Source organism: Chryseobacterium sp. AG844 (assembly GCF_003182335.1).
GTDB classification, from domain to species: domain Bacteria; phylum Bacteroidota; class Bacteroidia; order Flavobacteriales; family Weeksellaceae; genus Chryseobacterium; species Chryseobacterium cupriresistens.
On sequence record NZ_QGTV01000024.1, the window covers coordinates 1 to 57671 of the forward strand.

General features: G+C 37.0%; 48 protein-coding genes and 1 pseudogene (1 of these 49 running past the window's edge). 33 read left to right on the forward strand and 16 right to left on the reverse strand.

Translation table 11 applies throughout. The annotated features are described in order from the left end of the window. Positions 1-172 precede the first annotated feature (172 nt). Positions 173-1459 (forward strand): annotated as a pseudogene (locus DEU40_RS18750) (protein-disulfide reductase DsbD family protein); the annotation flags it as partial. Between the two features lie 66 nt (positions 1460-1525). Here DEU40_RS18750 and DEU40_RS18755 read toward each other — a convergent pair. Both DEU40_RS18755 and DEU40_RS18760 read right to left on the reverse strand, forming a co-directional pair. After that, positions 1526-2323, reverse strand: a complete 798-nt coding sequence (locus DEU40_RS18755) for a DUF2797 domain-containing protein (protein WP_110011268.1) — start codon at positions 2321-2323, stop codon at positions 1526-1528. A 35-nt stretch (positions 2324-2358) separates the two neighbouring features. Further along, positions 2359-3414: a DUF389 domain-containing protein gene (locus DEU40_RS18760; protein WP_110011269.1), complete on the reverse strand. Its 1056-nt coding sequence runs from the start codon at positions 3412-3414 to the stop codon at positions 2359-2361. Positions 3415-3490: 76 nt separating this feature from the next. Between DEU40_RS18760 and DEU40_RS18765 the strand changes: the two genes are divergently transcribed. From DEU40_RS18765 to msrA, 9 genes are all read left to right on the forward strand, one after another. Beyond that, positions 3491-4519 carry a GDP-mannose 4,6-dehydratase gene (locus DEU40_RS18765; protein ID WP_110011270.1) on the forward strand — a complete coding sequence of 343 codons (1029 nt, stop codon included), beginning with the start codon at positions 3491-3493 and terminating at the stop codon, positions 4517-4519. A 136-nt stretch (positions 4520-4655) separates the two neighbouring features. Beyond that, on the forward strand, positions 4656-4877 hold the full coding sequence (locus DEU40_RS18770) for a DUF2795 domain-containing protein (protein ID WP_002662059.1): 222 nt from the start codon (positions 4656-4658) through the stop codon (positions 4875-4877). 122 nt (positions 4878-4999) lie between these two features. Continuing rightward, positions 5000-8074 carry a preprotein translocase subunit SecA gene (gene secA, locus DEU40_RS18775; protein WP_110011271.1) on the forward strand — a complete coding sequence of 1025 codons (3075 nt, stop codon included), beginning with the start codon at positions 5000-5002 and terminating at the stop codon, positions 8072-8074. Positions 8075-8225: 151 nt separating this feature from the next. Beyond that, positions 8226-10382 (forward strand): TonB-dependent siderophore receptor, encoded by a 2157-nt coding sequence (locus tag DEU40_RS18780; RefSeq protein ID WP_110011272.1) that lies wholly within the window; start codon positions 8226-8228, stop codon positions 10380-10382. A gap of 40 nt (positions 10383-10422) precedes the next feature. Beyond that, the gene (locus DEU40_RS18785; RefSeq protein ID WP_110011273.1) at positions 10423-11625 is read left to right on the forward strand and encodes a PepSY-associated TM helix domain-containing protein; all 1203 of its coding nucleotides are present in this window, start codon (positions 10423-10425) and stop codon (positions 11623-11625) included. Further along, positions 11625-13739, forward strand: coding sequence for a TonB-dependent receptor (locus DEU40_RS18790; RefSeq protein ID WP_110011317.1), 2115 nt, complete (start codon positions 11625-11627; stop codon positions 13737-13739). The genes DEU40_RS18785 and DEU40_RS18790 overlap by 1 nt, the downstream gene beginning before the upstream one ends. Positions 13740-13789: 50 nt before the next feature. Then, positions 13790-15010 carry a PepSY-associated TM helix domain-containing protein gene (locus tag DEU40_RS18795; RefSeq protein ID WP_110011274.1) on the forward strand — a complete coding sequence of 407 codons (1221 nt, stop codon included), beginning with the start codon at positions 13790-13792 and terminating at the stop codon, positions 15008-15010. Positions 15011-15081: 71 nt separating this feature from the next. Then, the gene (locus tag DEU40_RS18800; protein WP_110011275.1) at positions 15082-16050 is read left to right on the forward strand and encodes an ROK family protein; all 969 of its coding nucleotides are present in this window, start codon (positions 15082-15084) and stop codon (positions 16048-16050) included. 606 nt (positions 16051-16656) lie between these two features. Then, positions 16657-17211 (forward strand): peptide-methionine (S)-S-oxide reductase MsrA, encoded by a 555-nt coding sequence (gene msrA / locus DEU40_RS18805; RefSeq protein WP_110011276.1) that lies wholly within the window; start codon positions 16657-16659, stop codon positions 17209-17211. Between the two features lie 138 nt (positions 17212-17349). Here msrA and DEU40_RS18810 read toward each other — a convergent pair whose 3' ends face one another. Next, on the reverse strand, positions 17350-18186 hold the full coding sequence (locus DEU40_RS18810) for a hypothetical protein (RefSeq protein ID WP_110011277.1): 837 nt from the start codon (positions 18184-18186) through the stop codon (positions 17350-17352). Positions 18187-18549: 363 nt separating this feature from the next. Between DEU40_RS18810 and DEU40_RS22515 the strand changes: the two genes are divergently transcribed. The 3 genes from DEU40_RS22515 to DEU40_RS18825 are packed head-to-tail and all read left to right on the forward strand — an operon-like array spanning position 18550 to position 21154. Continuing rightward, positions 18550-18726 (forward strand): hypothetical protein, encoded by a 177-nt coding sequence (locus DEU40_RS22515; RefSeq protein ID WP_181398005.1) that lies wholly within the window; start codon positions 18550-18552, stop codon positions 18724-18726. Between the two features lie 46 nt (positions 18727-18772). Further along, complete coding sequence (locus DEU40_RS18820) at positions 18773-20476, forward strand: tetratricopeptide repeat-containing sensor histidine kinase (protein WP_181398006.1); 1704 nt, start codon at positions 18773-18775, stop codon at positions 20474-20476. A 12-nt stretch (positions 20477-20488) separates the two neighbouring features. Then, positions 20489-21154, forward strand: a complete 666-nt coding sequence (locus DEU40_RS18825) for a response regulator (protein WP_110011280.1) — start codon at positions 20489-20491, stop codon at positions 21152-21154. A gap of 132 nt (positions 21155-21286) precedes the next feature. Here DEU40_RS18825 and DEU40_RS18830 read toward each other — a convergent pair whose 3' ends face one another. The 3 genes from DEU40_RS18830 to DEU40_RS18840 form a co-directional block, all read right to left on the reverse strand. Beyond that, on the reverse strand, positions 21287-21736 hold the full coding sequence (locus DEU40_RS18830; RefSeq protein WP_110011281.1) for a GNAT family N-acetyltransferase: 450 nt from the start codon (positions 21734-21736) through the stop codon (positions 21287-21289). Next, on the reverse strand, positions 21729-22352 hold the full coding sequence (gene yihA, locus DEU40_RS18835; RefSeq protein WP_110011318.1) for a ribosome biogenesis GTP-binding protein YihA/YsxC: 624 nt from the start codon (positions 22350-22352) through the stop codon (positions 21729-21731). The genes DEU40_RS18830 and yihA overlap by 8 nt, the downstream gene beginning before the upstream one ends. A gap of 61 nt (positions 22353-22413) precedes the next feature. Further along, positions 22414-23175, reverse strand: a complete 762-nt coding sequence (locus tag DEU40_RS18840; RefSeq protein WP_047426276.1) for an alpha/beta fold hydrolase — start codon at positions 23173-23175, stop codon at positions 22414-22416. A gap of 272 nt (positions 23176-23447) precedes the next feature. Between DEU40_RS18840 and mraZ the strand changes: the two genes are divergently transcribed. The 18 genes from mraZ (at position 23448) to DEU40_RS18930 (ending at position 44008) form a co-directional block, all read left to right on the forward strand. Then, the gene (gene mraZ, locus DEU40_RS18845) at positions 23448-23906 is read left to right on the forward strand and encodes a division/cell wall cluster transcriptional repressor MraZ (protein ID WP_110011282.1); all 459 of its coding nucleotides are present in this window, start codon (positions 23448-23450) and stop codon (positions 23904-23906) included. A gap of 50 nt (positions 23907-23956) precedes the next feature. Continuing rightward, on the forward strand, positions 23957-24850 hold the full coding sequence (gene rsmH, locus DEU40_RS18850; RefSeq protein WP_110011283.1) for a 16S rRNA (cytosine(1402)-N(4))-methyltransferase RsmH: 894 nt from the start codon (positions 23957-23959) through the stop codon (positions 24848-24850). Between the two features lie 91 nt (positions 24851-24941). Continuing rightward, positions 24942-25307, forward strand: a complete 366-nt coding sequence (locus DEU40_RS18855) for an FtsL-like putative cell division protein (RefSeq protein WP_002981890.1) — start codon at positions 24942-24944, stop codon at positions 25305-25307. Beyond that, complete coding sequence (locus tag DEU40_RS18860) at positions 25291-27282, forward strand: penicillin-binding transpeptidase domain-containing protein (RefSeq protein ID WP_110011284.1); 1992 nt, start codon at positions 25291-25293, stop codon at positions 27280-27282. The genes DEU40_RS18855 and DEU40_RS18860 overlap by 17 nt, the downstream gene beginning before the upstream one ends. A gap of 57 nt (positions 27283-27339) precedes the next feature. Beyond that, positions 27340-28800: a UDP-N-acetylmuramoyl-L-alanyl-D-glutamate--2,6-diaminopimelate ligase gene (locus DEU40_RS18865; RefSeq protein WP_110011285.1), complete on the forward strand. Its 1461-nt coding sequence runs from the start codon at positions 27340-27342 to the stop codon at positions 28798-28800. Between the two features lie 41 nt (positions 28801-28841). Next, positions 28842-29219: a four helix bundle protein gene (locus DEU40_RS18870; RefSeq protein ID WP_110011286.1), complete on the forward strand. Its 378-nt coding sequence runs from the start codon at positions 28842-28844 to the stop codon at positions 29217-29219. Positions 29220-29263: 44 nt separating this feature from the next. Beyond that, positions 29264-30505, forward strand: a complete 1242-nt coding sequence (mraY, locus tag DEU40_RS18875) for a phospho-N-acetylmuramoyl-pentapeptide-transferase (protein WP_110011287.1) — start codon at positions 29264-29266, stop codon at positions 30503-30505. Positions 30506-30567: 62 nt separating this feature from the next. After that, a complete protein-coding gene (gene murD / locus DEU40_RS18880) occupies positions 30568-31905 on the forward strand; it encodes a UDP-N-acetylmuramoyl-L-alanine--D-glutamate ligase (protein ID WP_110011288.1) in 1338 nt (445 codons plus the stop codon). A gap of 22 nt (positions 31906-31927) precedes the next feature. Continuing rightward, positions 31928-33166 (forward strand): FtsW/RodA/SpoVE family cell cycle protein, encoded by a 1239-nt coding sequence (locus DEU40_RS18885; protein WP_110011289.1) that lies wholly within the window; start codon positions 31928-31930, stop codon positions 33164-33166. A 1-nt stretch (position 33167) separates the two neighbouring features. Next, positions 33168-34262, forward strand: coding sequence for an undecaprenyldiphospho-muramoylpentapeptide beta-N-acetylglucosaminyltransferase (gene murG / locus DEU40_RS18890; RefSeq protein WP_110011290.1), 1095 nt, complete (start codon positions 33168-33170; stop codon positions 34260-34262). Between the two features lie 208 nt (positions 34263-34470). Next, entirely contained in the window at positions 34471-35829 is a 1359-nt protein-coding gene (gene murC, locus DEU40_RS18895; protein WP_110011291.1) for a UDP-N-acetylmuramate--L-alanine ligase, read from the forward strand. A 219-nt stretch (positions 35830-36048) separates the two neighbouring features. Further along, positions 36049-36426 carry a GxxExxY protein gene (locus tag DEU40_RS18900; protein ID WP_110011292.1) on the forward strand — a complete coding sequence of 126 codons (378 nt, stop codon included), beginning with the start codon at positions 36049-36051 and terminating at the stop codon, positions 36424-36426. Between the two features lie 90 nt (positions 36427-36516). Beyond that, positions 36517-37485 (forward strand): cell division protein FtsQ/DivIB, encoded by a 969-nt coding sequence (locus DEU40_RS18905; RefSeq protein WP_110011293.1) that lies wholly within the window; start codon positions 36517-36519, stop codon positions 37483-37485. A 75-nt stretch (positions 37486-37560) separates the two neighbouring features. Next, positions 37561-38946: a cell division protein FtsA gene (gene ftsA / locus DEU40_RS18910; protein ID WP_110011294.1), complete on the forward strand. Its 1386-nt coding sequence runs from the start codon at positions 37561-37563 to the stop codon at positions 38944-38946. Positions 38947-39071: 125 nt separating this feature from the next. Then, a complete protein-coding gene (ftsZ, locus tag DEU40_RS18915) occupies positions 39072-40985 on the forward strand; it encodes a cell division protein FtsZ (protein WP_110011295.1) in 1914 nt (637 codons plus the stop codon). Between the two features lie 90 nt (positions 40986-41075). Next, on the forward strand, positions 41076-41522 hold the full coding sequence (locus DEU40_RS18920; protein ID WP_062672649.1) for a GatB/YqeY domain-containing protein: 447 nt from the start codon (positions 41076-41078) through the stop codon (positions 41520-41522). A 455-nt stretch (positions 41523-41977) separates the two neighbouring features. Continuing rightward, positions 41978-42388, forward strand: coding sequence for a BrxA/BrxB family bacilliredoxin (locus DEU40_RS18925; protein ID WP_047099553.1), 411 nt, complete (start codon positions 41978-41980; stop codon positions 42386-42388). 105 nt (positions 42389-42493) lie between these two features. Next, on the forward strand, positions 42494-44008 hold the full coding sequence (locus tag DEU40_RS18930) for a GH3 auxin-responsive promoter family protein (RefSeq protein ID WP_110011296.1): 1515 nt from the start codon (positions 42494-42496) through the stop codon (positions 44006-44008). Positions 44009-44252: 244 nt separating this feature from the next. Here the strand turns inward: DEU40_RS18930 and DEU40_RS18935 are convergent, their stop codons facing one another. The 10 genes from DEU40_RS18935 to DEU40_RS18980 form a co-directional block, all read right to left on the reverse strand. Then, complete coding sequence (locus DEU40_RS18935) at positions 44253-44663, reverse strand: hypothetical protein (protein ID WP_110011297.1); 411 nt, start codon at positions 44661-44663, stop codon at positions 44253-44255. A gap of 28 nt (positions 44664-44691) precedes the next feature. After that, a complete protein-coding gene (locus tag DEU40_RS18940) occupies positions 44692-45054 on the reverse strand; it encodes a hypothetical protein (RefSeq protein ID WP_110011298.1) in 363 nt (120 codons plus the stop codon). 4 nt (positions 45055-45058) lie between these two features. Then, positions 45059-46030: an endonuclease/exonuclease/phosphatase family protein gene (locus DEU40_RS18945; RefSeq protein WP_110011299.1), complete on the reverse strand. Its 972-nt coding sequence runs from the start codon at positions 46028-46030 to the stop codon at positions 45059-45061. 72 nt (positions 46031-46102) lie between these two features. Then, positions 46103-47095 (reverse strand): endonuclease/exonuclease/phosphatase family protein, encoded by a 993-nt coding sequence (locus tag DEU40_RS18950; RefSeq protein WP_228406567.1) that lies wholly within the window; start codon positions 47093-47095, stop codon positions 46103-46105. A gap of 9 nt (positions 47096-47104) precedes the next feature. Further along, entirely contained in the window at positions 47105-47833 is a 729-nt protein-coding gene (locus DEU40_RS18955; RefSeq protein ID WP_110011300.1) for a rhomboid family intramembrane serine protease, read from the reverse strand. Between the two features lie 5 nt (positions 47834-47838). Further along, complete coding sequence (gene mutL / locus DEU40_RS18960) at positions 47839-49635, reverse strand: DNA mismatch repair endonuclease MutL (protein WP_110011301.1); 1797 nt, start codon at positions 49633-49635, stop codon at positions 47839-47841. Positions 49636-49950: 315 nt separating this feature from the next. Then, positions 49951-50778: a YoaK family protein gene (locus DEU40_RS18965; RefSeq protein ID WP_110011302.1), complete on the reverse strand. Its 828-nt coding sequence runs from the start codon at positions 50776-50778 to the stop codon at positions 49951-49953. A gap of 29 nt (positions 50779-50807) precedes the next feature. Then, entirely contained in the window at positions 50808-51302 is a 495-nt protein-coding gene (locus DEU40_RS18970) for a hypothetical protein (RefSeq protein ID WP_110011303.1), read from the reverse strand. Between the two features lie 214 nt (positions 51303-51516). Further along, on the reverse strand, positions 51517-52929 hold the full coding sequence (locus DEU40_RS18975; protein ID WP_110011304.1) for a sensor histidine kinase: 1413 nt from the start codon (positions 52927-52929) through the stop codon (positions 51517-51519). A 3-nt stretch (positions 52930-52932) separates the two neighbouring features. After that, on the reverse strand, positions 52933-53640 hold the full coding sequence (locus DEU40_RS18980; RefSeq protein WP_047377977.1) for a response regulator transcription factor: 708 nt from the start codon (positions 53638-53640) through the stop codon (positions 52933-52935). Positions 53641-53817: 177 nt separating this feature from the next. On the opposite strand from DEU40_RS18980, the gene DEU40_RS18985 reads away from it, so the two are divergent. Both DEU40_RS18985 and DEU40_RS18990 read left to right on the forward strand, forming a co-directional pair. Then, positions 53818-54387 (forward strand): helix-turn-helix domain-containing protein, encoded by a 570-nt coding sequence (locus DEU40_RS18985; protein ID WP_110011305.1) that lies wholly within the window; start codon positions 53818-53820, stop codon positions 54385-54387. A 595-nt stretch (positions 54388-54982) separates the two neighbouring features. Beyond that, positions 54983-57671 carry the 5' portion of a TonB-dependent receptor gene (locus DEU40_RS18990; RefSeq protein WP_110011306.1) on the forward strand. 137 nt of this gene lie beyond the right edge of the window, so only the first 2689 of its 2826 coding nucleotides appear in the window; it begins with the start codon at positions 54983-54985; its stop codon lies beyond the right edge, outside the window.

Below are 57671 nucleotides of genomic sequence, written 5' to 3' on the forward strand. Positions count from 1 at the left end.
ATTGTATCGAGTTTGCAATTGGGATTTTGTATATAATCCCCGTTCATATTCAGAGACAACTTGTCGTTTGAATGCCTCACTGTATTCTTGGACAGGGGACGATGTTTTTTTTAGATTCATAAGGATGACTAATTTTATGGTTTTTTAGTCAACCTTTTTCAGGACGAGACAAAGTAAAAATAAAGCCAAAGGAAAAAGGGATGCTCTTATTTATGGTTTTTTTATCCTTCTGATCTTTGTTTTATTAAGTATCCCTTTCCATATTATTGATGGAATTGCCGGAAATGTCTTCAATGAAATTTCCACAAGTGTATGGCTGAACATTGCGTTCTTCATCATATTCATCTTCTTTGCCGGAAGTTTCTTCGGGTATTATGATATCACGCTGCCAAGTTCTATTGCCAACAAATCTTCCAAAGCGGAAGAGGCAGGAGGAATTATTGGTATTTTCTTCATGGCATTAACGTTGGTGATCGTTTCTTTCTCCTGTACAGGACCTATTTTAGGAAGTTTACTGGGAAGTGCAGTAACTGGTTCATCCAATGTTCCGATGCTGCTGACATTTGCTTTGGCTGGATTCGGGCTGGCATGGGCAATTATTTTTGGACTGCTGGCATTATTCCCGCAGGCATTACAGAGCCTTCCGAAATCCGGAGGATGGATGAATACGGTAAAAGTAGTTTTAGGATTCGTAGAACTGGCATTGGCATTGAAATTCTTGTCTAAAGCTGATCTTGTATCCAAAACATTCTTCTTAAAAAGAGAGCTTTTCATTGCCATCTGGATTATTATTGCATTAGGATTGGCATTATACTTATTAGGATTCATCAGATTCCCGCATGATGATAAAAAGCCTAAAATCTCCATAACAAGGAAGATATTGGGAGTATTGGGAATTGGTTTTGTGATTTACCTGGTTCAGGGGTTAATTCCATCTGACCGTCCTAAAATTCAGTTATTAAGCGGAATCTTACCTCCTCTGAATGTGAGCTATTTCCATGATGAAAAAGACGGGATTTTAGGAACGCATCCGGAGCACGACTTCTTCAAAGCTGTGGAACTGGCCAAAAAAGAGGATAAACCCATCCTGATCGACTTTACAGGATACGGTTGTGAAAACTGTAGAAAAATGGAGGAATTTGTATGGAGCGAACCGGATATCTTACCGATTCTTCAGAACGATGTAGTACTGGCTTCTCTCTATGTAGACGACAAAGAAGAGCTTCCTGAGGATCAGAAAACCAAAATTGACCTGGGTGACGGACAGATCAAAAAGGTAAAAACAATTGGAGACAGATGGAGTTTATTCCAGCAGGTGAACTTTAACAACAACTCTCAGCCTCACTATGTTTTAATTACTCCGGACGGCAAAGTAATCAACACGCCTGTTTCAGGATATATGCCTAAAGAGGATTTCAAAAAATTCCTTGAATGCGGGGTAAATTATTATGCCCACTGATAAAATTCATTTTTAAATAGCCTTAGCTTAAGATATCTGCATCTAAGTTAAGGCTATCATTTAATATTAGTTCTTTATTTCGAGTTCGATCACATATCCCTCATGTCCTCTTACATTGATAAAGTTCCCTCCTTCAAATCCCAGATACTGTCCTTTAATTCCGGTAAGCCTTCCTGTAAATTCAGGTTTTTTATCCAAAGTAAATGAAGAAACTTTTTCCGGTTTTTCAAAAGGATAATCAAACATCCACAGCTCTTCACCATCGCTGTAAAATTTCTGGAAATCGTCAGGAAAATATTCTTTTATCTTTTGTCGGAAATCGGCAAGGTCTACTTCTCCTTCAAAATCATCCTGCAGCATCTTTCTCCAATTGGTTTTATCTGCCAGATGTTCTTTTAAAGCTACTTCTATCATTCCTGCTTCATAACGGTTTTCCGTTCTTGCGATAGGCAATGCAAAAGTTGCACCCTGATCAATCCATCTTGTAGGAATCTGTGTATTTCTGGTTACGCCTACTTTTACATCTCCTGTATAGGCCAGATAAACAGTGTGTGGCTGCAGCTGAATCTGTTTTTCGATATCAAGATCGCGTTCCGCAATATCTAAATGTGCTGTAGAAAGTTCCGGGCGGATAATGGTATCGCTTGCATAAGGGCTTTCAAAAAAACAATTTTTGCAGAATCCCATTCTGTAAATTGGTTTATTTTCACCACAATTTACACACTGGAATCCTGTATGTTTTATGCTTAACTCCTTTCCAAACAGCTCATTCATGTGGATCAGATCCCCGGAAAGATTGAGATAGTATTGGATTGGCTTAGCATCGTAGCTTGTCATCTTTAAAATTTGCCCTTGAAACTGCATAATGATGTTTTTAAGTATAAGTAAATATAGAAATTTTATTTGATCTTTTTTTGCAATTTAATCTCATCCAGCTCCTTTTTTAGAGCATTTATCTGGCTTTGAAGTTTTTGCAATTCCGGATTATTTATATTTTTTGACTGAGGTGAATACTGCCATATCAGATGAATATCCTTCACTAATTCATTATGTTCATCCAGTCTTTTTTTACTGATGGTAACACTGTCGTTCAAAAGGGTGATCCTTAAAAAATTCTGTGTTTTTTCTTTAAATGACTCATGATTAATAATAGCCAGCTCAGGATGGCTTTCCTTAATAATTCTGATATATTTTTCCGACCTCTCTTTCAATGTTTCATTCTCCCATTTCTTTTTGGTAAGCAATATACTCGGAATCAAAATAATAACGGAAAGTAAGCTTATCCATACAGAAACTTTACGATTATTGCTGTTTTTTTCTCTGTAATACTTCTGATATCCTAACACGAGGCTTAATACCCAGGTTCCCACCGCTATAAAAAAACAATTGATAAGATAAAAATAAAAGCCTCCCCAAAAATATTCCCAGTTTCCATTAGCAATACCAAATCCTGCTGTGCACAAAGGAGGTATACATGCTGTAGAAACTGCCACCCCCGCGATAACTTTGATTGCTTCTTTCCTTACGATCCCCAGAAACCATGCAAGTCCTCCAAGCAGGGCTAAAAAACAGTCAAAAATCGTTGCCGTTTTAAAGCTTTCAAGCTGTGAAGTTTCTGAATGAAAAGGAGAAACCAGAAAATATAATGTGGAAGAACAAATGGCCACTACAATCATCAAAAGCCAGTTATAAACACCAAGCTTTATAAGCCTCCTGTTTCCTATAGAAAACCCAAATGCAATTCCAACAACAGGTCCCATCAATGGAGAAATAAGCATTGCACCAATTACCGCAGCCGGGCTATTAACATTTAACCCAATACAAGCAATACCCATGGAAATTACCAGAAGCCAGAGATTATGACCGCGGAAATAAATACCTTCCTCTATCTCGCCAAATGTAAATTCTTCATCTTCTTCCTTGGGAAGTACAAATAACTTTTGAAGATTTATCATTGATTTATATTTTCAGACAAAAGTATAAAAACGTCATTCAAGTTTTATTAATAAATTTGTCTATTAAAATCAACAAATGAATTATCTTGTAACCGGAGGAAGCGGCTTTATTGGTTCCCATCTAATAGAGAAATTATTAAAAAATGGACATTCTGTCATAAACATTGACAATTTTGATAATTTCTATGACTATCAGGTAAAAATTAAAAATACTTTAGAGTCAATCGGTAAAAATTCGGATTTTGAATTCTCGGATAAAGAGACGGATATTCCGCGTTTGGTTTCCCTCACCCATTCTGACCAATATTCCCTCTATTGGCAGGATATCAGGGACCTAAAAGGTCTTGAAAACATCTTTAAGAATCATCATATTGACATGGTGATCCATCTTGCTGCACTTGCCGGTGTTCGCCCTTCTATTGAACGTCCTCTGGAGTACGAAGAAGTGAATGTACGGGGTACTATGAATCTTTGGGAACTGTGTAAGGATTTCCATATTAAAAAATTCATCTGTGCATCTTCGTCAAGTGTTTATGGAAACAATGAAAAAATTCCCTTTGCGGAAACAGATAATGTAGACAATCCTATCTCTCCGTATGCTGCTACCAAGAAAAGCGGAGAAATTATAGGACATGTTTACCATAATCTATACCATATAGATATGATCCAGCTCAGGTTTTTTACAGTATATGGACCAAGACAGAGACCTGACCTTGCCATACACAAGTTCACAAAGCTTATTTCGGAAAATCAGGAAATCCCTTTCTATGGTGACGGAAATACGGCCAGAGACTATACTTATATAGATGATATCATTGATGGAATTACCAAATCTATTCTTTATCTGGAAAACAATTCAGGAATTTATGAAATTGTGAATCTGGGTGAAAACCAGGTAATCACTTTGTCTGCAATGGTGGCTACTATTGAAAAGGCATTGGGAAAATCTGCCATCAAAAAAATTCTGCCAATGCAGCCGGGAGATGTCACAAAAACGAATGCCGATATTACAAAAGCAAAGGATTTAATAGGGTATAATCCGGCCACAGACTTCCAAAATGGCATAAAAAAATTTGTGGAATGGTTTTTGAGAAAACGACAATAAGTAAATGGCTGACATAGCTGCCAGTTAGTTTGTGACAGACATTTATAAGAAAAAATTATAAAAAGAATTGAAAATCAAGTATAAAAAAGTTTATTATACAACCTATTTTTATACTTTTGCAAAAAATTAGAAAATTATGTACTGGACATTAGAATTAGCTTCATATCTAAGTGACGCACCTTGGCCAATGACAAAAGCAGAGCTTATTGACTACGCAATCAGAACTGGTGCACCAATGGAAGTAGTAGAAAACCTTCAGGCTATTGAGGATGAAGGAGAAATTTATGAATCTATCGAAGAAGTATGGAGTGACTATCCTACTGACGAGGATTTCCTTTGGAACGAGGACGAATATTAATAAAGCGATAAGCTTTAGGCTGCGTGCTTAGAGCTTTTTTGCCCTTTTTATATATAATTTACACGATAAGTGTTATTTAAAACGCTTAAAGCATTTTGCATTAAGCATAAAGCAAAAAATTTATGAGTTTTTTAAACAAAGTTCTTAAAGGGTTTTTGGGAGACAAAAAAGCGCAGGACCTAAAAGAAGTAAAAAAAGTTGTAACAAAAATCAGAGCTGTAGAACCTAACATCCAACAATTGTCAGATGATGGGTTGAGACAAAAGACGGCTGAGTTTAAAGAGAATATAAAATCTGCAACCAGCAAGATCACCGCTCAAATAGAACAGATAAAAGAGCAGATAAAAAATTCAACCAACGTTGATGAAAAAGAAGCTCTTTTCTCAAAAATTGAGTCTTTAAAGAAAGAATCTTACGAAATTGAAGAAAAAGTTCTGGTTCAGATTCTTCCCGAAGCTTTTGCATTGATCAAAGAAACGGCAAGAAGATGGGCTCAGAATGGAGAAATCCGTGTAACGGCTAGTGACTGGGACAGAGAACTGGCTGCTGCGGGAAAAGATTTCGTCAGCATTGAGGGAGACACAGCTGTTTGGAAAAACTCATGGGACGCTGCCGGAACTCCTGTAGTTTGGGATATGGTCCACTATGATGTTCAGTTTATCGGAGGGATTATTCTTCACAGTGGTAAAATTGCCGAAATGGCAACCGGTGAAGGTAAAACTTTGGTAGGAACATTACCTATTTATTTAAATTCACTTCCTGAAAGAGGGGTACACGTTGTAACCGTGAACGATTATCTTGCAAAAAGAGACTCGGCATGGATGGGACCTCTTTATCAGTTCCACGGTATGTCTATCGATTGTATTGATAACCACCAACCGAACTCGGACGGAAGAAGAAAAGCATACAACTCGGATATTACCTATGGAACGAATAACGAATTCGGTTTCGATTATCTGAGAGACAACATGGTGACATCACCTTCAGAACTGGTACAAAGAGAACTTAACTTTGCTATCGTAGATGAGGTGGACTCTGTATTGGTAGATGACGCCAGAACACCATTGATCATTTCAGGTCCGGTTCCTCAGGGAGACAGACAGGAGTTTGATGTTCTTAAGCCTTCTATCGACAGAATTGTTGAAGTACAAAAGAAAACCGTTTCCGCTATTTTCAATGAAGCGAAGAAATTAATCGCTGCAGGAAATACAAAAGAAGGTGGTTTCAAATTACTTCAGGCATACAGAGGTCTTCCAAAAAACAGACAATTAATCAAATTCTTATCGGAAAGCGGAAACAGAGCATTGCTTCAGAAAGTTGAAGCACAATACATGCAGGACAACAACCGTGATATGCCGATTGTAGATAAAGATCTTTACTTCGTAATCGAGGAGAAAAACAATCAGGTTGATCTTACAGACAAAGGTGTTGAATACATGTCTCAAGGTAACTCTGATCCTAACTTCTTCGTACTTCCGGATATCGGAACTGAGATTGCTGAAGTAGAAGCTAAAAATCTTCCCAAAGAAGAAGAGTTCGAAGCTAAAGAAAAACTTTTCGCTGAATTTGCTGAAAAATCTGAGCGTGTTCACACCATGAGCCAGCTATTGAAAGCTTACACGTTATTTGAAAAAGATGATGAGTATGTGGTGATTGATGGTGAAGTAAAAATCGTTGATGAGCAGACAGGTCGTATCATGGAGGGACGTCGTTATTCAGACGGTCTTCACCAGGCAATTGAAGCGAAAGAGAATGTAAAAATTGAGGCAGCTACTCAAACTTTTGCAACCATCACGCTTCAGAACTATTTCCGTATGTACAACAAGCTTGCGGGGATGACAGGTACTGCTGAAACCGAAGCTGGAGAACTTTGGGAAATCTACAAATTAGACGTTGTGGTAATTCCTACCAACCGTCCTATTTTAAGACATGACAAACAAGACCTGGTTTTCAAAACGAATAGAGAAAAATATAATGCTGTCATCGAAGAAATTGAAAAATTAACAGCACAGAAAAGACCTGTACTTGTAGGTACTACTTCTGTTGAAATTTCTCAATTACTATCAAAAGCACTTCAATTAAGAAAGATCCCACACCAGGTATTGAACGCAAAGCTTCACAAAAAAGAAGCGGAAATTGTAGCTGGAGCAGGACAGCCGGGAGTTGTAACCATTGCAACCAACATGGCAGGACGTGGTACGGATATCAAGCTTTCTAAGGAAGTAAAAGATGCGGGAGGTTTAGCGATTATCGGTACTGAAAGACACGATTCAAGACGTGTTGACAGACAGTTGAGAGGTAGAGCGGGACGTCAGGGAGATCCGGGAAGTTCTCAGTTCTACGTATCTCTTGAAGATAACTTAATGCGTTTGTTCGGTTCTGAAAGAATTGCTAAAATGATGGACAGAATGGGGCATAAAGAGGGTGAAGTAATTCAGCACTCTATGATCAGTAAGTCTATTGAAAGAGCTCAGAAGAAAGTGGAAGAAAATAACTTCGGAACAAGAAAAAGGCTTCTTGAGTACGATGATGTTATGAATAAGCAGCGTGACGTAATCTACAAGAGAAGAAAGAATGCTCTTTTCGGAGACCACTTGAAGTATGACATCACCAATATGATTTTTGATGTAGCTAATTCTATCGTTGCGAAAGGGAAAGCTTCAGGAAATTATAAAGATTTTGAATACGAAATCATTAAAACATTCACAATGGAATCTCCGGTTTCTCAAAGTGATTTTAATAATAAAAACGTTCAGGATCTGACGAATATCTTATTCAAAGCAGCTCAGGAAGACTACAAAATGAAGCTGAACCTATTGAAAGAAAAATCATTCCCAATCATTGAGAATGTATACCAAAATCAAGGTTCAATGTTCAAAATGATCCAGGTTCCATTCACAGACGGACACAAAACAATGACAATTGTAGCTGATCTTAAAGAAGCTTACGATACTCAGTGTGAAAGTTTAGTGAACGATTTTGAAAAGAATATCACTTTATCAATTATCGATGAAAACTGGAAGCTTCACCTTCGTGAGATGGACGACTTAAGAAGATCTTCACAAGGAGCTGTTTACGAGCAGAAAGATCCATTGGTAATTTACAAGCAGGAATCTTTCCACTTATTCAGTGAAATGATCGATAAATTAAACAAAGAAATTATTTCTTTCTTATATAAAGGCGAAATTCCGGCTTAAGAAAAATTTAATAATATCATCTAAAAACCGCTCTGGCATTGGCCATAGCGGTTTTTTGTTATTCAGTATATAATAATTTTATGATAAATATCAATATTATTATTTATTTAGAACAGTTAAAAATAATATATTTGCAGAAAATTTGAGTTTCATGAAAAATGTACTGATCTGTGCTTCCGCACTGGGAACAATATTGGTTTCTGCGCAAAAAAAAGACACCATCAAATCCAATGACATTGAAGAAGTAGTTGTTAACGGAAGATATTATCAGAAGTACAAGCTGAATGAGGTTTCAGGTTCACTGAGAATTCAGACGCCTATTCTTGAGCTGCCACAAAATGTACAGTCTGTAAGTTCACAGGTTCTTGCTGATCAGATGACTCTAAATATGTCTGAAGGAATAGTCCGTAACGTAAGTGGGGCAAGAAAAGTAGAACACTGGGATAATGTATATTCCAATGTTTTCATGAGAGGAGCAGGTATTGCTACTTTCATGAACGGGATGAATGTTTCTTCTACTTGGGGACCCATCAATCCTGACGCATCTATCATAGACAGAATAGAGTTTGTAAAAGGTCCTGCCGGATTTATGGGATCTATGGGAGATCCTGCCGGATTTTATAATGTAGTAACTAAAAAACCTACAGGAAAGTTTGCCAACAGTGTGCGTTTCACAACGGGAAGCTATAATCTTTTCAGAGGAGAAGCTGATCTGGATGGAGTTCTTGTAAAAGACGGGGTTTTAGACTACCGTATCAATTTGATGGGAAGCTCTAATAAATCCTGGGTGGAAAATGACAAAACAAACAAATTCATTGTTGCCCCTTCCATTACTTTCAGACCTACAAAGACGACTACATTTACAGCACAATACAATTATCAGTATTTAAAATTCAACCAGCCGGGAGCTTATCTGATGTCAAATGACGGATACGCTTCACTGAATGTACATACCAACTTTAATGATCCGAACTTCAAGAAAACTGAAGTAAAAGATCAGAGTTTATTTTTAAGTTTAGACCAAAAACTTTTCAAAGATTGGGTTTGGAGCACACAATATGCTTATATGGACCTGAATTACGACGGAGGTTCTTGGTGGGGAACTTTTGATGCGAACAATAAGAATGTTTTCAACAGAACCTTAAGCAACTGGCAGGCAAAAGGAAAAAATCACATTTTCCAAACCTATGTAAGAGGTAAGCTTAACACAGGAAACATTGTACATAAAATAATTGCAGGATTCGATTATGGAGACAGAAAGTATAATGCAGACTTTTCATCTTTTGCCGGAGGTCCTTTCCCTATTAATATTTATAATGTAAATTATGGAGTAGATCCTTCAAAACTTCCTTCTTCTGACTTTTATAGCTTAAACACTTCTGCTCCGTTTTATAACGATCAGGGGGTAAAATATACTTCATATTATGCTCAGGATCAGATTGAAATGTTTAATAATAAATTGAGATTAACATTAGCAGGAAGGTATACCAGCGGTAAAACCTATTCTGCATACCCTAATCTGAGCCCTGGAACTCCTGTTGTACCAGATACAGCGGGTGAATTTACCCCAAGAGTTGGAGTGAGTTATTCTATTAATGAAAACTTTTCTGCTTACGGAATCTATGATAAGACTTTTGTACCACAATCCGGAACAGGAATTCATCAGACCCTGATTACAGATCCTTTCAGAGGTCAGAATATTGAATTTGGATTGAAGAAAGACTGGTTCGGTGGAAAATGGAACTCTACCTTCGCAGTATACGAAATCAGAAGACAAAATATTCTTGTAGCAGGAAACGCTAATGAAAACGGTGGAGTTGCTTTTCAGATTCCAACCGGAGAACAAAGAGCAAGAGGTTTTGAAACAGATATCAAAGGAGAAATCATCAAAGGATTGAACATCATTGTAAACTATGCCTACACTGATGCAAAAACCATCAAAGACACAGATCCTGCAAGAATTGGAGTTCAGTCTCCAGGAAATGCAAAAAATGTTCAGAATACCTGGATCAACTATAGATTCCAGAATGGTGTTTTAAATGGTTTCGGTATTTCTGCAGGATATCAATATCAGGGAGGAAGACAATCCTGGTATGGGGTAAGTGCCACAAAAGATCAGAGTCTTCCTGATTATTTTGATACCAACTTCGGCGTTTCTTATGTTGCTAAAAAATTCGATATTAACTTTATGTTGAACAATGTTCTTAACAGAAAGCTTTACAGCGGATATAGAGGTGATGGAGGAGAATATGCCTGGATCTACAATGCTCCGCGTAACTGGAGAGTATCAATAGGATATAAATTTTAAAAAATCAAAGGTTAGCCCCTCATGGGGTTAACTTTTTGCTATGAGAAAAAAGCATCATCATAAAAAGAAGGTTTCTTCCACAAAAAAATGGTCTGCAAAGCTGCATTTGTGGCTGGGTTTATCTGTTGGAATCATTGTATTTATAGTCTCTCTTTCAGGGACTTTATATGTTTTTAAGGATGAAATACAGAATAGCTTACGCAAAGAAGCCATTTACCTGAAAAAGGAGGATATCGGAAAAAAGCCATTGTCTATTAATCTGCTTCGTGAAAAAGTTACGCTGGAACTTAATGAAAAATATCCTGTAAGCGCTGTAGAAATTCCTTTGGATAAAAATAAATCCTACCAGTTTGAGTACTATGACAAAAGCAAAAAAGGATGGAATTATTTTCAGCAGGTACACATTAACAAACTGGTCTATGTGAATCAGTACACCGGGCAAATCCTGGCGGTTTATAATGAGAAGTATGATGTATTCAACATCTTGAAATATATCCACTGGGGGCTTCTGCTTAATTCAGAATGGGGACCGTATACTGTAGGAATCCCAACTGTTATTTTCGTCATTATGCTAATTACGGGAATCATTTTATGGTGGCCTAAAAACAAAAATGCAAGAAAAGGACGTTTTTGGTTCAACTGGGAAAATGTAAAAAACTGGAAGCGTAAAAATTATGATCTTCATAATGTTCTTGGATTCTATGCATCATTTATTGCATTGCTATTAAGTATTACAGGGCTTTATTTTGCTTATCCCTATGTAAAAAACACTTTTACTTTTGCATTATCAGGTTCATGGGAACTTCCAAAGGAAAAAGAAAGAAAATCTCCGGACTCTCTGATGGCAAAGAATGAAGCTGTTTTTGATCTCGCTGCGACACAAACTCAAAAGCTGTACGCAAAATCATCCAGCTTCAGAATTACTTTGAACGGAAAGAATAAAAAAGGAAAAGAACTGAAGAATCTTCCTGTAACGGTTTACGGAATGGATGGAAGATACAGTGAAAGAAACATCCTGACATTCGACAAATACTCCGGAAAACTACTCGCCAATAAACCTCATCACAATCTCAATACTGCCGAGAAATATTCCAACGCCAATTATGACATCCATACCGGTTCCTACTTCGGAATCATTGGAAAAGTCATCTGGTTTATAGCCGGCCTCACATGTACATCGCTCCCTGTAACCGGATTTCTGGTCTGGTGGGGAAAAAGAAAGAAAAAAGGAAAGAAAATATAATGAAAAAAGTGCTTTTATCAGCTGCCTGCTTAGGAACTGCTACTGTTTTTGCTCAGGTAAAAGATAGTTTACAAACTAAAAATGTAGACGAGGTTGTCATGACTGCTTCCAGAAAAAAGGAAAGCATCAAAGAAGTTCCAAGCTCCATAACGGTGGTAGGAGAGAAACAGATTCAGTCTCAGCTGACCGTTAACTCAGATATCACAAGCATCCTGCAGTATACCGTTCCCAGTTTAGGAACCAATTCAGGGCAGACATCCAATACAGGACAGACCTTAAGAGGACGTCAGGTTCTAGTTTTGATTGATGGAATTCCACAGTCTACCCCACTTCGTAACGGAGCAAGAGATTTAAGAACCATTGACCCTTCAGCGATCGAAAGAATAGAGGTAATCAAAGGAGCTTCTTCCATTTATGGTAACGGAGCAGACGGAGGGATCATCAATTATATTACAAAAAGAAGCAAAACAGATAAAAAAATCTCCGGAATTTCACAGATCGGGCTTACAGGGCAGCCTTATGGAGGTACTTTAGGAGTAAGAGCCAGTCAGCTTTTATCAGGAAAGATCAACAAGTTTGATTATACCCTTTCATTAGCCTACGAAAGAACAGGATATACAAAAGACGGTGATGGTGTTTTGATAAGTCCTACCTATAGCATTGCGAAGATGGACAACTACAACGGACTGTTGAAAATAGGTTATGACATCAACGAAAATCAGAGAATTGAGGCTTCTTATATTGGTTATTCTTCAAGATCAGATCTGAATGTAGGATTAAAAACAGGAAAATACGGCATCAAGCCAACGATTGGTGAAGGAATTGGGAAAGGTTTGGAAACAACTCCCCAGGGAACTCCTAAAAACCACAACATAAGATTAAGCTACGACAACAAGAACCTGTTTGCAGGAACGTCTTTGAATATCAACCTTTATTATCAGGATTTTAAAACCGTTTACGGCTACAGCGACACCTTTTTCAACGGCGGGCAGTCGAATGTAATCTCAAAAAAAGCAGGAGCAAGATTCAATTTTGATACCCAGCTTTGGAACTCAGCCAACTCTCAGGGAGAAATTATCTACGGAGCCGATATTCTGAATGATGAAACGGTACAAAAACTGGAAGACGGACGTTTCTGGACTCCGAATATGAACATGACCAATATTGCACCTTTCGTACTGGCAAAAATAGATCTGTTTAAAAAGTTCACCATCAAAGGAGGACTTCGTTACGAAAACATCAAAGTAAATGTAGATGACTTCAATACCCTTTCTACCCTGAAAAGTGACGGAACTTTTACGAAAAGTATTCCTGTTGTAGGCGGAAAACTGAGCTACAATGCACTGGTAGGAAATATTGGTCTCCGTTATAATATTGAGCCTTATATCAATCTCTTTGGTAGCTTCTCTCAGGCCTACTCTATCAATGAGTTAGGAAGAATTTTAAGAACCTCAACTTCTGAAACGATCAAAAATCTGGAAACGAAACCCATCATCGTTAATAATTACGAATTGGGAGCAACAGGACAGCTTTCCAGCTGGCTGAATTATGAATTAACTTCTTATGTAAGCACATCCAAACTGGGAGCATCATTCGTACAAAGTCCGGACAGAGCATTAATGATTCAGCGATCTCCTGAAATCGTGTACGGAGTGGAAGGATTCTTACACTTTACTCCGGTAAAATGGATTCAGTTTGGCGGAAGCTATAGCTGGATGGAAGGAATTACTTCTGTAAAAGACGATGGTGATTATTCCACAAAGATCAACAACAGCAGAATTTCTGCCCCTAAAGTATTGGCATATGTTCAGGCCAGACCTATCCCTGCTCTATCAGTTGGGCTTGATATGCTCCACTCTTTCCAGCAAAACAGATTTGAACCTAATGCCAAGACAGGATTGTATGCTTATGGTGAAGGATATGTACCTGAGTATACTGTTTTCAATTTCAAATCCAGTTATGAGGTTAACAACAACTGGAGAGTATCATTAGGTATTGAAAACATTTTCAACAAACTGTACCAGCCTGCCATTTCATGGTGGACAGCAAGAGACAGTGATTTTACCAATGCTCTTGGACTGAGAGGAACATTCATGGTTGAATATAGATTTTAATTAAACTAAATAAAAAGTTAAGCATATATTTGCTTTACTTTTATTGTTATATGAAGAAAAAACATCATCATAAAAAGAAGCCGGGGTTCATTAAGAAATGGTCTGCCAAACTGCATCTGTGGTTCGGATTGGGAATAGGGTTCCTGATCTTTATTATCTCTATTACCGGAGCATTGTATGTTTTTAAGGATGAAGTGGAAAATATCACCCGAAAAGATGTCATCTACCATCACGAGCAAAATATAGAGCAGAAACAGGTCCTTCCCATCAGAGTAATGGAAAAGGCTGTTGCGGAACAGGTAAAAGAGAAATATCCTATCCACTGGGTAAATGTTCCTATTGATAAAAAAATGTCCTATATGTTCTTCTGGTATGAACATAATACGGATGCCTGGAACTATTTTGATGAATTTCCCATCTATAAACAGGCTTATGTAAACCCATACACCGGAAAAGTACTGAGGGTCTATGATGAGAAAAACGGATTCTTCAATATTGTAAAAATGATCCACTGGAGCTACCTCCTGAAACAGGACTGGGGAACTTATGTAGTGGGAATTCCTGTTATTATCTTTATTATCATGCTGATCTCCGGGATCATTCTATGGTGGCCTAAGAACAAAGCAGCCAGAAAACAGCGTTTTGCCTTCAAATGGAAAAATATTAAAAGCTGGAAGCGAAAAAACTACGACCTTCATAATGTACTGGGATTTTACGCATCGATCTTTGCTCTGATCTTTTCCATCACGGGACTTTTCTATGCATTCTTTGTGGTGCAGGCGATGATCTATGTGATATTTTCCGGTGGAGAAACAAAATATCCCGACTTCTCACATATTAAAACAAAGGCACCTATCGAATGGAGAACAGAAGGAACACTGGATAAAATCATCAATACAGTACAGACAAAATATCCTGAATCTTATGGTTTCGCTATCGATTTAGGACATCCGCATATGGATGATCACGAGCACCCCAACTTTGAAGTTTACGTAAAGCATCTTTCTTATTCATATCATAAAAGCAGCAGCTTAATCTTTGATGAAAACTCAGGGGAATTGCTGCACACTCATGACCCGAAAGACAAAAACTTCGGAGAAAAGGTTGTGAACGCCAATTATGATATTCACGTAGGTGCTATTCTGGGACTTCCTACCAAGATCATTGCTTTTATTGTAAGTATCATTTGTGCCTCGCTTCCGGTTACCGGATTTATGATATGGTGGGGCAGAAAAAAGAAAAAAAAAAGTAAAAACGGTTTAACATATTAAATAAAACCCTATTAATAATCCATTAATACAATCTTTTTTATAATTTTAGCGCCTAGAATTTAATAATAGAAATGTCATTAATAGATTTATCAAAACAAGTTGCCCTTGGAGTTGACATCGGCGGAACCAATACTAAATTCGGAATCGTAAACCACCGTGGGGAAGTTCTGGATAAAGGAAACCTGAGAACCGATGCTTATGACAAAGTTGAGGATTTCATTGATGCTTTATATGAACATGTTTATCCAATGATGGAAAAGTATGGAACTGAAGCACACTTTGACGGAATTGGAGTAGGCGCACCTAATGCAAACTACTACAAAGGAACGATAGAACTGGCTCCTAACCTTCCCTGGAAAGGCGTTATTCCTTTCGCTGAACTGATGACGGCAAAATTCAGTCTGCCTTGTACAGTAACCAATGATGCCAATGCGGCAGCTCTTGGAGAAATGCTTTTCGGAGCAGCAAGAGGAATGAAGGATTTCATCATGATTACACTGGGAACAGGGGTAGGCAGCGGAATCATTGCCAATGGAAGTTTAATCTATGGACATGACGGGTTTGCCGGAGAATTGGGTCATACGATTGTAAAACCAGGTGGTAGAAAGCACTGGAGCACGGGATCAGAAGGAAGTCTGGAAGCCTATGCTTCTGCTACGGGAATTACCATTACAGCCAAAAAAATGAGGGCAGAATTCCCGGAATCCATGTTGAACCAATATCCTGAAGATGCGATCAATTCTAAAACAGTATACGAATGTGCTATCAAGGAAGATCCTATTGCGATTGAGGTTTTCAGATATACGGGTCAGAAACTGGGTGAAGCCCTGGCTAATTTTGTTATGTTCTCTTCACCGGAAGCTATTCTTCTGTTTGGAGGAGTAATCAAAGCGGGAGATTTTATCTTAAAGCCTGCTAAACTGCATATGGAAAGAAACCTTCTTCCTATTTTCAGAAATAAGGTAAAACTGGTATTCAGTGAGCTTGACGAAGCAGATGCCGCCATTCTTGGAGCAAGTGCTTTGGTTTGGGAAAAATAACTGAACGCTATTGTAAATAATTCAGAGCATCCTCTTAGGGTGCTTTTTTTGTTCCCACAGATTGCACAGGTTTTCACAGGTTATTATTCTATATTTTCTAGTGAAAACATTAGTGTTATTTTTGTTTAAAAGTAAAAGGGAGAATATAATAAGATGCTTCGACTATGCTCTGCATGACAGCGTTAATTCCCACTTTTTTAAATGATCTCAGATATCAATCATTAACATTTGTATTGAATCTATTTTGACCACAGATCGCACAGATTTTCACAGATGATCGGGTTATATTTTCTTATGCCTATTTGTGAAAGCATTGGTGTTATTTGTGTTAAAAAGTAAAATGCTTTGACAAAGCCCAGCATGACATGGCTAATACTAACCGTTCTAAACTACTTTACGATGATTAGGTGCGAGAAACTGCATACTATTTTCCTTGTGTTATTTGTGAAAACATCGGTGTTATTTGTGTTTAGAATTATTTGTCACATCTATCATTGCAATTTACGTTTCAGACGTAAAATCGTGTTTAAATGAAAAAGTTTTTCCTATTTTTGATCAGCTTTTCCGGATAAAGGAAGAGATCATAAAACAATATAATTACCTACAATGGACAATAATAATTTAGAACAGATTACTTTCGGAGGCGGATGTTTCTGGTGCGTGGAGAGCTGTTTCAATATGCTGAAAGGGATACAATCTGCTATTTCAGGATATTCAGGCGGACATAAAGACAATCCGACTTATCAGGAAGTCTGTACAGGAGAAACCGGACATGCGGAAGTGGTACAGATCACTTATGACCCGTCAGTTATTTCTTATGAACAGCTGATGGATGTGTTTTTCTTCCTTCATGATCCCACCCAACTGAACAGACAGGGAAATGACATCGGAACCCAGTACCGTTCTGTGATTTACTATAAAGATGATGCAGAGAAGGCAAAAGCCGAAGAAGCCATTAAAGTATCTCAGGAATCGGGAAGATGGGCTGGTACCTATGTAACGGAATTAACGAAATTCGACAAATTCTGGCCGGCAGAACAATATCATCAGGGGTATTATAATGAAAATCCGACACAGCCGTATTGCAGCGCTGTAGTGGGACCAAAAATCCAGAAGTTTAAAAAACACTTCGGAGAGATGGGAATGCTGAATGCAGAATAAAACAAAATGTAATTCGGACATTTACAATCAATATAAAAATAACAGAAGCGAAGAGGAACCTCTTCGCTTCTTGTTTGATGCAAACATGCGTATACCGGGAAACATTCCTGTTGAATTTTAAATATTGGTGAAGGAAGTCTATTCTGCCTGTATCATTTCGTGTTTACCCGAATATTTTCTAATGATGTATTCTGTGGCTGGTTTTAATTCTTTTTTGTTTTCCGGGTCAACTCCATCCATAGTAAAAAACTCAACTTTCCCTCTGACTTTTGAATACCACATTTTTCCCAAAGCGTTTTCAACTGTAAGTGTATCTTTTCTCGTAACCCGTTTAAAGTACTTAATCTGAATATCATCCTTAGGAACAATATTCAATACAAGATTTTCTTCATTGCAATCGGCAAGCTTATATTCATTTTGATCCCAGTACATACAATTCTTTTCAACTGCGGGAAGAGCCAAAAAACTGAATGGTTCATGTACGTTTCTGTTTCCGGACGAACAGTAATAATTCCCGATCAAAAATCCTCCAAGCATTAATATCCCTAAGAGACCAAAACTATTTTGTCTGGCAAACTCCGGCATTTTAAAATGCTGCTCATTAATGATATTAATATTGATTTTAGACAGCCTCTCTGATATAACCTCCTCATCCTGATCCACACTTATTTTTACCGTGGTCAGATTCTTTTTTTCATCATTTCTGATAAAAGTCCTTGAAAAATCAGTGAAGTCTTTATAGCCTATATACTGGCTCATCTTGTTGAGCCTCTCTGCCTCAATATTCCTGCAGCTGTTCCCTTCTACAAAGTCTTCATAATATCGTATGAATGTTTTCTCTGAAATATCATAGAATTTCAGATTATCAATAAAACAAAGATGCAGATAAGAAGCCAATCCACTTTTTGTGGTTTTCTCCGACTCTTTTCTTGCCTGCTCAAATACTTCATTAATCAGTAGTTTTTTCTTGGACATAAACAGTGTTTTCGGGCATTACAAAGTAGATGATTTTCAGTCATACCTCATTACGGATTTCCGTAATAACTCCACACTTCATTACTGTCTATTGATGTCTATGTTTTGTCTAACATCTCTATTCTTTTTTACCGCAAATTTGCCTTAGAAATCAACAAAATATGACCAAAAACTGATTTCAAAAAAACCAGAGAAAACAGAGATTAAACTCCGGATCGGGAAGCAGATGTTTCGCCTCCGTTTTTAAAGGTTCACTTCCCTAAAAAATTAAGAAGCGCTTCGAAATTTTAACAGTGTACAGCTCATGATCCATACATCGTGAGAGGAAGAAATACGATTTCAATTTCGAAAATTTTAAAGGAAATGATCCAAATTATAATGATGCTATTAGGCTTAGCATTTTCAGAGAATAATGCCAATACAACAGCAACTGATAACAATAACTACGAACCCTCTGCAATGAGCTTTACAACCGAAACAGGAATGGCTCCGGAAGACACCAGTGGAGAAACAGGGCAGATTTTGCCTCCAAAAAAATAATTAAACAAAAGGGCAATGAAAATTGTCCTTTTTTTAATATCTTTAGTTGTTATCAATTATTATCATGTATCCCGGTTTTAAATTTGTAGGAATTTTTCTTTTATTCATTAGCTGCAATTTTTCTGAAAACAGAAATCCTCCGGTAAAAGCCCCTTCCACTGAAGCGGACAAAATGTATAATGAAGCGGCAGCTTTATATAATAATGATAATGAAAAGGCATTTACCCTTCTATCTAAAGCAGAGAGCATTTATAAGCTAAAAAATGATTCAGCTGATATTGCATCGTGTTTAATTATCAAGGCTATTATCCTCAATGATATCGGAGATTACCTTAGCAGTAATGAAAGAGCTATCGATGCATTGTCCTTTTTAAAACTGCCCAGAGACTCTGCCTATCTTCCTTCCATTTATAATAACCTTGCAATATCTGAAAAAAATCTCAAGCATTATTCTGAGGCTCTCAACTGGTATCATAAAGCTTTACAGCTGAGTTCGGATAATTCTCAGAAAATCACTATTAAAAATAACATTGCAGACACCTATGGAAAACTGAAAAATTATCCGAAGGCAATTCATATCTATCAATCTCTTCTTAAGGAAAAAAACCTGCAAAAAAATGAGATTGATTATGCCCGGATTTTAGATAATTACAGTTATATAAGCTGGCTTGAAAATAAAAACTACAATGCAGAACCCAATCTGTTAAAAGCTTTTGCTCTCAGACAAAAAATCAACGATAAAGCGGGTCTGATATCCAGTCATTCTCATCTTGCTGAGTATTACTTACACTCAGATAAATCAAAAGCCTTGTATCATAACCATCAAAAATATCTTTTAGCAAAAGTAATCAAAAACCCAGGTGACAGGATAGAAGCCATCGAATTTCTGGTAAAAAGTGATACAAAAAGCAACTTACAAGACTATTTTGCAGAATATCAGTATCTGAATGACAGCATCCAGCTATCTAAAGATAAAGCAAAAAACAGATTTGCATTGATAGAATTTGATGTAGAAAAGAAGAATGCAGAAAACCAAAAGTTAAAAATTATTACTGTTCAAAAACAAAACAGGATTCTGAAGCAGAATGTAGTTTTAGGAATTCTGTCTTTAACTCTGATTGGCGGCTGGATTGTTTACAAGAGAAGAAAAAAAGGACTGCAGCGGGAAAACGAATTAAGAATAAAAGAAAATCAACTTCATCTTTCCAAAAAAGTACATGATGTGGTGGCCAATGGGATTTACCAGGTGATGACGAAGATCGAAAATCAGGAAGATTTTGACAAAGAAAGAGTACTTGATGAGCTGGAATTTGTCTACGAAAAGTCCAGGGATATTTCTTATGAGAAGACCGCTTCTGAAAATAAGCTGGAATTCAGTAAAAGAATATCTACCCTTATTGCATCGTTTAATAATGAAAATGTAAAAACTTATCTTGCCGGAAACGACGAAACTATATGGAAGACCTTGAATGATTTTACCAGAGAAGAAATCTATCAGGTGATGCGGGAACTTCTTATCAACATGAAAAAACACAGTCATGCCACCCTTGTTGCCTTTAAATTTGAAAGAAAAAATAACATCATACAAATTCAGTATACAGACAATGGCATCGGTATTCCGGGAGGAATTATCTACAAAAATGGTTTAACAAATACGGATTCCCGTATTGAAACTATTCATGGAGAAATTATTTTTGACACTGAAACCGAAAAGGGATTGAAAATTTATATTTCATTTCCTGCTTCTTAAAAAAGAAAAAGAATGTTCAAAAAAATTTTAATAGCTGAAGATCACGAAAGCAGCAGTATTTCTGTACAGAAAACATTAGAAGACCTTCATATTTCCAACACAGATTATGTTTATTATTGTGATGATGCATTAGCTAAAATTCAAAAATCTATTCGTGAAGATGATCTTTATGATTTGTTAATTACAGACCTTTCTTTTGAAGAAGACCATAATATACAGAATCTTAAAGATGGAAAAGAACTGATAAAAACCGTTAGAGAGCTTCATCCTTCACTGAAAGTTATTGTATTTTCAGCCGAGCACAGATCCGGGATTATAGATAGCCTCTTTAATGAATACAAAATCAATGGTTTTGTGCGTAAGGCCAGAAATGATTCAAAAGAACTGAAAAAAGCCATCGCTTCTACCTATGTGAATGAAAATTATCTTTCCCTGGATCTTAAACAGGAAGTAAAGAAGCTCAACAATTATGAGTTTTCCAACTATGACATCACTTTGGTGTCTCTCTTATCGCAGGGAGTTTTACAGAAAAATATACCAGTTTATCTTCAGAATAACGATATTAAGCCCAACAGCTTAAGCAGCGTAGAGAAAAAACTCAACAGCATGAAAGAAGATCTTCAGATAACAAGTAATGAACAGCTTGTTGCTTTTTGTAAAGATCTGGGAATAATTTAAGTCAATTACGGTTTTCCGTAAGGTTCTTTTTCACAATAGACTTACTTTTGATGTAAGAAATGATGAAAAAACTAATAACACCCAATATAATTTTATACAGTTCGAAAAAGGTATCTCAGACGAGATACCTTTTTACTTTCTTATCATTTCCGTATGCGGAATATCATCTTCCAGATATTTTTTCCCTGTATCTACAAATCCGAATCCGCTGTAAAATCTTAAAAGATAATCCTGTGCGGATATTTTGATTTCAGAAGTGTGAAAACGGTTTTCTATAGTTTCTACGGCATATTGTATCAACTGTTTACCCAGGCTTTTTCCTCTCGCCAGCTCTGTGGTCAGAACCCTTCCTATAGAAGTTTCATCATACTTTATTCCTTTATCAAAAATCCGGCAGTAGGCCAGTACCTGTCCCTCTTCTTCAGCCCAGATATGAACGGCTTTCTGGTCATAATTATCCAGATCAGGATAAGGACAATTTTGCTCGATAACGAAAACATCAATACGAGCTTTCAGTACTGCATATAGTTCCGGAACAGTAAACTCATCAAATGTTTTGATTTTCCAGATCATATTACTCATCGAAACTTATATTATTATTAGTTAAAAACTCATTGGTCTTTTGGATAAAGTCAAGAATTTTATCTCCTCCTTCTTTCTTTTCTGCTGAGGTGATATACAATTCGGGAAGATCTTCCCACGTTTTATGAAGTTCAGCTTTATAATCCTCAACATTTTTGATAACGGCATTCGGTTTCAGTTTATCTGCCTTTGTGAAGACAATCGAAAACGGTATTCCGCTTTCACCACACCACTGGATAAATTCCAGATCAATTTTCTGCGGAGAATGTCTTACATCTACCAATACAAAAAGGTTGACCAGATTTCTTCTGTTCAGAATATAATTGGTGATCAACTTTTCAAAATCCTTTCGCTGAACTTTTGAAACCTTTGCATAACCATATCCGGGTAAATCGGTAAGATACCAGTTCTCGTTCACTAAAAAATGATTGATCAGCTGGGTTTTCCCGGGAGTCTGCGATGTCTTGGCCAGATCTTTATGATTCATCATGGCATTGATCAGTGATGACTTTCCTACGTTCGACCTTCCGATAAAAGCATATTCGGGAATATTGGGTTCAGGGCATTCCTGCCATTTTCCACTGCTCTTTACAAACTCTGCTGTTTTGATAATCATTTTTGAATGTATTTTAGAAAAATAAACCATTAAGAAAAGCTCTTAATGGTCATTATATGTTTTAAACTTTATCTTTTATCCAGTTATACAGGATTTCATTGAATTCATCCGGCTTTTCCATCATGGCAGCATGGCCGCATTTGTCAATCCAGAATAAATCGGAATTCGGAATAAACTTGTGCATATCTTCTGCCACTTCCGGTGGAGTGACATTATCCTGTTTACCCCAGATCAGACAGGTAGGTGTCACAATCTTCGGAAGATCATTCAGCATGTTGTGTTTGATGGCACTTCTTGCCAGCATTACCGTCTTTATTCCCTTCATTCTGTCATTAACGACTGCAAAAACTTCATCTACAAGATCTTCTGTGGCCACCTTTGGATCATAGAAAACTTCTTCTGTTTTCTTTCTGATATAAGAACGGTCATTTTTTCTTGGAAAGCTGTCTCCGAAAGTTCTTTCATAAAGACCGGAGCTTCCAGTAAGAACAAGATTCTTAACCAGATCAGGTCTCGCCAAAGTCAATATAAGTCCTACATGCCCACCCATTGAGTTTCCTACAATAGTTACGGGACCGGAAATATGACTTTCTATAAACTTGATAATATATTTTGCAATCGTGGTAAGATTCGTATTGAGTACCGGCAGATCATAGATCGGCAGCTGAGGAACATATACTTTAAAGCCTCTATCCGAAAAAAAATCTACCATTTTATCGAAATTACTCAAACCACCCATTAACCCGTGCAACAGCACTAATGGATGTCCTTCTCCCGCTTCTACATAGGAATATTTCTTTTCTTTTTTTGTACTAAATATCATAAAACGCCTTAATAAAGCCCTGCAAAAATACAAATTAAACCTCAAAAAAATTTTGATAATCCTAATTTAAGATAAAAATAATATAATATTCTCCTTTTTAACTTTTTTTTTCAGAACCTCTTTATTATGGCTTAAATAACACTTTCAACAAGTCTCTTCATATCAGTATTTTACATCATTGAAATTCAATCTTTAATAAAACTTATTAACATTGAGTCAAAAAGTGGGAAAAAGTGGGAAATTTTGGAAATTATTATATAAATTTGTCCCAAATGAAAAATTTCATTGGGACATATGAGTGTAAAATTGACGACAAAGGCCGCTTAAAAGTTCCTTCATCTTTAATCAAACAGATGGAAAACTTCGACGATAAGGCGTTTGTAGTCAAAAGATCTGTGTTCCAACCTTGTCTGGAAGTTTATCCTATGAATGCATGGGACAAACTGATGGGTAAAATTAATAAACTGAACAGATTCATAAAAAAGAATGCTGATTTCATACGAATGTTTACGGCAGGAGTAAAAACAGTAGAGTTGGATAATGCAGGACGATTACAGATTTCTAAAGACCTTACGGTTTTCGCAAATCTTCAGAAAGATATTGTGATCACCAGTGCAGGAGAACTCTTTGAGATTTGGGATAAAGAAGCCTATGAAAAGGTAATTGCCACCAACGAAGCTGATTTTGCAAGCCTTGCCGAAGATGTGATGGGCTCTTTCGATGAAGAATAATAGCAGTAGGTTATTAATTGATTAGTAGTAAATAAAAAACACAATTAAGCATGTATCATAACCCCGTTTTGTTGAAGCAGAGTGTTGATGATTTGGTGACGAATCCTGACGGAATATATGTGGACTGCACCTTTGGAGGCGGAGGCCACTCAAGAGAAATCCTGAGCAGACTTTCCGATAAAGGGAGATTGTTCAGCTTTGATCAGGATCTGGATGCACTTAAAAATACAATTGATGACCCAAGATTTACATTAGTGAATCAGAATTTCAGATTTCTGGAAAACTCTTTGCTGATGTATGGCATCTCACAGGTGGATGGTGTTTTGGCAGACTTAGGTGTGTCTTCCCATCAGTTTGATGAAGCAGACAGAGGATTCTCAACAAGAAGCAATGCTCCTTTGGATATGAGAATGAATGTGATGCAGAATCTTGATGCCAAAAGAGTGATTAATGAATATGAGGAAGAAGAACTTGCAGACATTTTTTACCACTATGGAGAATTGAGAGAAGCAAGAAAGCTGGCGAGAGAAATTGTTCATCACAGAAAAACTAAAAGTATAGATACGACGGAAGATCTGAAAAAATTGTTCAGCTATATTCCGCCTCACAAGGTGAATAAATTCTATGCTCAGCTTTTTCAGGCGATAAGAATTGAAGTCAACCAGGAACTTGAAGTGTTGAAAGAAATGCTGGTTCAGGCTTATAATGTTTTAAAACCGGAAGGAAGATTAGTCGTTATTTCCTATCACTCTTTAGAAGACCGCTTGGTAAAAAGATTCCTGAAAAACGGAATGTTCGAAGGAGAGCCGGAAAGAGATATCTACGGAAATTATAAAAAGGCATTCGAATTGATAAAGAGTAAAGCGATCATTCCTGACGATCAGGAAATCGAAGAAAACTCAAGAGCAAGAAGTGCCAAGATGAGAACGGGAATTAAAGTATAAATGTGAATGAGTGAATCGTGAATCATTTAGCAAAATAAAATTGACTATTGACACGAAGTAAATTCACTGCGAAGCAAATTGACATAATAAATTGGCAAAAAGAACAACAAATCGTCCCCAGAAAAGACTCACTTTTATAGACATTATAAAAGGAAACTTTCTGAATCGTGATGAGATCAAAATACATTACAAGTATTTTCTTCTCTTGTTCGTTCTGATGATGGCCATGATTTATACTAACCATCTCGTCAATAAAAAAATAAAAATTGTAAACGCCTTAAAGGAAGAAACAGAAGAATACAAATCACGAAACGCTTACGCCCAGAGTAAGCTGATCAAAGTAAAAATGGAATCAGAACTGGGGAAAGAGGTTGCACGGGATTCATTGATGACCCTGGAAAACCACCCTCACAAATTGCTAATAAAACTGGATAGTACAGATGCAAAAGCAAAATGAATACGACAATAAACGTAAGAAAACGTTACGATGGGGCTACCTCTTTGCAGTGGTAGCTTTGTGCGTGTTTGTCATGTTCTTGGCAAGGATTGTGATCCTTCAGAATACCAATGTCCAGGAAATAAAAGATGATTACATTAATAAAAACTATCGTGAAGCCACTTTAAAAGCGGCCCGCGGAAACCTTTTTGCCTCTGACGGCTCTATCCTTGCAACCACTGTAATGCGATACGACATCTATCTTGACTTCAAAACAATGAAAGATACGGTGTACACCAACAACATCGGAGCGCTTACTGATTCTCTGAGCAAAATGTTCGGAAAACCAAGAAGTGAATTCAGAAAGAAGTTTGACGAGCAGAAGAAAAAGAAAAACCAGTATTACACTTTGGTGAAAGGACTTGATTTTGATCAATATGACAGAATCCGAAAGTTCCCGATCTTCAAAAAAGGCAAAAATAAAGGAGGATTTATCGTTGACAGAAACTATAAAAGAGAGTTAGCAACATCAGAAATCGGAGCCGGAACCATCGGTATGGACAACGGTGAACTTAAATCCGGACTGGAAGGTGCTTTCTCAAAATATTTAACCGGGACAGACGGCAAAAGACTTGAACAAAGAATCAATTCTTCCCAGTGGAAACCTATCGACTTCTGGAAGGTTCAGGAACCGGTAGACGGTGAGGATGTTTATACCACGTTAGACCTTAGAATTCAGGACATTGCACACTCTGCTCTTGAGAAACAGCTGATTAATTTCGAAGCCAAACACGGCACCGTGATTGTGATGGAAGTTGAAACCGGAAAAGTACGTGCTCTTGTTAATTTAAGAAGAACAGAATCAGGAGATTATGAAGACTCTTACAATTATGCCCTGAAAGATAATATCGAACCGGGATCTACTTTTAAAACCATCTCTCTTTTGGCAGCAATGGATGACGGATTTATTGATGAAAATACAACAGTAAATGTAGGAAACGGAGTTTGGGTCTATGCAAAACAGAGAATCTCTGACGGCCACGGAGGAGGAACATACGATATCAGTGATGTATTGGCGAAGTCCAGTAACGTAGGAACAGCCAAACTGATCACAAAGTATTATGCTGAAAAACCACAGATTTTCCTTGATCACCTGAAACGTTGGAAATTATTTGATAAAATGGATATCGAGCTTCCGGGAATCACAAAACCGAAGATCGTAACACCACAAAATAAAAGATGGAATGCCGCAACACTGGCTTCTATTTCTTACGGATACTCTTCCAACATCAACCTATTGCAATTGACAACCTTCTACAACGGAGTTGCCAACGGAGGAAAAATGCTTAAGCCCTTATTCATTGATAAAATCATGAAAGATGGAAAAGTGATGTACAGTGCAAAACCTGAAGTAATGGTAAATAAAATGGCTTCTGAAAAAGCTATTAAAATGATGACCAGTGCTTTAACCAAAGCAGTAGAAAAAGGAACCGGACGAAGCATCTTTACTCCCAACCTGAAAATGGCAGGAAAAACAGGTACCGCAAGATTTGAATACTGGCTGCCTGGCCCAATGAAGTACCGTGCATCATTTGCGGGATTTTATCCGGCTGATGCTCCAAAATATACTTGCTATGTCATGATCAGTGAACCCAATACCGCAAAAGGGTTTTATGGAGGTTCCGTTTCAGCGCCGGTGTTTAAGGAAATTGCAGGAAAAACATTCCTGAAAACGCCTCAGAATATTGAAAAAGAAATGCTTGTAGACAAAAAGGTAAACCTTAGCAAAATGGTGGAGCCTAATGTCAAAGTAGCGGTCAATGATAAGCAAATGCCTAATGTGGTAGGATTAATCGGAAAAAATGTAATCCCGCAGTTGGAAAACTTAGGCTACCGTGTCGATTATAAAGGAGTCGGAAGAATCAAAGAACAATTCCCTTTGGAAGGCACCACGATAAGTAAAAACCAGAGAATTTATTTATCTCTGCAAAATTAAAAACGAGGTTCGGAAGAACCATTTAAACCAAAATAAGGCAAGACCTTATTGATAAAGATGATTATAACAGAATTAGTAAACAGAATCCCAGTACTGGAAATCCACGGCGATAGCAACCGTGAGGTAACCGAATTGGTGATCGACAGCAGAAAGGTTACAGAAAACTCTCTTTATATTGCCATGAGAGGAACAGTGGTGGATGGACATTCATTCATTGCATCTGCTATTGAAAAAGGAGCTTCCGCAATTGTTTGCGAAGAACTCCCTGAAACACTGGTGGAAAATGTAACCTATGTACAGGTAAAAGATTCTTCTAAAGCCCTTGGTCATCTTGCTTCAAACTTTTATGGAAATCCTTCTCAGAAATTAAAACTGATAGGAGTTACAGGAACTAACGGAAAAACATCCGTTTCGACCCTTCTTTTTGATGTTTTTAAAAACCTTGGATATCCGGCCGCTTTACTTTCTACTGTTGAAATCAGAATTGGTGAAGAGGTTATTCCGGCTACCCACACCACTCCTGATGTGATTACCATCAACAGGATTTTAGCGGAAGCTGTAGAAAAAGGATGTGAATTTGCTTTCATGGAAGTAAGCTCACACGGAATTGCCCAAAACAGAATTGAAGGACTACACTTCAAAATAGCAGGCTTCACCAACCTTACTCATGATCATTTAGATTATCATAAAACGTTCGAAGAATATTTAAAAACAAAGAAAAGATTCTTTGATCAATTAGAAGATACCGCCATTGCCATCACCAATGTGGATGACAAAAACGGGAATGTCATGCTTCAGAACACCAAGGCTAAAAAGAAGTCTTACGCTTTGAAAACCATGGCAGACTATCACGGAAAATTATTGGAAGTGGATTTCAACGGAATGCTGTTGAACTTCAACGGAAAAGAATTCTGGACGACACTGACCGGGAAATTCAATGTATATAATTTACTGCTTGTCTTTGGAATTGCTGCTGAACTAGGTTTTGAGCAGGATGAAATTCTTCAGGCTATCAGCAAATTAAAAAGAGTTTCCGGAAGATTTGAAACCTTCAAATCCGATGGTGGAATTTTCTTTATCGTAGATTATGCACACACTCCGGATGCTTTGGAAAACATTCTGGACAGCATCAACGATATCAGAACCAAAAACGAAAGATTAATCACCGTATTCGGCTGCGGAGGAGACAGAGATCACTCCAAAAGACCTGAAATGGGAAATATTGCCACTAAAAAATCAACCCTGGCAATTATCACTTCAGACAATCCGAGAACAGAAGATCCTGCGCAGATCATCAAAGAAATTGAAGCAGGCGTTGAACCACAGAACTTCAGCAAATACACTTCAATTCCGGACAGAAAAGAAGCCATAAAAATGGCCATCAAGTTTGCAGAACCTAAAGATATCGTTTTAGTTGCCGGAAAAGGCCACGAAAACTATCAGGAGATTAATGGTGTGAAACATCATTTTGACGACAAAGAAGTAATTAATGAGCTTTGGAAATTAATGTCCAAATAGATTGAAAGATTGAACTCATTTAAAGATTTAAAAATTTGATAATGACAAAGAATTTTGAAAATTTTCCTGTGTACATCAAAAGCTTAGATCTTATTGAAAAAGTCTATATTTTTCTTCAAAGTCAAAGTTTTGAAAAAGAATATGAATTTAATAACCAGATAAAAAGAGCGAGTTTTTCTATTAGTAATAATATTGCGGAAGGCTCAGAATATAATAATAACAGACAATTTATTAGATATTTAAAAATTGCGAAAGGCAGCTGTGCTGAAGTCAAAAGCATGCTGATTGTAAGTAAAAGATTAAAATTAGGTGACGAAAATAAAGCAGAAGAAATTATTGCTCTTTCAAGAGAAGTTTCTTCAAACATATCAAAATTCATTAAGTATTTAAGTGAAAATATTGAGAAGCCCAATCTTTAAATCTTTAAATAAATTAAATTTTTAAATAATAAAAAAATAGAAACATGCTATACTATCTATACGAATATCTAACCAACCATGGAATTCACATTCCAGGATTAGGAATGTTAAAATACATTTCCTTCCGTGCCGGAATGGCTGTACTATTCTCACTTATTATTGCTCTTGTCTACGGGAAAAGAGTAATCAATTACCTGAGAACAAAACAGATGGGAGAATTGGTGCGTGATCTGGGATTGGATGGGCAGAAACAAAAAGAAGGAACTCCTACCATGGGAGGGCTTATCATTATTCTGGCAACCATTATTCCGGTATTGCTGTTTACAAGAATTACCAATGTGTACATTGTGCTGTTGTTGGTTTCTATGTTCTGGATGGGTGCTATTGGTTTCCTTGATGATTACTTAAAGAAAATTAAAAAAAATAAAGACGGTTTAAGTGGTAAATTCAAAATTGTAGGACAGGTCGGCTTAGGGCTAATCGTTGGAATTACAATGTATTTCCACCCGGATATTACCGTTAAAAGAAAATATGCAGATGCTAAAGTAGTGAACAGGAACAATGTAGAGCAAAACTTTATGCCTACAGAAAAAATTACCGTTTCCACTGTTCCTTTTGCCAAAAATAATGAATTCGATTATAGTGGAATTTTATTCTGGATGAATGATAAAGATGCCCATGAGTGGGCATGGATTGTCTTTATTCCCATTGTAATCTTCATTGTAACAGCCGTTTCCAATGGAGCTAACATCACCGACGGAATTGATGGTCTTGCAGCAGGAACAAGTGCTATTATACTGCTCACGCTGGCTCTTTTCGCGTACCTTTCCGGGAACATCATCTTTGCAGACTATCTCAATATCATGTTCCTTCCCAACATGGGGGAAACCACCATTTTTGCAGTCGCAATGGTAGGTGCTGTAATTGGATTCTTCTGGTACAACACTTATCCTGCGCAGGTTTTCATGGGAGATACCGGAAGCTTAATGCTGGGAGGCGTAATTGCTGTTTTAGCCATTATTTTAAGAAAAGAATTGCTGATTCCTGTATTATGCGGAATCTTCTTAATTGAAAACCTCTCTGTAATGCTTCAGGTAGTTGTTTTCAAATACAGAAAAAGAAAATATGGGCTGGAATATGCTCAAAACAACAGACTATTCAAAATGTCACCATTACACCATCATTATCAGAAAGAAGGTTTCCACGAGAGTAAAATCGTGAACCGAATGATTATTATCGGAGTAATATTGGCCATTGTATGTCTGATCACATTAAAAATGAGATAAAAAATAAAAGCTGTAAGCAATAAGCCTAAAGCTTAAAGCCTATAGCATAAAGCTTTTATAATATGAAAATAGTTGTTTTAGGAGGTGGAGAAAGCGGATGCGGAGCTGCTTATCTGGCTAAAAAGAAAGGTCTGGAAGTATTTCTTTCAGATAAAGGAGCCATTAAGGATAACTATAAGCAGTTTCTTACCGAAAATGAAATTGAATTTGAAGAAGGAAACCACGATGAAGAAAGGATTTTAAATGCTGACTGGATCGTAAAAAGCCCGGGAATTCCGAAAAAGGCTCATATCATCAATAGAATTCATGAAAAAGGAATCAGACTTTCCTCTGAAATTGAATTTGCTTCTGAATTTACAGATGCAAAGATCATTGCCATTACCGGAAGCAACGGAAAAACAACCACAACTTCCCTGATCTACTATATCCTGAAAAATGACGGATTGAATGTAGGTTTAGGAGGAAATATCGGATACAGCTTTGCCAAGCAGGTGGCGGATGAAAACCATGAATACTATGTATTGGAGGTAAGCTCTTTCCAGCTGGATGATATTCAGAATTTCAGACCTTATATTTCTTTATTGTTGAATCTGTCTCAGGATCACCTGGATCAGTACAACTACAATTATGAAGAATATGCATTGGCCAAATTCCGAATCACAGAAAATCAGGAGAATGATAACTTCTTCATCTACAACAAGGATGATGAAATGAGTAAAAACCTTCTGGAAAAGCTTGAAATAAAGGCGAAAATGATTCCTTTCTCAACCAAAGAGAAATTAACGGAAGGAGGTTTTGTGAATGATGATGAAATTGTGGTAAAAATGAAAGACGAATTCGCAATGAAAGTTGATGAATTGTCTCTGCTGGGAAATCATAATGTAGCCAACAGTCTCGCAGCGTCTATTGCCGGTAAGATCCTAAAAATCAACAATGAAAGCATCAGACATTCATTGATGACCTTCCAGGCCGTAGAGCACAGATTGGAATTTGTAACTGAAATTGATAACGTAAAATACATCAACGACAGTAAAGCAACCAATGTAAATGCAACTTACTATGCCTTAGAAAGTATGAAAACACCAACCGTATGGATTGTTGGTGGATTAGATAAAGGAAATGACTATACCGAAATTGAAGATTTAGTCAAAAGAAAAGTAAAGGCAATTGTTTGTCTTGGAATAGATAACAAGAAGATCATCGATTTCTTTAAAGATAAAAAAGAGCTTATTTATGATACTTCAAGCATGGAAGAAGCCGTGAGAATTTCAAAATCACTGGCTAAAAAAGGCGATACCGTCTTATTATCTCCATGCTGCGCAAGCTTTGACTTGTTCAAAAGTTATGAAGACAGAGGACGCCAGTTTAAAGAACAGGTATTAAATGCCAATGGCCATTAGCCATTAGCCAATAGCATTAAATATGGACGAACAGAACGCAGAAAACAGATTTGAATTTCTAAAGGGCGATAAAGTACTTTGGATGGTCATCCTTGTGATCTCCATTTTCTCTATTTTCCCGGTATACTCTGCAAGTTCAAATCTCGAATACATAGTCAATAACGGGACCACAACAGGCCACGTTATCAAACATATGTTCTTTGTAGTTCTGGGACTAGCCATTATGAGACTGGTAGGAACTATAAAATATGAATACATCGGAAAGCTCAGCAGTATCCTGCTCGGCCTGATGATTATTCTGTTGATTGTCACCATGTTTACCGGACAAACCATTGATGGAGCCAGTGCTTCCAGATGGCTGAAAATTCCGGGAACACCAATCTCTTTTCAGCCTTCATCATTTGCTTTTTTAATGCTGATCATCTATCTGTGCAGGTATCTGACCAAAAAGATCACCAGGGAAAGGCTTCCGATAGAGAATATCATGTATATTTTCGGGCCTATCCTGCTTGTTTTTGTATTGGTAGCCAAAGATAACGGTTCAACAGCATTAATGATTTTAATGGTTTCCGTGGTGGTTCTTATCATAGGACAGCTTCACTGGAAATACATTGCAGGATTTATCTCAGCATCATTTGTAGCCATTGTGTTCTTTTTATTGATTGCTTTAAATACCAATATGATCGGTGGAAACCGTGTTCACACATGGATGAGCCGTATTGAAACCTTTACATCAAGCAAAGCCAAAACAGCAGATGTAGATGATGAAAGCGTAAAAGCAAAAAATTATCAGGTAATGCAGGCCAAAGCAGCCATTGTACACGGCGGAATTACCGGAATGGGACCGGGAAAAAGTGCGTTGAAACAAATGCTTCCGCAATCTGCCTCCGACTTTATTTTCGCAGTGATTGTAGAAGAATATGGAGTGATAGGAGCCGCCTTCCTGATCAGTTTATACCTGATCATGATGATAAGGATTGTAATGATCGCCAGTAAAATGCCGGCATTCTTTGGATCGTTGCTCGTGCTCAGCCTCGGGGTGATGATTTTTATTCAGCTTTCAGTAAATATTGCTGTAGCGGTGAATCTGATTCCGGTAACAGGACAGCCTCTGCCTTTGATCAGTTACGGAGGAACCTCAATGCTGGTGACTTATTTACAGTTAGGTATTATTTTAAATATAAGCTCAAGAATTCAGATTTATGACGAAGAAGGAATGGGCAAAAAACAAAGTATAGCAGAAATAAACGATATCGCTTAAAATGGACAAAAAATTAAGAATATTATTATCCGGCGGAGGAACAGGAGGACATATCTTCCCTGCCATTGCCATTGCAGATGAGATCAGAAAAAGATTTCCTGATGCAGAATTTTTGTTCATTGGTGCCAACGGGAAAATGGAAATGGAAAAAGTTCCTCAGGCAGGCTACAAAATAGAAGGAATTGATATCGCAGGAGTTGACAGGGGAAATCTTCTTTCCAATCTGGGACTTCCTTTCAAAATTCTGAAAAGTTTATCAAAATCTAAAAAGATTATCAAAGACTTCGCTCCGGACTTTGCTGTAGGAACAGGAGGATTTGCCAGCGGACCCGCGCTTTATGAAGCGAGTAAAATGGGAATTCCGATTTTTATTCAGGAACAGAATGCCCATGCAGGAGTTACCAATAAAATCTTAAGCAAGAAAGCGAAAGCCGTTTTCACAGCTTATCCTAAAGTAGAAGGTTTTCCAACGGAGAAAATAAAGTTTCTGGGAAATCCGATTCGTGAGAACATCGTTTCAGGAATGCAGGATACCGCTCAGGCAAAAGAGAAAATGGGACTGGATAAAGATAAACTTACGATTCTTTCTGTAGGAGGTTCTTTAGGATCCAGAACATTGAATAATGCCTGGAAAGAAAATATTGAGAATCTGAAAGAAAAAGGGTATCAATTAATTTGGCAAACAGGAAAGTTGGATTACAAAGAATTGTCTTCCAACCTCCAGCTTCCATCTTCTGTTCATTTGAAAGAATTCATCAAAGACATGGAACTGGCCTACTCTGCTGCTGATATCATTGTTTCCAGAGCCGGAGCTATTGCCATTTCAGAGTTGGCTGTAGCACAAAAGCCGGTCCTTTTGGTTCCTTTCCCATTTGCAGCGGAAGACCATCAAACCAAAAATGCCATGAACCTGGTTGAAAAAAACGCAGCCAGAATGGTGAAAGACTCTGAAATGCAGGGAAAATTCTGGAATACATTGTCAGAGATCTGCGAAAATGAAAATGTAAGAAAAGAAATGTCCGACAATCTCAAATATTTTGCCAAGCCAAATGCTGCAAAAGAGATTGTAGACGAGATTTTTAACGTAATAAAATAGTTGGGAAAGGCTTCGACAAGCTCAGCCTGACACGAGTAAAATAAAACAGTTAGTATTAGAGCTGTCACCCTGAGCTTGTCGAAGGGTCACACAGCTAAAATATAATTTATTAAAGGGGCGTGGATGTTAGTTGATTAAAGCCTTATAATACAAAATATAGTAATACAACTCTGAGCTTATTCAAGAGTAGTTAAAGATTAAAATATAAATGAACATTTTACAAACATATCAGACTTTTTACTTCGTCGGAATCGGAGGTATCGGAATGAGTGCATTGGCACGCTATTTCAATGCGTCTGGAAAAAAAGTATTGGGTTACGACAAAACCAATACAAAACTTACTCAGAATCTGATGAATGAAGGCATTGATATTGTTTTTGAAGACCTTATTGATGAAAGGATCACATCCCTTCAGAAAGAAGACACGTTGGTAATTTATACTCCGGCGATCAAAACGCTTGGAATATTGGATTATTTCAATCAAAATCAGTTTGAAGTTTTAAAACGTGCTAAAGTTTTAGGATTAATTACTGAAAATACAGATTGTATTGCCATTGCAGGAACTCATGGGAAAACCACCACGTCTACCCTTGTAGCCCATTTGTGTAAAGAGGCCGATCTTGCTTTCTCATGCTTTTTGGGAGGAATTTCTGAAAACTTTAAATCCAACTTCCTGTACAACGGTTCTACCTATTCTGTAGTAGAAGCTGATGAATACGACAGAAGCTTCCTGAACCTGTCTCCGGACTGGGCAGTAGTAACTTCTACAGATGCAGACCATCTTGATATTTATGGAGATAAGAGCCATATCGAAGAAGGTTTCAGACAGTTTGCAGATTTAGTACCTCAGGACAAACAACTTTTTGTAAGAAAAGGTCTGGAAATTGGCAGAGGCCATCAAACCTATGCAGTGAATGAGCCGGCAGATTATTATTCAGACAATCTGCGTATGGAACATGATAAGATTTATTTTGACTTCCATACCCCCACTGAAACAGTGAAAGATTTTGTCTGGGAAACACCGGGAATCCATAATGTGGAAAATGCCACTGCAGCACTGGCTATTCTGCATAATTTAGGCGCAGATTTTGATACGCTGAAAAAGGCAATTGCCAATTTTAAAGGAATTAAAAGAAGATATACCAAACATATTTATCAAAACGGTAAAATTTATATTGACGATTATGCTCATCATCCTACAGAAATCAATGCTGTAATGAGCTCAATCAGAACATTTTATCCGGACAAAAAACTTCTGGTAGCCTTCCAGCCTCACCTTTTCAGCAGAACAAGAGATTTCGCAGACGGATTTGCGGAAAGCTTAAGTAAGGCAGATGAACTCATTCTTCTTGATATTTACCCTGCAAGAGAGCTGCAGGAAAATTTTGAGGGAATTACTTCAAACTGGCTGCTGGAGAAAGTAACATTAGATAAAAAAGAGGTATCGGCTTTATCTGATGCTTTTGAAAAAATAAAAGAAAAAGATTTTGACATCCTCCTTACTGTAGGTGCAGGAAATATAGACACCCTGTATGATCCTATTTGTGATTGGATTGAGAAAATTTGAATATAAACGCAATGCTCGCGAAGAAAAATATAAAATCGTTCGCAAAGGCGTTTCACTCAGCAAATGAGAAAAATAACTGATTTATGTTAAAAAAAAATTTACTTATTAAAAATAAATTATTCAAATGATAGCCGTAGCTGAGTGAAACGCCCTCGCGGACGGAAAGAAATAAAAAGGTTGCTTTGCGATCATAGCGTTAAAACAAAAAACATAAAATGTATGATAGAAAATGAAATTTCAGAGACTGTTTTCGATGCTGGAATGAAAATACATCGTACCCTTGGAATTGGACTTTATGAGAATGTATATGAAGAATGCTTAGTTTATGAACTGAAAAATAGAGGATTGAATGTAGAATGTCAAAAAAACATTGACATAAACTATGAGGAATTAAAAATTTTTAAGGCGTTCAGAGTAGATTTATTAATTGAAAACAAAGTAATAATTGAAATAAAAGCTGTTCAGGAAATTAATGATTATCATTTTTTTCAGCTTTTAAATTATTTAAGAATAACAAATATAAAACTAGGAATGATTTTGAACTTTCATTCAGTGTTATTCAAAAATGGAGTAAAACGAGTTGTAAATAAATTATAAAATTTAAACACTTGCTAAGTAAAACGCCCTTGCGAACTAAATAATAAAAACAAAGTAAACTCTTTGCGAGCGTTGCGTTAAAATAAAAATATGAAAAATAAATACAGAATATTAAAAATTGTTGTCACTGTAATTATCCTGGGATTGTTACTGAGCTTCTCATTGAGGAGATTCAGCCGTGAGCAGATTACGGACAATAAGATTTCTGTAAAAATGAGTGAGAAAACACCGGTATATTTTGTGGATGAAAAAGATATCAGGGAAATTGTAAAAAAAGAAAATCCTTCAGGAAAAGTGGGAGATCTTAATATTCCTGCTTTAGAAAAAAAGATCAATTCCTTACCGGCAGTAGACAGCGCCAATGTTTATCTGAACCTGAACGGAAAGCTGAATCTGGATATCAAACAGAGAGTGCCAGTTTTCAGATTAAATAAAGACGGAAAAGACTTTTATGTGGATGAGAAAGGAATTGAATTTCCTATTTCAAGAACCTATTCCCACCCATGTATGCTGGTAACCGGAAACGTAAAGCCTGATGAATATGAGAAGCTGGCAGAACTGGTAGAAAAAATTGATAAAGATGATTTCAGTAAGAAATACTTTATCGGAATCTCAAAAAGTAAAGACAGTTATAGCCTTCTGACAAGTGAAGGAAATTATAGAGTGGAAATTGGAGACCTTGATAATATTGATTTTAAAGTAAAAGGATTTAAAACGTTTGTGGAAAAATACCTTGTGTATCAGGATCCTCAGAAATATAGCATGGTTTCTGTGAAATATCAGAATCAGATTGTCACTACTTTAAACCCTTATTTTAAAGAAAATGACAGTATTTTAAAGGCAGGAAAGATGGAATTGGCAAAAGTTCCTTCCCCAACAGCCGCTAAAAAGACGGAAGCTAAACTCAAAATAGCAGAGGTAAAAAAAACCAACTCCACCTCGGTAAAACCAAAAGAGAGTACCAAACCGAAAGGACAAACAAAAGAAACCAAAAAAGCGGAGAAAAAGCCACCCGTCAAGGCGCAGTCCAAGCCTAAGGCAAAAGTAAAAATAGAATAAGTCAGGGCATTTAATACACAAATAGGAAACTATCCTTATAGATAAAAAAGTAGAAAAAAATCAAATCGATATAAAATGGAAAATCAAGAGTATTCAGTAGGTCTGGACATCGGGACAACGAAGATAGTCGCGATTGTCGGAAGAAGGAATGCACACGGGAAGATAGAAGTTCTCGGTGTAGGAAAAGCTAAGAGTCTTGGTGTTCATAAAGGTATTGTGAATAATATTTCACAAACCATTAATTCAATCAAGGCTGCAGTCTCCGAAGCACAATCCAGCGCCGGAGTTCCTATCCGCAAAGTTACGGTAGGTATTGCAGGAAAACACATCCGTTCTCTGCAGCACTCCGATTATATTATGCGTGAACATCCTGACAAATTTATTACAGACGACGACATCGAAGCATTAAAAGATCAGGTAAAAAAGCTGGTTATGCTTCCCGGAGAAGAAATTATCCACGTACTTCCTCAAGAATATAAAGTGGATTCCGAGGGGGAAATTCAGGAACCTGTCGGAATGCACGGAAAACGTTTAGAAGCCAACTTCCACGTTGTAGTTGGGCAAATGGGCAGCATCAGAAATATTGCAAGATGTGTTCGTGAAGCCGGATTAGAAATGGAGGCCCTTACTTTAGAGCCGCTGGCATCTTCAGAAGCTGTCCTTACAAAAGAAGAAAAAGAAGCAGGTGTAGCCATTGTTGACATTGGTGGTGGTACAACTGATATTGCGATCTTTAAAGATAATATCATCCGTCATACCTGTGTGATTCCATACGGAGGCGGAATTATTACCGAAGATATCAAAGAAGGCTGTTCCATCATAGAGAAACATGCAGAACAACTGAAAGTAAAGTTTGGTTCGGCTGTTCCCGAATTGGAAAAAGACAGTACTTTTGTAACCATTCCCGGGCTCCACGGAAGACCGGACAAAGAGATTTCTTTAAAAACTCTGGCTCAGATCATCAATGCGAGAGTAGAAGAAGTTTTGGAAATGGTGAATACAGAGCTGAAAGCTTACGGTGCTTTTGAACAAAAGAAAAAACTGATTGCCGGAATTGTTCTTACGGGTGGTGGTTCAAATCTGAAACACCTTCGTCAGCTGGCCAATTATACGACAGGTTTTGACAGCAGAATCGGTTTTGCGAATGAATATATCGCCAATGATAAAAATCAATACCTGAAAGGCCCTGAATTTGCTACCTCTATCGGATTACTGATGGAGAGTTTAAAGATCAGAGACAAAAAGCAGAATATTGACGAAGTTGTAGAAGTTGTTACAGAGCAGCCAAAACCGGAAGTTACTGCAGCACAGACTGAAACAGCTCAACCTGTTCAGCAGGCAGCCCCGGTTCAGGAGCAGCAGTCTTTCGAAAATGAAAAGCAAGAGAACAGAAAAGCGAAATTGACCTTCGGGCAGTCGCTGATGGAAAAAGTAAAAAAATTCTTTGAAGAAGTAGAGTAAATAAATATAAATGATAAAAGATTAATGATCAATGATACCTGAAATAGATTAATATTTATTAAATTAAAGACGAATATCATTCATCAATTATCATCTATCACTTATCAATTATTAAAAGTATAGTTATGGAAAATATAGGTACACAAGGATTTTCATTTGATTTACCAAAAGGAAATTCATCCATTATAAAAGTAATCGGTGTAGGGGGCGGTGGAAATAACGCTCTGAAGCACATGTACGAGAAAGGAATCCACGGAGTAGATTTCGTGATTTGTAATACGGATGCTCAGACTTTAGATAATAATCCGGTAGCCAATAAAGTTCAGCTGGGAACTTCTATCACAGAAGGTCTTGGAGCTGGTGCCGATCCTGAAGTAGGAGAAAAATCAGCCATCGAAAGTATTGAAGATATCAAGGCTGCTATGGGCCAAAACACCAAAATGGTGTTCATCACTGCCGGAATGGGTGGTGGTACAGGTACCGGAGCCGCTCCTGTCATTGCTAAAGTAGCGAAAGACATGGGAATTCTTACCGTAGGTATTGTTACCGTTCCTTTCAGCTTTGAAGGGAAAAGAAGACTGGAACAGGCAGAAAACGGTCTTGATAAATTAAGAAACAATGTTGACTCACTTATTGTCATCAACAATGATAAACTAAGACAGCAATTCGGAAACCTTGGATTCAAGCAGGGATTCTCAAAAGCCGATGAAGTGTTAACCAATGCTGCGAAAGGTATGGCAGAGGTTATTACCGGTTACTTTGATGTAAACATTGACTTTAGAGATGCCAAATCTGTACTTCAGAATTCAGGTACTGCATTGATGTCTACTGGAACAGCTTCAGGTGAAAATAAAGCTGAAGAAGCGGTAAGAAAAGCCCTTGATTCCCCATTATTGAATGATAATAAGATTACAGGTGCTAAAAACGTATTGCTATTGATCAGAAGTGGTGCTGAAGAAGTGACCATGGATGAGATCGGTATTATCATGGACCACATTCAGAAAGAAGCAGGAAACACTGCAGATATCATTTTCGGGGTGGGTGCAGATGAAGAATTAGGAGATGCTGTAAGCGTTCTTGTAATTGCAACAGGATTCTCTAATGATAATAAGAAATTCGCGGGACCTACTGAGAAAATCAGAATCAGTCTTAATGACAGTTTTGAAGCACCTAAAAATTCTCCTTTCAAAACAAGAGAAGAAAGAGAATCAGCTCCTGAGACAACGCATGATTTTGGAGGAAAAAACCTTTTCAGACTTGATGACGAAGAACACGACACTCCGTTCAATGTGACGTCTACTGAAAAAAAAATGATTATTGAAGAAGAACAGCCAAGAACTGAAATAAAATTCTTTGATAAAGAGGAAGGTACGGTAAATACTCCGGAACAGAACTGGAGAAATGAGGAGGAAGGAGAAGAAGAATACAGCTTATTCTCTATTGATGAGGAGAGTGAAGATCCTAATGATCTTGAGATCCAGTCTTTCTCATTTGATTTTGAAAATAAAAAAGAAGAACCACAATCCGGAACTCCTTTTAACAACTCGTTTTCAAATGAAAAGCCTGTTGAATTCAGTTTCTTTGTAAATGAGCCTACCAGAAATGAACCAAATACGGATTTCGGACAGCCAAAGGCAGAGTTTAATACACCTACAAATGCCGCTGTAGCTGAACCAGCTCAAAAGATTGAAACTTTCTACCAGAAACAGGAAGAACCAAAAGTGGAAACAAGACCATCTTTTGAAAACAAAACAGAAATTGAGACTCCAAAAACTGAAGAATCAGAATTCACTTTCGTGAATAAAACGATTGATCAGGACAGAGTTATTGAAAGAAGAAATAAATTAAAAGAATTCAACTCGCGCTACCAGAATTTTGACAGCACAAGTGAATTCGAATCTATTCCGGCTTTTAAAAGAAAAAATATTTCGATCGACGGAAGCAATGCTTCAGACCAGAATATCAATACTTACCTGTCTGATAACAACGGATCCATGCAGATCAGAGAAAACAGATTTTTAAATAAAGATGTAGACTAAATTGCTATTGGCAGCTGGCTACTAGCAAATGGCTTTCGAGACCATATAAAAGCTATCAGCCAACTGCCAGAAGCCAAAAGCAAACAAACCATGAGTTTAGAAAATACCATAAACGAAGCTATAAAAACAGCAATGAGAGCTAAAGACAAAGTGGCTTTGGATTCTCTGCGTGCTGTAAAATCTCAGATATTACTGCTTAAAACCGAGGCTATCGGTGCCGAAGTAACAGCAGAACAGGAAATTGCTATTCTTCAGAGAATGGTAAAACAACGTAAGGATTCTTACGACCAATTTACTGCACAGGGAAGAAATGATCTTGCAGAAGTAGAAGACGCTCAGATGAAAGTAATCGAGCAGTTTCTGCCCAAACAGCTTTCTGCTGAAGAATTGGAAACAGAAATTAAAAATATTATTTCTGAAACCGGAGCTGAATCCGTTAAAGATTTAGGGAAGGTAATGGGAGTTGCATCAAAAGCATTAGCCGGAAAATCAGACGGAAAAAGTATTTCCGAGATGGCTAAAAAGCTCCTCTCTTAATGTGATCGGTTTCGCAATTTTGAGTTGATCTTAATTTCGCAAACACGTATCTCATTCCATAACTTAGGATATACAACCTTTGCATATCGATTTGATTAAGAAGCCCGGAACTCTTCAGTTCCGGGCTTCACTTTCTTTGGATATTAAAGTTTGTTAATCAGTTTTTAATTCTAAACTGAAAAAGAATTAAGCTACTACCATATTTCAGAGAGTATTTAAGTGGTTGATTGCTTGAGGGAAAGCTTTAAATGTTTTTTTCACGGTCGTTTGTTTTTCAGAATCATTTCAAATTTAATAATAATATTTTAATATTCCTATAGTTAATTCACGTTTTTTAGAATATTATTGCAATATTAACAGTCGGTTAATTTTATATGACTAATCAATTGATAGTTTTTATATATTGAACAAACGCAAAGAATTGCTTAACTTTGTAGGGATAAAAAACAAAATATATGTATCCAACAGATTTAGTAATGCCTATGAAGGCAGAGCTTACAGATAAAGGTTTTCAGGATTTAACAACTCCGGCTCAGGTAGAAGAAGCTTTGAAACAGTCCGGAACCACATTATTGGTTATCAACTCTGTATGTGGTTGTGCGGCAGGTGCTGCAAGGCCAGGAGTAGTATACTCTTTGACAGGAGATAAAAAACCAGATCATTTAACGACTGTATTTGCAGGATTTGATACTGAAGCAGTAGTAGAAGCAAGAAAACACCTTGCTCCATTCCCTCCAAGTTCTCCATGTGTTGCGCTTTTCAAAGATGGTGAATTGGTTCACATGCTGGAAAGACATCACATTGAAGGGAACCCTGCAGGAGCTATCGCAGCAAATCTTCAGGCCGCATACGACGAATATTGCTAATAAGCAATCAACTAAATACCAAACCGTTACAAAATTTGTAACGGTTTTTTTATTTAATACCGTAAAAAATTTTCTGAAAATTCAAATATCATTATATTTGTTGAAATGGCAACCAAAGCACTTTTCAATACCGTAGTTAACTGGTTTATCCGTCAAAGGATTGATCAGATACAGAATTTTATAGACCATCCGATTGAAACCCAGAAAGGTATACTCTTTTCTCAGCTGTTTCATGCGGAAGATACGGAATATGGTAAATTATACGGATTCAATTCTATCTCAAGTTATCAGGATTTTAAAAACAAAGTTCCTATTGTTACCTATGAAGAAATGGAACCTTTTATTGAAAAAGCAAGACAGGGACATAAAGATGTAAGCTGGCCGGGGCTTATTAAACATTTTGCCAAATCATCGGGTACCACCAATGCTAAAAGCAAATTCATTCCGATCTCTGCCGAAAGCCTGGAATACTGCCACATGAAAGCCGGAAAAGACATGGTTTCGATTTATGCCAACAACCATCCCGAAAACCAGCTTTTTAATTATAAAAACTTACGCTTAGGTGGAAGTTCCGAACTTTATGCGGATTTTAACACAAAATTTGGAGATTTATCTGCGATCCTGATCGACAACCTTCCGTTTTGGGTAGAAATTACCACTACTCCCAGCAAGAAAGTTTCTTTGATGGGAGAATGGGAAAGTAAGCTTAAAGCAATTACATCCGAAGTAAAAAATGAAGACGTGGGAAGTATTCTTGGAGTACCAAGCTGGATGATGGTTCTTCTGCAAAGAGTATTAAAGGAAACCAATGTAGGAAGTATTTCGGAGCTGTGGCCTAATTTAGAGGTGTTTTTTCACGGTGGAATCAGCTTTAAGCCCTACAGGGAACAATTCAGACAGATCATCGGAAAAAACATCAATTACTACGAAATTTACAATGCTTCCGAAGGCTTCTTCGGTATTCAGGACAGATCAGACAGTGATGAGATGCTGCTGATGCTGGACTATGGAATATTTTATGAGTTTATCCCTATGGATCAGTTTCATTTTTCAAATCCGAAAGTCGTAAGTCTGGAAGACGTGGAAGTTGGGAAAAACTACGCAATGGTAATAACCACCAATGGAGGCCTTTGGAGATACCTGATTGGTGATACCGTTGTCTTTACTTCAATCAATCCGTTCAGAATAAAAATAACTGGAAGGACAAAGCACTATATCAATGCTTTTGGGGAAGAACTGATGATTACCAATGTAGAATCTGCTCTTGCAAAAGCCTGCGAAGCAACGGGAGCACAGATCACAGATTTCACAGGAGCACCGGTTTTCATGAAAGGAAATGAAGGCGGCGCCCATGAGTGGATTTTTGAATTCAGCCAGCATCCGGATGATCTGGAACACTTTATTGATGCTTTTGACAAGCATTTAAAAACCATTAATTCAGACTATGAAGCGAAAAGATACAATAATATGACTCTTAAAAGACCAATTGTACATATCGCCAAAGAAAATCTGTTCTATCACTGGCTGGAAGCTAAAGGGAAATTGGGCGGACAGAATAAGGTACCAAGACTAAGCAATGACAGAGAATATATTGATCCATTGCTGGAAATGAATAAATAAAGTTTATTTTAAAGCGCAAAGAATTAGTAATTCGAATGTTTTATTTAAGGAGGCTAAGAATATGGCAGCTTCGCCGCTTATGAAGCGTAATGGCAATGCGTACGCTTCCTTAGAATCAATCTATTGATTCAAGCTTTGCTCCCTCGAATTATTACGGTATCAAAATAGAAACTCTGCCTTAAGAAATTCTATTCACAAATCATAAATAAAAAGCCGTAATTCTGTTGAACTACGGCTTTTCATTTTATTTACTTAGATCTTCCTGAACTTTTTTGGCAGCTTCTTCAACTTTCGAAGCTCCTTTTTTCGCCGCTTCTTTGGCGTCCTGCCCTACTTTATTGGCTTCAGTTTTGATATCCTGTCCTGCTTTGTTAAGATCTTGTTTTGTCTTATCTGCAGTGGCATCAATCTTATCTTTTGCCTTCTGAGCAGCGGCATCAATCTTATTGCCGGCTTCATCTACTTTAGCCTTAACGTCTTCTTTTGCGTTGTTAATTTTTGCTGTATCCACAACGTTCGGTGTTTCTGTAGTAGTAGTGGTTGTAGTAGTAACTGATCCGTCAGGATTTTCTACCTGTTCTGTTTTTGTTGTTGATTTTGTACATGCTACCGTGAATACTGAGATCACCAGTGCAGCTAAAATTTGTTTTTTCATATTGTTTATTTTTTAATGGAATCTGGAGTTATTCTGATTTGGTTTCCTGCGCAGCTGTCTTTTCAGCTGTCTTAAGCTTCTTTTCAGCCTCTGCTTTTTTCTTTTCTTCTTCCTGTTTTGCTTTATTTTCTTTTTCGAGCTCGGCTTTAATTTTATTTTCTTCGTCCTGAAGCTTTTTTGCCTGTTTAACTGAATCAATATACTGGGGAGAAGACATTCGTATTTTGCGTGCAATATCCACTGAAACGGCTCCTGTAGAAAAGGAATCGACAGCAGTAGTATCATAACTTATTTTAACTTCCTGCTCAACCCCGAATCCCGGTGATTCTTTCTTCGAACAAGCAGTAAAAAGAATGATAAAAATAAAAATCGCAGCCAGTAAATTTTTCATGGAACTAATTTAATAGAAATTCCGCAATTACAGGATAATGATCCGATAATTTCACAGATTGATCTACCTTATAGCTTAGTGGAATGATTGATTTTGAAGTGAAAATATAATCAATTCTCAAAGGCACTTTATAATCATGGAAACTGCTGGCGCTGCCCTTTCCGGCTACCAGGAATGCGTCCTGAAGGTCTTTTCCAAGGTTATAATACTCATATGAATTGGGAACAGAATTAAAATCTCCGGCCAGAATAACAGGATAAGGAGATAAATCGATCATTTTTCTGATTCTTTTAACCTGGTCTTCATGTGCCTGAAAGGTGGGAGTCATGTGAGAAAGTAACGTTGAAACATTTCCCAAACCTAATTTATCAAGTTTTGTAAACATCGATTTATGAAGTCTGAAGGGTTCAAGATACACATTAATAATTCTGATTACTTTTCCATTAATGTCTATATCTGCGTAGAATGAATTTCCGCGGGCTTTTTCGTCAATAAGCTCTGCTTGTCTTACAATTTTATGCTTGGTTTTAAGAATAACCGACGGGTATTTTATAAGATCACGCTGTATAGCACGGTTTGTATCTTTTTCCTGTACAAGAATAATGTCTGCATCCTGTGCTTTGATATAATCTTTCACTTTATCCCATCCATATTCTCCATATTTCACATTAAAAGTTAATACTTTAATATCCCGTATTGTTTTTAAATTTTCTGTTTTTGGGGAAAAGTTGATCCATCGTCTGATCGGATTATAGAAAATAAATGTACCTAAAACAAAAGCAATCGCAATTTTTTCTTTTTTGAAGATCCAGATCAGTGTTAAAATTACATGTGCCAGTATCAGATAAGGAAAACCGAGAGACAGAAGATTCAGGTTGCCTAAAATGTTGGGTGGAATCCATGCATTCCCCAATGTGCATAACAGCAATACGGCAACAACGATATGTATAAATAGTAATATCTGGTTCGACTTCATGAAAAAACGGTCTTGGTACGATTTTCTTCAACAAAAATCCTACCAAGCAAATAATTTTAACTCTTTTTATGATTATTTTTTCTCCGTAGAAAATGTTACTGTGACAGGATAATGATCTGAAATACTTACAGAACGGTCAATTTCGTAAGATATTGCCTTTAATGACTTTGAAGAAAAAATATAGTCGATCCTGATGGGGAACTTATAGTCGTGAAAACTGGTTGCACTTCCTTTTCCTGCAGTCAGAAATGCATCTTCCAGACCCTCTGATAAATGATAATATTCGTAAGAATTGGGTACAGAATTGAAATCTCCAGCAAGAATTACAGGATAAGGAGAGCTTTCAATTTCCTCTCGGATAAGAACCACTTGATCCTGGTGCTTTTTAAACGTGGGTATCAGCTTTTTAACCACATCCAATATTTTCTTTTCATTGGTATCTACATCTTTTCCGGGTTTTATCATCTCTTTTTCAAACCGGAACGGATTAAGATAAACATCCACAAACCTGTATATCTTTCCATTTATATCAATGTCAGCAATTATACCAGGTATTCTCAAATCTTTATCCTGAGGTTGTATAATTTTTTCATTAATGATTTTATGTTTGGTAAGAATAGCAAATATCCCGCTTGGCTTTACTTTCTGATATCCTTCAAACTCATATAATCCAGCACCATCTTCTTGCAAAATAATAACATCCGCATTCTGAGATCTCAAATAGGATTCAATATTTCTTCTCCCCCAGAAACCTGCTCTTGCATTAAATGAGACTACTTTTATCTCAGAATCTCTACTTTTAGGAGAAGAATAGTTAACCCAACGTTTTACAGGATTTATAAATGCTAACCCAGCAAACATAAACAAAAAAGCCCTTTTTTTCCAGCTGAATACCCAGAAAACTGTTAGAATCACATATACTATAATAAGCACAGGAAAACCTAAGGAAAGCAGATTAAACCATGGAAAAATCTTTGGCGGTACATAAGCGTTCAGTAAAGTACCCAGCAGCAGAAACAAAATTCCCAGATGGATAATTAATACGATAAGTCGGAAAATCTTCACAAAATTATTTTAATTGAAACGGTACAAATGTTTTTTCCAAATTCTTGCCAGCAGCCATCCAACCAAAGCACCACCAACGTGGGCAAGGTGGGCAATACCTCCTCCATTTCCAGAAACCCCAAGGTATATGGAAACCACAACAATGATGGGTAAGAGGTATTTTACTTTCATAGGAACAGGGATAAACATAATTCCGATTTTTGCATCCGGATATAATGTGGCAAAAGCTGCTACTACTCCGAAAATAGCGCCGGAAGCACCAACCATTGGTGTTGCAACAATAGCTTTAAAGCTATCCAGTAATTCCTTTTGTTTAAGAATAGAACTTGTATTTCCGGTAAATTCAACACTTGCGCCGGATAAATAGGCATTTACATTGAACCCCAGCTGCTCTAATTCATGGGAAAGCTGCTGAACTTCAACAAAATTCCATGCATTAAAAAGGAAAAATGCTCCTAAACCACTTGCAAAGTATAAAATCAAATATTTTTTATCTCCTAATGTTTGCTCCAGAATTGGCCCAAAACTAAAGAGTGTCATCATATTAAATAAAATATGCATGATACTTCCATGCATGAACATATGAGTAATAACCTGCCATGAATGGAAAAATGGAGAGAACGGATAAAAACCCGCAAGGTAGCCAATCATCTGGTTTCCCATGAAGTAAGTCACAATAAATACTATAACATTGATGATAATTATGTTCCTTGTAATGGGTGGTATATTGTTAAACATATTTTTTAAAATTTGTTTTTAAAATCATTAAACGGAACTTCATAAAAGCATCTTTTGCCATCCGGTAAAAATTCCGGGAAGCCTAATGCTGTAAAGTCTTTGATCAGTTGTTCCGCATCTTTTTTATAAATAAAGTCAAATCTGGATTTCGACTGCATTTTATTCCATTGGTTATGGTAATACTGCATGAATTCTTCTTCCGTCTTGTAATCCAGGATCTCAAAAAGGTTCTCCAGGAATTTCATGGCCTGGGTTTCTTTCAGGCCTTCCGGAAGTGAATCTATTCGAAGTACACTTTCATGAGCAATTTTCATGTCAAACCCTAATTCCGGCAGATATTTTTTGATCGAATTATATTTTGTCTTTTCGATTTCATTCATATGATACTCCAGGGAGAAAAGAAGAGCATGGCTGTTTGTGCTTGATTTTCTGGTGGATTTGTTTCCTTCAGAAACCAACAGTCTGTGCATTCTTCCCAGATCCAGCATTAAAGTGACATCTCCTTTGTTAAAAAGCCAGTATCCATTGGGAAGCCTCATCAGATCTTCATCAAAATCCTCATCTTCAAACAGGTTAATCTTTGAAGGCTCTGCTGTAATATTCTGATGGTACATTTCCGTAAGGTTCTGAATTTCCTCCGGATGTACTACATTTTTCTCTTCCAGAAACGGATTATAGTCTTTATCTACAATGATTTCAGGCATTTTGAAAACACCTCCGCCGGATCCTCCTCCATTTCCTTTGCTCGGAATAGGTTTATTCATCATTTCATCCAGTTCAGGATCTCTGTCGAAATCCAGGCTTGGAGAAACATTGTAAATCCCTAAAGATCTCTTAATGGTTGAACGAAGCAAGGCAAAAATAAGATGCTCGTCCTCAAATTTCACTTCTGTTTTCTGTGGATGGATGTTGACATCTATTTTCTCGGGATCAAGCTCCAGAAAAAGGAAAAAGGATGGCACATATCCAGGTTGAAGCAAGCCTTCAAAAGCTTCCTGTACTGCTTTATTGAAGTATGGACTTCTGAAGTATCTTCCATTAACAAAAAGGAACTGCTCGCCTCTTGCTTTCTTGGCCCCTTCAGGTTTAGCAACAAAACCATGAAGTTTACACCAGATAATGTCTTCTTTAATAGGAATCAGAAGCGGCTGAAGCTTTCTTCCGAAAACATCCACAATACGCTGCATCTGGCTTCCTTTTCTCAGTCTGAAAACAGCTTCATCATCATGAAAAAGGGAAAACTCCAGATTCTCATGAGCCAGTGCAACACGCTGAAATTCATCAATTACGTGTCTGAATTCAATATTATTATTTTTCAAAAATTTCCTTCTTGCAGGAACATTGTAGAAAAGATTTTTTACTAAAAAATTTGATCCGTCTGCTGTCTGAACCGGATCCTGAAACTGGAAAACCCCTCCTTCGATATAGATATTGGTACCAATGGAAGTATCCTTCTGTTTTGTTCTGAGCTCCACCTGGGAAACTGCCGCAATAGAAGCCAGCGCTTCACCACGAAATCCTTTTGTGGCTATCTTAAAGATATCTTCAGTTCCTTTGATCTTGGAGGTAGCATGCCTTTCAAATGCCATACGGGCATCTGTTTCAGACATTCCTTTTCCGTCATCCACCACCTGGATAAGGTTTTTCCCGGCATCTCTGATGATCAGTTCAATTTTCGTTGCATCTGCATCAATAGCATTTTCCAAAAGTTCTTTCACGATGGATGCAGGCCTCTGCACCACCTCTCCTGCTGCAATTTGGTTGGCTACATGATCCGGTAAAAGCTGAATAATATCTGACATAAAAACGTAAATCAACTTACAAAAATAGTCAATGAAAACGGGAATTAAAATACTAAAATCGTGATTTAATATTTAATTATCAACATTTTTGCCTATTTATCCCCAACCGGTTTTTTTAATGTTTGTAATGAAGGGCGTTAGCAAGTTTATTGCTCCAATCCGGAAATCTTTATTTCAACAATCGTTAAAAACAGGACAAAAACAAGTCATTTTTACATAATTAAATTAATTTTTAAGAAAAATGCCCCTATTCTATGATAAAATAAGGGCACTTACAGCTAGTTTATACAAAAAATTAATAGTGTGTTTTATATTTTAATCCTCAAAGACAAGCTTTCTTTTCTTTTCTCTTTTAGGAATTCCGTGGATTTTATCATACAGATAAGCAAAGAGATTAGGTTTTTTATAAATCCTGCTATATCTGTATTTCGTGTTGAAGTGTCGAATATTAATTTTATAAGCATCATATCCGATGACAATCAGAAGACATATGCTGATTACATAGAATACTCTGAATTCCAGATAGTAATATGTTAACCCCGAGAATACAGCGCCCATTACATAAGCAAGCATAATACTCATTAGAAGTTTTGCCCTGCCAATCAGCTCTCCGTTTTTTCTGTATTTTTTCTGGGTAAACATGGATACCAGAATTCCCAGGTCGGTAGTTGTTCCCGTAAGGTGGGTCGTTTTTACAGAGAAATTGGAGATACTTGCGGTAAGACCGTTCTGAAGTCCCGTAGCAAAAAGCATCAATGCCACTAAATATTCTGTTTCTTCCAATGTTTTCTGGTAATAAAACTGTCCGTATATTCCTACAAACAAAAGACATATGATTTCCAGCACGATTGGCATGGCATGGGCGAAATATTTACTTTTCTTATTAAAATTGATAACAATAAAGTTGGACAGGAAGCTTCCGAAGAAGAACAAAAAGATCCATCCGCCTACAACTCCTACCTGCGTCCAGTTTCCTTTACTGATTTCTGCCGCTAAAATAGCGTAATGTCCTGTTACGTTTGACGTGAAAGAGAGGAATATCAACAGGGAAGCAATATTTATAGTACCTGCCGTGAAGGCAGTCAGCGTTCCCAACCTGATGTTGTCTCCCAATGTTCTGCTGTTACTATAATTTCTTAACATTTTTTATTTTTTTAAATTGCGTTTAATTTTCAGACTTCTACAAAAATCTCTGCCAATCTTCCTCTTTCCGGAAGTTTTTCTCTTACTTCGACCGTAATTTCATGAGATTTCAGTTCTTTGCATTTCCTGATATAAGGAATCAGATCGAATTTTCCGTTTCCTCTGCTTTTGATGGATGGAGAATAATAAGCTTCCTCAATGTTTTCCGCCTTTATGTATTGGTTGAATGTTCTCTGGAAACTTCCTGTGAAAATGTCGCAGATGATTTTATTGACCAGATGAGGATATTTATTGCTGATAATTCCCAAAGCATCACAGAATTCTGCAGGTCTTATTTTATTGAATACCGATGTTTTGGTACTGAACAAAAGATCTCTGATAGAATCTCCGGAATCATACCCGGAAGTCAGAAGAATGTTATATTGGTTCTGATCTTCTGCTACTTCTTTCTCTTTAAGTACTTTTTTCAATATATTCAATGACTCAAGAGAGTAATCTGTTGCAATTAAAATTGTTTTAGTCATGTTCTTATTATTTTGTATTGTGTTTATCTTTTTTGATGATACAAAACTAGAACGACCATATTAGAAGATCTTTGGAATGGAATTAAAATGTGATTAAAGAGATTAAAATGAGATTAGAAAATTGTTAACGGGAGTTAATATGACGAAAAGCTCTTTTGCATTTTGCCATTTCGCTTTTTCGTCAATTTGCGATTTTGCCTATTGTTATTCTGGTTTACACTTTGGCTTGTTCGCCCTTCTGAGTGCTGTAGAAATTAGGAAAACGCATCTGTACCGTTGTTCCCTGGTTTTCGTGAGAGCTTACAATCAGTTCACCGTGGTGCATTCTGACAATATTTCTGGCCAATGGAAGTCCGATCCCGTAGCCTTCATAATTATTGGTATTGGAAGCTCTGAAAAACGGATCGTAGATTTTATTCATTTCCACTTCAGGAATTCCAATCCCGTTGTCTTTTATAATGATGTAGACATCTGTATTGGTGGCGCCAAGAGAGACTTTAACCTGCTGAAAATTAGAATATTTACAGCCATTACTGATGATATTGGCCACTGCAAGATGCAGTAGCTGCTCATTCCCCTGAACTTTTAATTTCTTGGGATTATCGGGAAGCATGCTGATATCAAGATAGATATTGTTTCGGGAATCAATTCGCCTTAAGGTTTCAATAACGTCCCAAAGAAGCTGATCAATTCTCACCTTATCCATTTTCTGGATTTTCCCGTCGAATCCGGTTTGGGCAATCATTAATAGTGCTTTAATCTTTTTATCCAGCTTTTCAGCTTCATCCAGAATGATTCCGAGGGTTTCTTTGTATTCATCAGCTGTTCTGCTGATAGAAAGCGCAACATCGGCTTCTCCCATAATGGATGTAAGAGGCGTCCTCAATTCGTGGGAAACATTGCCGATCAGGTGGTTCTGGGTTTCAAAAGACGTTTCAATGCGGTTGAGCATATCATTAAAGGTATCTACCAACTCATTAAGCTCTTTATTATCAGGATGTGATTCCAATCTTAAGTGAAGGTTTTCAGAACTGATTTCTTTTACTTTTCCTGTAATTTTTAAGATCGGCCTGAATAAGGTTTTGGACAGATAAAAAGAAAAAATCATACTGAAAAACAGAGACAGTACAATACAGGTAAGCAGTGTTCTCTTTAAAAAGCCCAGATAATAAACAACATAATGGTTTTTGGCAGAAGCGATGGCAATATAATCTTTATCATCATATCTGAAACTTTGTCCTATATAATAGAATTCTTCATCATTATAATTGGATTCTCCTTCTCTGATAATATTTTTAAAGAAATAATCGGGGATATGAACTTCCTGAGATATTTTTTTGAAATTGGAATCGGCAGGAACAGCAAAAACATAGTCTCTTTCCATCGGAAGTTCCTCATCATTCAGGTTGCTGAGAATATAGTTTTCAGGAAGGTCGAGATGATCTTTACTTTTTTCGATCTGAACAATGGTTGCCGTCCTTATCTTCAACAGCTCATAAAACCTCTGATGTGAAAAATTAACGATAGAAAAATACACCAAACCACTGAACAGCAAAATGATGGCGGTAAAAACCAGCATCAAAAGTACCATCGTTTTGGTTTGATTTGTAATGACTCTGTTAAACATTCATTATGTCTTTTTCAACACATAACCCATTCCTATCACGGTATGAATCAGTTTATTATCATCCTGGCTATCCAGTTTTTTTCTTAAATAATTGACATAAACATCTACCACGTTGGTTCCCAGTTCATAGTTTACGCCCCAGACCGCATCCAGAATTTCTGCTCTCGAAATTACTTTTTCCGGATTATTCAGGAAGTACAGCAGCAGTTTATACTCTGTGGAAGTAAGAGAAATATCTTCTCCGGCTCGGGTTACTTTTTTGGTGTAGTCATTCACCATCAGATCCGAAAACTGGAATACATGTTCATTATCCGGCTCAGGTTCAGCAATTTCCTGCGGACCGTTGTTATTGCTTCTTCTTAGCAGGGATTTTACACGTGCAACCAACTCAATGAATTTAAAAGGCTTCACCAGATAATCGTCTCCTCCGCTTTCCAATCCGAGAACAATATTTTCAGAAGTTCCCAAAGCAGTCAGAAATAAAATAGGAACGCTCTGATTGGTTTTTCTTATCTCTTTGCACACATCCAGACCGTTCATTTCCGGAAGCATAATGTCTAAAATTACCAGATCAAAATCGTTAGCCTGCACCAGCTGAACTCCTGTACGGCCGTCAAAAGCTACAGAAATTTCATATCCATTTTCCTGAAGTCCCTTTTTAATAAAGGACACCACACTGGTTTCGTCTTCGATAAGAATAATTTTTTTCATAGATGAAATAAGGAGTTTTACAAAAATAGGGAAATTTTCCTGGGAGAAAAAGCGAGGAATATCAGAGAGCCAAGTAGCAAATAATAATTTTCAATGAATTGATTCCCTCCTGTACCTAAACTCTATAGAATAATATTACCTTTGTTTGAATATAATTCAGGTTAAATTACACACAGTATGAATGACTTTTTAATAGGTATCGGCAAGAGATTAAAGGATATTAGAAAAAAGAATAATTTAACCATTAATGAGCTGGCCTTCAAAGCGAATGTAAGCAACGGACTTGTTTCCAGAATTGAAAACGGAAGAACGATTCCTTCACTTCCTGTTCTCTTAGATCTGATTCAGTCGCTGGAGATTGATGCCAGTTATTTTTTTGAAGGGGTTGAGAAAAAATCCAACGCCAAATTTATTTATGTTCCGAAAGAAAGCCAGCAAATTATAGAAAAAGAAGTGGAAGCTGAGGGGTTCAGATATATGCACATCTTCAGCAAGAGCCTTCATTCTTTAGGTTTTGAGGCCGTTCTGCTGACGCTTGAACCTAATTCTAAAAGGGAAAAGGTCATTACGGATGCCTGGGAATTCAAATATATTCTGAAGGGAGAAGTGAAATACGTAATTGATAATGAGGAAATCATCCTTAAAGAAGGGGATTCGCTTTATTTCAACGGTAAGTTTCCTCACGTTCCGGTAAGCATCAGTGATGAAAGCTGTGTGATGCTTGTTCTTTATTTTTATACGGCTTAACTATTTCTTTTTTTTAACGCAAAGTTTTTTATTATTTGTTTTTGTCATTCTGACGAAGGAAGAATCTCTTATTTGCATTCAATAACGCGAGAGTCTTCATTACATTTCATTCAGAATGACAATTGTAGTGTAGATTCCTTATAAATACACATATAATAATCAAGCTTCTTCAATGACAACGTCGTAATCTTTGCACACTTATAATTTGGCGTTATAATTATTAAACTTTGCGTTTACATCATATTCCAATTTTTACATCATGCTTCAATTTTGATTTTCTGAAGCATACAAAAGTTTACAAATATGCAACTTCTGGTTTTCGTTATTCTTCCAAGATGAACGAAATATGAACCAAATCAAGCCTGCTTTTGGAAAGTTTCAATTCCTTTTATTTTCAGGAAATATTTGCGAAAAGTGTTGAAACAGTGGATTTAAATATTGTTTAGTCCTGTTTTTAAAGGTTGGCATTAATACATTTAAAGATAAAATAAACGTAACAAATAGAACTTATTTGTTAAACAATACTTAACACAAAATATTTATATATATTAAAATTATTAGCTTGATTTGCATAAAAAATTTAATATATGTAAAAATGAAAACAAAATTAGAGAAATTACTTACCCTTGTTTTTGTCTGTCTCATAGTCTTTGTTTCAGCGCAAAAACAGTTAATTATAGGAACTGTGCTTGACGACAGCCAGCCTCTCCCCGGGGCCACAGTCAAAATAAAAGGCTTATCTAAAAATATAACCACTGATATCGAAGGAAAATTTACCATCAACGATATTAAAGAAGGCCAATACATCTTACAAATCAGCTACATCGGTTATGAATCTACAGATATCAATGTAGACCTGAAACCGGAACAAACGGTTGACTTAGGAATTATCAAACTATCTCAACCTAGAAAAAACATTGACGAAATTGTCGTCACCGGAACGTTGAAAAATACGGAAGCGAGAGCTTTAAACCTTCAGAAAAATGCAATTAATATCACCAATGTCATCGCTTCAGACGGAATCGGAAAGCTCCCGGACAGAAATGCAGCAGAAACCGTGCAGCGTGTGCAGGGAGTTTCTATTGAAAGAGACCAGGGCGAAGGAAGATTTGTTTCCCTGAGAGGACTTCCGCCATTCTGGGCATCCACAACCATCAATGGAAACAGGCTTCCCACCGCAGAGGAAGAAACGACTTCCAGAGCAACAGCATTTGATTTCTTTCCTACAGAACTGATCTCCTATGTACATGTAAACAAGTCTTTTACCCCAGATATGGAAGCTGACGGAATTGGCGGCGGTGTCAATTTTATTACCAAAACCCCACCGATGAAAACAGAATTCAAAGCCACTGTGGGAAGCGGTTATAACGCAAAGTCTGATAAAGGCGTCTACAACCTTGGATTTTTATATGGAGGAAGAACAAAGGATAAAAAATTCGGGTATTTAATCAATTTTGCCCATTTCATAAGAAACTGGTCTACTGATAATTTTGAAGCACGAAGAAGTGGTGACGAAGGGATTTTCAGGCTGGAACTTCGCGATTATAACGGAGTTCGAAAGACAACCGGAATCAATACCGCTTTTGAATATGTATTGTCTCCAAAAACGACTTTCTATTTAAAAGGAATCTATGGTACCTTATCGGATGACGAGACCCATTACAAACACAGGATCCGGTTTGATAAGTTCAGCAGTGCTAATAATACAGCAAGGGTGGAGCTTCAGAATATCCACAATTTACTGATAACGGAGCTTACTTCTGTTTCTTTGGGAGCGGTTCATCAATTCAATAGAGGAAAAATCGACTGGGATTTATCCTATTATGACAACAAGTTTAAGTATGGAAATATTCCTGATAAGCAGAACAACTCATATTATGTCGTCAAGTACACTCAATCTGGTGTAGGCATCAATCCTGATTATATTGCTAATCATGGAAATGGACCTAGGGCTTACTGGAAAGCAGATGGCGGAAAATTAGATTATAAAAATCCTGATGCGTTATTTGGTTTCTACAGCGATCCGAACTTTAAAATGGATGCTTCCAAGATGAGATTTACAGATCTTGAATTCTATAAAGTTTTTGTAGAAGAAAAGGATAAAATTGTTGCGGCATTCAACCATGAAATCAATGCTTCTGATAAACTGACTTTAAAGTATGGTTTTAAATACAGAGATAAAGAACGTAATGCAAGATTCTCTGATATTTTCTACAACTGGAACAATGGAACATCGCCTCTTCTGTCTGATTTCTCACAATATATCACAACACAGCCCAACGGACCAAAATATTTAAGTGAAATGAATGCACACATCGGCAATACTTTCGGACCCGTACTTTCCACCAATGGAATGAATCAGTTCTGGTATCAGAATCAGGGTAATCTGAAGATCAATACTGCAGATTCTGAAGCTCTGGAATACAATAAAGCATTAGGAAGAAACTTTGATGTGTTTGAAAAACATGCAGACGCCTATGGAATGGTAACGTACAAACTGAATGATAAAATCATCATTTTAGGAGGAATAAGATTATCAAATACCAATACCAAAGTAAAAGGATACAGTGTGAATGATGATGTACTGACTCCGGTAGAAAACACCAAAAACTATCTGGCTGTTCTTCCGATGATTCATTTAAAATATACTTTAAATGATAAAGCTAATCTTCGTTTTGCAGCGACAAGAACTTTTTCAAGACCAAATTTTGGTGATCTGACTCCGGGAGGAACTTATATTGAAGCAGACAACGAGTTCAAAGGCGGAAATCCCAACCTTAACCCTACCTATTCTTTGAATTTTGACCTGATGGGTGAATATTATTTTTCCAACGTAGGGATTCTAAGCGGCGGCGTTTTTTATAAATCCATTACGGATCCTATTTTCCAGGACTCTTTTATCGGAAACTATAACGGAAACAACGGAGTACAGTTTACCGCTCCCAATAACGGAAAAGCGGCATGGCTGGGAGGTATTGAACTTGGAATTAATAAGAGATTTGATTTCCTTCCAGGGTTTCTACAATATTTCGGAGTACAATTGAATGCTACATTCATGACTTCAGAAATGGAAAAACCAAGCGGAAGAAAGGTGGCCCTTCCTTACCAGGCAAAGGAACTGTACAACGCGCAGCTTTTCCTTGAGAAAAAAGGATTCAATGCAAGACTGGCTTATAACTACAAGGGAAAGTATGCTGTAGAATACGCTGAGGAGGATATCAATGATTCTTATTATGGTAAATACAGCAATCTGGATTTCGGAGGTTCTTATCAGTTTACCAAAT

What these genes read in the sequence shown, in the direction of transcription:
- DEU40_RS18985 (WP_110011305.1), top strand. Translation starts at nt 53,818, where the DNA reads ATGAATGACTTTTTAATAGGTATCGGCAAGAGATTAAAGGATATTAGA.
- ftsZ (WP_110011295.1), top strand. Translation starts at nt 39,072, where the DNA reads ATGGAAAATATAGGTACACAAGGATTTTCATTTGATTTACCAAAAGGA.
- DEU40_RS18840 (WP_047426276.1), bottom strand. Translation starts at nt 23,175, where the DNA reads ATGATATTTAGTACAAAAAAAGAAAAGAAATATTCCTATGTAGAAGCG.
- DEU40_RS18975 (WP_110011304.1), bottom strand. Translation starts at nt 52,929, where the DNA reads ATGTTTAACAGAGTCATTACAAATCAAACCAAAACGATGGTACTTTTG.
- DEU40_RS18925 (WP_047099553.1), top strand. Translation starts at nt 41,978, where the DNA reads ATGTATCCAACAGATTTAGTAATGCCTATGAAGGCAGAGCTTACAGAT.
- DEU40_RS18795 (WP_110011274.1), top strand. Translation starts at nt 13,790, where the DNA reads ATGAAGAAAAAACATCATCATAAAAAGAAGCCGGGGTTCATTAAGAAA.
- DEU40_RS18955 (WP_110011300.1), bottom strand. Translation starts at nt 47,833, where the DNA reads ATGTTTAACAATATACCACCCATTACAAGGAACATAATTATCATCAAT.
- DEU40_RS18920 (WP_062672649.1), top strand. Translation starts at nt 41,076, where the DNA reads ATGAGTTTAGAAAATACCATAAACGAAGCTATAAAAACAGCAATGAGA.
- mraY (WP_110011287.1), top strand. Translation starts at nt 29,264, where the DNA reads ATGCTATACTATCTATACGAATATCTAACCAACCATGGAATTCACATT.
- DEU40_RS18905 (WP_110011293.1), top strand. Translation starts at nt 36,517, where the DNA reads ATGAAAAATAAATACAGAATATTAAAAATTGTTGTCACTGTAATTATC.
- murC (WP_110011291.1), top strand. Translation starts at nt 34,471, where the DNA reads ATGAACATTTTACAAACATATCAGACTTTTTACTTCGTCGGAATCGGA.
- DEU40_RS18800 (WP_110011275.1), top strand. Translation starts at nt 15,082, where the DNA reads ATGTCATTAATAGATTTATCAAAACAAGTTGCCCTTGGAGTTGACATC.
- DEU40_RS18940 (WP_110011298.1), bottom strand. Translation starts at nt 45,054, where the DNA reads ATGAAAAATTTACTGGCTGCGATTTTTATTTTTATCATTCTTTTTACT.
- DEU40_RS18930 (WP_110011296.1), top strand. Translation starts at nt 42,494, where the DNA reads ATGGCAACCAAAGCACTTTTCAATACCGTAGTTAACTGGTTTATCCGT.
- DEU40_RS18865 (WP_110011285.1), top strand. Translation starts at nt 27,340, where the DNA reads ATGATTATAACAGAATTAGTAAACAGAATCCCAGTACTGGAAATCCAC.
- DEU40_RS18830 (WP_110011281.1), bottom strand. Translation starts at nt 21,736, where the DNA reads ATGAGTAATATGATCTGGAAAATCAAAACATTTGATGAGTTTACTGTT.
- DEU40_RS18785 (WP_110011273.1), top strand. Translation starts at nt 10,423, where the DNA reads ATGAGAAAAAAGCATCATCATAAAAAGAAGGTTTCTTCCACAAAAAAA.
- ftsA (WP_110011294.1), top strand. Translation starts at nt 37,561, where the DNA reads ATGGAAAATCAAGAGTATTCAGTAGGTCTGGACATCGGGACAACGAAG.
- DEU40_RS18885 (WP_110011289.1), top strand. Translation starts at nt 31,928, where the DNA reads ATGGACGAACAGAACGCAGAAAACAGATTTGAATTTCTAAAGGGCGAT.
- msrA (WP_110011276.1), top strand. Translation starts at nt 16,657, where the DNA reads ATGGACAATAATAATTTAGAACAGATTACTTTCGGAGGCGGATGTTTC.
- DEU40_RS18970 (WP_110011303.1), bottom strand. Translation starts at nt 51,302, where the DNA reads ATGACTAAAACAATTTTAATTGCAACAGATTACTCTCTTGAGTCATTG.
- mraZ (WP_110011282.1), top strand. Translation starts at nt 23,448, where the DNA reads ATGAAAAATTTCATTGGGACATATGAGTGTAAAATTGACGACAAAGGC.
- DEU40_RS18790 (WP_110011317.1), top strand. Translation starts at nt 11,625, where the DNA reads ATGAAAAAAGTGCTTTTATCAGCTGCCTGCTTAGGAACTGCTACTGTT.
- DEU40_RS18900 (WP_110011292.1), top strand. Translation starts at nt 36,049, where the DNA reads ATGATAGAAAATGAAATTTCAGAGACTGTTTTCGATGCTGGAATGAAA.
- DEU40_RS22515 (WP_181398005.1), top strand. Translation starts at nt 18,550, where the DNA reads ATGATCCAAATTATAATGATGCTATTAGGCTTAGCATTTTCAGAGAAT.
- DEU40_RS18860 (WP_110011284.1), top strand. Translation starts at nt 25,291, where the DNA reads ATGCAAAAGCAAAATGAATACGACAATAAACGTAAGAAAACGTTACGA.
- DEU40_RS18825 (WP_110011280.1), top strand. Translation starts at nt 20,489, where the DNA reads ATGTTCAAAAAAATTTTAATAGCTGAAGATCACGAAAGCAGCAGTATT.
- DEU40_RS18755 (WP_110011268.1), bottom strand. Translation starts at nt 2,323, where the DNA reads ATGCAGTTTCAAGGGCAAATTTTAAAGATGACAAGCTACGATGCTAAG.
- DEU40_RS18765 (WP_110011270.1), top strand. Translation starts at nt 3,491, where the DNA reads ATGAATTATCTTGTAACCGGAGGAAGCGGCTTTATTGGTTCCCATCTA.
- secA (WP_110011271.1), top strand. Translation starts at nt 5,000, where the DNA reads ATGAGTTTTTTAAACAAAGTTCTTAAAGGGTTTTTGGGAGACAAAAAA.
- DEU40_RS18980 (WP_047377977.1), bottom strand. Translation starts at nt 53,640, where the DNA reads ATGAAAAAAATTATTCTTATCGAAGACGAAACCAGTGTGGTGTCCTTT.
- murD (WP_110011288.1), top strand. Translation starts at nt 30,568, where the DNA reads ATGAAAATAGTTGTTTTAGGAGGTGGAGAAAGCGGATGCGGAGCTGCT.
- DEU40_RS18945 (WP_110011299.1), bottom strand. Translation starts at nt 46,030, where the DNA reads ATGAAGTCGAACCAGATATTACTATTTATACATATCGTTGTTGCCGTA.
- DEU40_RS18935 (WP_110011297.1), bottom strand. Translation starts at nt 44,663, where the DNA reads ATGAAAAAACAAATTTTAGCTGCACTGGTGATCTCAGTATTCACGGTA.
- yihA (WP_110011318.1), bottom strand. Translation starts at nt 22,352, where the DNA reads ATGATTATCAAAACAGCAGAGTTTGTAAAGAGCAGTGGAAAATGGCAG.
- DEU40_RS18810 (WP_110011277.1), bottom strand. Translation starts at nt 18,186, where the DNA reads ATGTCCAAGAAAAAACTACTGATTAATGAAGTATTTGAGCAGGCAAGA.
- DEU40_RS18770 (WP_002662059.1), top strand. Translation starts at nt 4,656, where the DNA reads ATGTACTGGACATTAGAATTAGCTTCATATCTAAGTGACGCACCTTGG.
- DEU40_RS18965 (WP_110011302.1), bottom strand. Translation starts at nt 50,778, where the DNA reads ATGTTAAGAAATTATAGTAACAGCAGAACATTGGGAGACAACATCAGG.
- DEU40_RS18870 (WP_110011286.1), top strand. Translation starts at nt 28,842, where the DNA reads ATGACAAAGAATTTTGAAAATTTTCCTGTGTACATCAAAAGCTTAGAT.
- DEU40_RS18780 (WP_110011272.1), top strand. Translation starts at nt 8,226, where the DNA reads ATGAAAAATGTACTGATCTGTGCTTCCGCACTGGGAACAATATTGGTT.
- mutL (WP_110011301.1), bottom strand. Translation starts at nt 49,635, where the DNA reads ATGTCAGATATTATTCAGCTTTTACCGGATCATGTAGCCAACCAAATT.
- rsmH (WP_110011283.1), top strand. Translation starts at nt 23,957, where the DNA reads ATGTATCATAACCCCGTTTTGTTGAAGCAGAGTGTTGATGATTTGGTG.
- murG (WP_110011290.1), top strand. Translation starts at nt 33,168, where the DNA reads ATGGACAAAAAATTAAGAATATTATTATCCGGCGGAGGAACAGGAGGA.
- DEU40_RS18760 (WP_110011269.1), bottom strand. Translation starts at nt 3,414, where the DNA reads ATGATAAATCTTCAAAAGTTATTTGTACTTCCCAAGGAAGAAGATGAA.